This is a genomic window from Stenotrophomonas sp. (assembly GCF_032066555.1).
Lineage (GTDB): Bacteria > Pseudomonadota > Gammaproteobacteria > Xanthomonadales > Xanthomonadaceae > Stenotrophomonas.
Genome location: NZ_DAMBKV010000001.1, coordinates 23,356 through 81,026, shown reverse-complemented (window position 1 = coordinate 81,026; position 57,671 = coordinate 23,356). Strand labels below are relative to the sequence as shown.

The 57,671-nt window shown below is 65.2% G+C and carries 48 protein-coding genes (1 of these 48 running past the window's edge); 21 read left to right on the top strand and 27 right to left on the bottom strand.

The annotated features are described in order from the left end of the window. Both RT131_RS00340 and RT131_RS00335 read right to left on the bottom strand, forming a co-directional pair. On the bottom strand, nucleotides 1-501 hold the start of the coding sequence (locus RT131_RS00340; protein ID WP_313170184.1) for an ABC transporter ATP-binding protein. The gene continues 1,332 nt to the left of window position 1, outside the view; 501 of the gene's 1,833 nt are visible here — the first part of the coding sequence; it begins with the start codon at nucleotides 499-501; the stop codon falls past the left edge of the window. 192 nt (nucleotides 502-693) lie between these two features. After that, on the bottom strand, nucleotides 694-2,235 hold the full coding sequence (locus RT131_RS00335) for a serine hydrolase (RefSeq protein ID WP_313170182.1): 1,542 nt from the start codon (nucleotides 2,233-2,235) through the stop codon (nucleotides 694-696). 138 nt (nucleotides 2,236-2,373) lie between these two features. On the opposite strand from RT131_RS00335, the gene RT131_RS00330 reads away from it, so the two are divergent. The 3 genes from RT131_RS00330 (at nucleotide 2,374) to RT131_RS00320 (ending at nucleotide 4,891) form a co-directional block, all read left to right on the top strand. Continuing rightward, the gene (locus RT131_RS00330) at nucleotides 2,374-2,802 is read left to right on the top strand and encodes a VOC family protein (protein WP_313169270.1); all 429 of its coding nucleotides are present in this window, start codon (nucleotides 2,374-2,376) and stop codon (nucleotides 2,800-2,802) included. A 294-nt stretch (nucleotides 2,803-3,096) separates the two neighbouring features. Further along, nucleotides 3,097-3,924: a DUF72 domain-containing protein gene (locus tag RT131_RS00325; RefSeq protein WP_313170180.1), complete on the top strand. Its 828-nt coding sequence runs from the start codon at nucleotides 3,097-3,099 to the stop codon at nucleotides 3,922-3,924. 46 nt (nucleotides 3,925-3,970) lie between these two features. Beyond that, the gene (locus RT131_RS00320; RefSeq protein ID WP_313169268.1) at nucleotides 3,971-4,891 is read left to right on the top strand and encodes a DMT family transporter; all 921 of its coding nucleotides are present in this window, start codon (nucleotides 3,971-3,973) and stop codon (nucleotides 4,889-4,891) included. Here the strand turns inward: RT131_RS00320 and RT131_RS00315 are convergent, their stop codons facing one another. From RT131_RS00315 to RT131_RS00295, 5 genes are all read right to left on the bottom strand, one after another. Continuing rightward, nucleotides 4,892-6,052, bottom strand: coding sequence for an AAA family ATPase (locus tag RT131_RS00315; RefSeq protein WP_313169266.1), 1,161 nt, complete (start codon nucleotides 6,050-6,052; stop codon nucleotides 4,892-4,894). A gap of 68 nt (nucleotides 6,053-6,120) precedes the next feature. Then, a complete protein-coding gene (locus RT131_RS00310) occupies nucleotides 6,121-7,185 on the bottom strand; it encodes a sensor domain-containing diguanylate cyclase (protein ID WP_313169264.1) in 1,065 nt (354 codons plus the stop codon). Between the two features lie 81 nt (nucleotides 7,186-7,266). Then, nucleotides 7,267-7,989, bottom strand: coding sequence for a pseudouridine synthase (locus RT131_RS00305; RefSeq protein ID WP_313169262.1), 723 nt, complete (start codon nucleotides 7,987-7,989; stop codon nucleotides 7,267-7,269). A gap of 55 nt (nucleotides 7,990-8,044) precedes the next feature. After that, nucleotides 8,045-9,670, bottom strand: a complete 1,626-nt coding sequence (locus RT131_RS00300) for a diguanylate cyclase (protein WP_313169260.1) — start codon at nucleotides 9,668-9,670, stop codon at nucleotides 8,045-8,047. A gap of 238 nt (nucleotides 9,671-9,908) precedes the next feature. Then, nucleotides 9,909-11,861, bottom strand: a complete 1,953-nt coding sequence (locus tag RT131_RS00295) for a DEAD/DEAH box helicase (RefSeq protein ID WP_313169258.1) — start codon at nucleotides 11,859-11,861, stop codon at nucleotides 9,909-9,911. A gap of 196 nt (nucleotides 11,862-12,057) precedes the next feature. On the opposite strand from RT131_RS00295, the gene RT131_RS00290 reads away from it, so the two are divergent. Beyond that, nucleotides 12,058-12,315, top strand: coding sequence for an RNA-binding S4 domain-containing protein (locus tag RT131_RS00290; protein WP_313170178.1), 258 nt, complete (start codon nucleotides 12,058-12,060; stop codon nucleotides 12,313-12,315). 179 nt (nucleotides 12,316-12,494) lie between these two features. Here RT131_RS00290 and ubiM read toward each other — a convergent pair whose 3' ends face one another. The 3 genes from ubiM to RT131_RS00275 form a co-directional block, all read right to left on the bottom strand. Further along, nucleotides 12,495-13,673 (bottom strand): 5-demethoxyubiquinol-8 5-hydroxylase UbiM, encoded by a 1,179-nt coding sequence (gene ubiM, locus RT131_RS00285; RefSeq protein WP_313169256.1) that lies wholly within the window; start codon nucleotides 13,671-13,673, stop codon nucleotides 12,495-12,497. 145 nt (nucleotides 13,674-13,818) lie between these two features. Next, nucleotides 13,819-14,370 carry a DUF4019 domain-containing protein gene (locus RT131_RS00280; protein WP_313169255.1) on the bottom strand — a complete coding sequence of 184 codons (552 nt, stop codon included), beginning with the start codon at nucleotides 14,368-14,370 and terminating at the stop codon, nucleotides 13,819-13,821. A gap of 79 nt (nucleotides 14,371-14,449) precedes the next feature. Next, nucleotides 14,450-15,613 (bottom strand): hypothetical protein, encoded by a 1,164-nt coding sequence (locus RT131_RS00275; protein WP_313169253.1) that lies wholly within the window; start codon nucleotides 15,611-15,613, stop codon nucleotides 14,450-14,452. A gap of 165 nt (nucleotides 15,614-15,778) precedes the next feature. On the opposite strand from RT131_RS00275, the gene RT131_RS00270 reads away from it, so the two are divergent. The 3 genes from RT131_RS00270 (at nucleotide 15,779) to RT131_RS00260 (ending at nucleotide 19,150) form a co-directional block, all read left to right on the top strand. After that, nucleotides 15,779-17,269 (top strand): AlkA N-terminal domain-containing protein, encoded by a 1,491-nt coding sequence (locus RT131_RS00270; protein ID WP_313169252.1) that lies wholly within the window; start codon nucleotides 15,779-15,781, stop codon nucleotides 17,267-17,269. Then, nucleotides 17,266-17,778 carry a methylated-DNA--[protein]-cysteine S-methyltransferase gene (locus RT131_RS00265; RefSeq protein ID WP_313169250.1) on the top strand — a complete coding sequence of 171 codons (513 nt, stop codon included), beginning with the start codon at nucleotides 17,266-17,268 and terminating at the stop codon, nucleotides 17,776-17,778. The genes RT131_RS00270 and RT131_RS00265 overlap by 4 nt, the downstream gene beginning before the upstream one ends. A gap of 121 nt (nucleotides 17,779-17,899) precedes the next feature. After that, entirely contained in the window at nucleotides 17,900-19,150 is a 1,251-nt protein-coding gene (locus RT131_RS00260) for an ectonucleotide pyrophosphatase/phosphodiesterase (RefSeq protein ID WP_313169248.1), read from the top strand. Between the two features lie 106 nt (nucleotides 19,151-19,256). On the opposite strand, the gene RT131_RS00255 is transcribed toward RT131_RS00260, so the two are convergent. Further along, nucleotides 19,257-19,436, bottom strand: a complete 180-nt coding sequence (locus tag RT131_RS00255; RefSeq protein WP_293708723.1) for a 30S ribosomal protein THX — start codon at nucleotides 19,434-19,436, stop codon at nucleotides 19,257-19,259. A gap of 105 nt (nucleotides 19,437-19,541) precedes the next feature. Next, nucleotides 19,542-19,958, bottom strand: coding sequence for a MerC domain-containing protein (locus tag RT131_RS00250; RefSeq protein WP_313169246.1), 417 nt, complete (start codon nucleotides 19,956-19,958; stop codon nucleotides 19,542-19,544). A 139-nt stretch (nucleotides 19,959-20,097) separates the two neighbouring features. Between RT131_RS00250 and RT131_RS00245 the strand changes: the two genes are divergently transcribed. The 7 genes from RT131_RS00245 to RT131_RS00215 all read left to right on the top strand — a co-directional run bounded on the left by RT131_RS00245 (nucleotide 20,098) and on the right by RT131_RS00215 (nucleotide 29,920). Further along, nucleotides 20,098-22,296, top strand: coding sequence for a TonB-dependent receptor (locus tag RT131_RS00245; protein ID WP_313169244.1), 2,199 nt, complete (start codon nucleotides 20,098-20,100; stop codon nucleotides 22,294-22,296). Between the two features lie 626 nt (nucleotides 22,297-22,922). Next, the gene (locus tag RT131_RS00240; RefSeq protein ID WP_313169242.1) at nucleotides 22,923-23,351 is read left to right on the top strand and encodes a MarR family winged helix-turn-helix transcriptional regulator; all 429 of its coding nucleotides are present in this window, start codon (nucleotides 22,923-22,925) and stop codon (nucleotides 23,349-23,351) included. Beyond that, on the top strand, nucleotides 23,348-24,559 hold the full coding sequence (locus RT131_RS00235) for an MFS transporter (RefSeq protein ID WP_313169240.1): 1,212 nt from the start codon (nucleotides 23,348-23,350) through the stop codon (nucleotides 24,557-24,559). Before RT131_RS00240 ends, RT131_RS00235 begins: the two co-directional genes overlap by 4 nt. Nucleotides 24,560-24,635: 76 nt before the next feature. Beyond that, the gene (locus tag RT131_RS00230) at nucleotides 24,636-25,205 is read left to right on the top strand and encodes a helix-turn-helix domain-containing protein (protein WP_313169238.1); all 570 of its coding nucleotides are present in this window, start codon (nucleotides 24,636-24,638) and stop codon (nucleotides 25,203-25,205) included. After that, nucleotides 25,202-26,866 (top strand): MFS transporter, encoded by a 1,665-nt coding sequence (locus RT131_RS00225; protein ID WP_313169236.1) that lies wholly within the window; start codon nucleotides 25,202-25,204, stop codon nucleotides 26,864-26,866. The genes RT131_RS00230 and RT131_RS00225 overlap by 4 nt, the downstream gene beginning before the upstream one ends. After that, complete coding sequence (locus RT131_RS00220; RefSeq protein WP_313169234.1) at nucleotides 26,863-27,969, top strand: HlyD family secretion protein; 1,107 nt, start codon at nucleotides 26,863-26,865, stop codon at nucleotides 27,967-27,969. The genes RT131_RS00225 and RT131_RS00220 overlap by 4 nt, the downstream gene beginning before the upstream one ends. Before the next feature lie 256 nt (nucleotides 27,970-28,225). Beyond that, nucleotides 28,226-29,920, top strand: coding sequence for an amidohydrolase (locus RT131_RS00215; RefSeq protein WP_313169233.1), 1,695 nt, complete (start codon nucleotides 28,226-28,228; stop codon nucleotides 29,918-29,920). A 207-nt stretch (nucleotides 29,921-30,127) separates the two neighbouring features. Here RT131_RS00215 and RT131_RS00210 read toward each other — a convergent pair whose 3' ends face one another. From RT131_RS00210 to creB, 9 genes are all read right to left on the bottom strand, one after another. Beyond that, nucleotides 30,128-30,613 (bottom strand): Fur family transcriptional regulator, encoded by a 486-nt coding sequence (locus RT131_RS00210; RefSeq protein WP_062166516.1) that lies wholly within the window; start codon nucleotides 30,611-30,613, stop codon nucleotides 30,128-30,130. A gap of 16 nt (nucleotides 30,614-30,629) precedes the next feature. Beyond that, nucleotides 30,630-32,030, bottom strand: coding sequence for a glutamate--tRNA ligase (gene gltX / locus RT131_RS00205; protein ID WP_313169231.1), 1,401 nt, complete (start codon nucleotides 32,028-32,030; stop codon nucleotides 30,630-30,632). A gap of 762 nt (nucleotides 32,031-32,792) precedes the next feature. After that, nucleotides 32,793-34,385 (bottom strand): M20/M25/M40 family metallo-hydrolase, encoded by a 1,593-nt coding sequence (locus RT131_RS00200; protein ID WP_313169229.1) that lies wholly within the window; start codon nucleotides 34,383-34,385, stop codon nucleotides 32,793-32,795. 105 nt (nucleotides 34,386-34,490) lie between these two features. After that, nucleotides 34,491-35,375, bottom strand: a complete 885-nt coding sequence (locus tag RT131_RS00195; protein ID WP_313169227.1) for a carbon-nitrogen hydrolase family protein — start codon at nucleotides 35,373-35,375, stop codon at nucleotides 34,491-34,493. Continuing rightward, nucleotides 35,372-35,977, bottom strand: a complete 606-nt coding sequence (locus tag RT131_RS00190) for a GNAT family N-acetyltransferase (RefSeq protein WP_313169225.1) — start codon at nucleotides 35,975-35,977, stop codon at nucleotides 35,372-35,374. The genes RT131_RS00195 and RT131_RS00190 overlap by 4 nt, the downstream gene beginning before the upstream one ends. Before the next feature lie 744 nt (nucleotides 35,978-36,721). Continuing rightward, complete coding sequence (locus tag RT131_RS00185; protein ID WP_313169223.1) at nucleotides 36,722-37,105, bottom strand: hypothetical protein; 384 nt, start codon at nucleotides 37,103-37,105, stop codon at nucleotides 36,722-36,724. A gap of 67 nt (nucleotides 37,106-37,172) precedes the next feature. Beyond that, nucleotides 37,173-38,519, bottom strand: coding sequence for a cell envelope integrity protein CreD (gene creD / locus RT131_RS00180; RefSeq protein WP_313169222.1), 1,347 nt, complete (start codon nucleotides 38,517-38,519; stop codon nucleotides 37,173-37,175). 82 nt (nucleotides 38,520-38,601) lie between these two features. Further along, nucleotides 38,602-40,038: a two-component system sensor histidine kinase CreC gene (gene creC / locus RT131_RS00175; RefSeq protein ID WP_313169221.1), complete on the bottom strand. Its 1,437-nt coding sequence runs from the start codon at nucleotides 40,036-40,038 to the stop codon at nucleotides 38,602-38,604. Between the two features lie 3 nt (nucleotides 40,039-40,041). Continuing rightward, nucleotides 40,042-40,743: a two-component system response regulator CreB gene (gene creB, locus RT131_RS00170; RefSeq protein WP_313169220.1), complete on the bottom strand. Its 702-nt coding sequence runs from the start codon at nucleotides 40,741-40,743 to the stop codon at nucleotides 40,042-40,044. Nucleotides 40,744-40,907: 164 nt separating this feature from the next. On the opposite strand from creB, the gene rlmJ reads away from it, so the two are divergent. The 4 genes from rlmJ (at nucleotide 40,908) to RT131_RS00150 (ending at nucleotide 46,854) form a co-directional block, all read left to right on the top strand. Further along, the gene (gene rlmJ, locus RT131_RS00165) at nucleotides 40,908-41,765 is read left to right on the top strand and encodes a 23S rRNA (adenine(2030)-N(6))-methyltransferase RlmJ (protein ID WP_313169218.1); all 858 of its coding nucleotides are present in this window, start codon (nucleotides 40,908-40,910) and stop codon (nucleotides 41,763-41,765) included. A 96-nt stretch (nucleotides 41,766-41,861) separates the two neighbouring features. Further along, the gene (locus RT131_RS00160; protein WP_313169217.1) at nucleotides 41,862-42,407 is read left to right on the top strand and encodes a GNAT family N-acetyltransferase; all 546 of its coding nucleotides are present in this window, start codon (nucleotides 41,862-41,864) and stop codon (nucleotides 42,405-42,407) included. Nucleotides 42,408-42,544: 137 nt separating this feature from the next. Continuing rightward, nucleotides 42,545-46,135 carry a transcription-repair coupling factor gene (gene mfd, locus RT131_RS00155; RefSeq protein WP_313169215.1) on the top strand — a complete coding sequence of 1,197 codons (3,591 nt, stop codon included), beginning with the start codon at nucleotides 42,545-42,547 and terminating at the stop codon, nucleotides 46,133-46,135. Between the two features lie 98 nt (nucleotides 46,136-46,233). Continuing rightward, on the top strand, nucleotides 46,234-46,854 hold the full coding sequence (locus RT131_RS00150) for an HD domain-containing phosphohydrolase (protein WP_313169213.1): 621 nt from the start codon (nucleotides 46,234-46,236) through the stop codon (nucleotides 46,852-46,854). Nucleotides 46,855-46,864: 10 nt separating this feature from the next. Here RT131_RS00150 and cls read toward each other — a convergent pair whose 3' ends face one another. Next, a complete protein-coding gene (cls, locus tag RT131_RS00145; protein WP_313169211.1) occupies nucleotides 46,865-48,361 on the bottom strand; it encodes a cardiolipin synthase in 1,497 nt (498 codons plus the stop codon). Between the two features lie 213 nt (nucleotides 48,362-48,574). On the opposite strand from cls, the gene RT131_RS00140 reads away from it, so the two are divergent. Continuing rightward, entirely contained in the window at nucleotides 48,575-48,856 is a 282-nt protein-coding gene (locus RT131_RS00140; RefSeq protein ID WP_313169209.1) for a hypothetical protein, read from the top strand. Nucleotides 48,857-48,874: 18 nt separating this feature from the next. Here RT131_RS00140 and RT131_RS00135 read toward each other — a convergent pair whose 3' ends face one another. The 4 genes from RT131_RS00135 to ffh are packed head-to-tail and all read right to left on the bottom strand — an operon-like array spanning nucleotide 48,875 to nucleotide 52,624. After that, nucleotides 48,875-49,669, bottom strand: coding sequence for an aminotransferase class IV (locus RT131_RS00135; protein WP_313169207.1), 795 nt, complete (start codon nucleotides 49,667-49,669; stop codon nucleotides 48,875-48,877). Next, nucleotides 49,666-50,739 (bottom strand): nitronate monooxygenase, encoded by a 1,074-nt coding sequence (locus RT131_RS00130; RefSeq protein ID WP_313169205.1) that lies wholly within the window; start codon nucleotides 50,737-50,739, stop codon nucleotides 49,666-49,668. The genes RT131_RS00135 and RT131_RS00130 overlap by 4 nt, the downstream gene beginning before the upstream one ends. A 32-nt stretch (nucleotides 50,740-50,771) precedes the next feature. After that, nucleotides 50,772-51,206, bottom strand: a complete 435-nt coding sequence (locus RT131_RS00125; protein WP_313169204.1) for a hypothetical protein — start codon at nucleotides 51,204-51,206, stop codon at nucleotides 50,772-50,774. A 38-nt stretch (nucleotides 51,207-51,244) separates the two neighbouring features. Continuing rightward, on the bottom strand, nucleotides 51,245-52,624 hold the full coding sequence (gene ffh / locus RT131_RS00120; protein WP_313169202.1) for a signal recognition particle protein: 1,380 nt from the start codon (nucleotides 52,622-52,624) through the stop codon (nucleotides 51,245-51,247). A gap of 110 nt (nucleotides 52,625-52,734) precedes the next feature. Between ffh and ccsA the strand changes: the two genes are divergently transcribed. Next, complete coding sequence (ccsA, locus tag RT131_RS00115; RefSeq protein WP_313169200.1) at nucleotides 52,735-53,529, top strand: cytochrome c biogenesis protein CcsA; 795 nt, start codon at nucleotides 52,735-52,737, stop codon at nucleotides 53,527-53,529. 277 nt (nucleotides 53,530-53,806) lie between these two features. On the opposite strand, the gene radA is transcribed toward ccsA, so the two are convergent. Then, entirely contained in the window at nucleotides 53,807-55,189 is a 1,383-nt protein-coding gene (gene radA / locus RT131_RS00110; RefSeq protein ID WP_313169198.1) for a DNA repair protein RadA, read from the bottom strand. Nucleotides 55,190-55,320: 131 nt separating this feature from the next. Between radA and RT131_RS00105 the strand changes: the two genes are divergently transcribed. Further along, on the top strand, nucleotides 55,321-57,381 hold the full coding sequence (locus tag RT131_RS00105) for an EAL domain-containing protein (protein WP_313169196.1): 2,061 nt from the start codon (nucleotides 55,321-55,323) through the stop codon (nucleotides 57,379-57,381). The last annotated feature ends 290 nt before the right edge of the window (nucleotides 57,382-57,671 follow it).

Sequence of the window (57,671 nt, the reverse complement as noted above, 5' to 3'; positions counted from 1 at the left end):
CACGATGTACCACAGCGAATCGACCATCTGCACAGCCGATTCGCGCAGCGAGGTGCCGGTCTGCATCACCCGGTTGGCAACGCTGCCGGCAAAGTCGTTCTGGAAGAAGCTCAGGCTCTGCCGCACCACGTGGTTGTGCATCAGCCAGCGCGAACGGTTGCTCAGGCCGGGCACGATGGACTGGTTGACCAGCAGGTTGTGCAGGGCCACCAGCAGCGGCCGCGCCAGCAAAGTGATGCCGGCCATCCACAGCAACTCACTGGCGTGGCGCTGGAAGAAGCCGGGTCCTGCGCTGTCGGCCAACATGTCGATGATGCGGCCGAGGAAGTCGAACATCGCCACTTCCACCAATGCCAGCAGCAGGCCGGCGACCAGCGTGGCCAGCAGCACCGGCCACACCGGGCGCAGGTAATGCAGGTAGAAACGCACCACGCCACGCGGCGGCGTGCGCGTATCCAGTGGCGGAAAAACGGGAATCAGGGACTCGAACCAGCGCAGCATCGCCACGGCCTGTAAAACCGGAACAGGCCGCGATTGTCCCATCGCGGCCTGTGTTCTGTCTGTCTAGGCGATGCGGAACTGTCTGGTTGTGGGAGCCGCGTCAGCCGCGAAGCTGGCGCCCTTTCCGTACACGAAACAGCTGCAACCTGATGATTTACCGGCTTCGCGGCTTACGCCGCTCCTACAAACGCTTCATTCCGCCTTCGGCTTCAGCAGCAGGTCCTGGAAGTCGAAGCTGAAATCGGTCAAGGACGACACCGCCTGCATGCGCACCTCGCGCACCTTGCCGTCCGGGTCCAGGCTGAAGTTGACGAAGGCATCGGCGTTGAGCGAACGGTTGTCCCAGCGCACGATGAAGGTGTCGTGCTGCCAATGCTCCATCGTGCCCACCAGATCGGCGGTGGCACCAAAGCGCAGGCGCAGCTTGCCACCCTGCTGCTCGACGAATACATCGCCATACCAGGCATCGCCATAAGTGCCTGCATACTTGGTCAGCGGCAGCGACGGCTTGCTCTTGGCATCGCGCGCCGCCACATGCTTGTCCCAGCCTTCATCGGCATTGCCCTGCGCCTTGGCCACGCCAGCGGCGTAGGCGCCCACCCAGTCATGGCCCGGTGCACCCAGCATCGCATCCAGCACGCTCATGGTGATGGCATTGAAGGCGGCCCCGGATTCCTGGTTGGTCAGCACCACCACGCCCAGGTTCTGCTCCGGCACCAGGGTCAGCCGCGACACCTGGCCCGGCCAGCCGCCGGTATGCCAGACCAGCTTCTGCCCCCGGTAATCGCTCAGGCTCCAGCCTTCGCCGTAACCGGCGAAGTTGGGACGTGCGGCCGCCAGTTCCGGTACCGACGGCTTGGGCACCACCTGCGGGATCTGCATCTGCCACATCTGCTGCTGGGTCTTTTCGCTGAACAGCGGCGTGCCATCGGCAAGCTTGCCCTCGGCCAGCTGCACGTTCATCCACTTGGCCAGGTCATGCACGCTGGAATAGATGCCACCGGCACCGGCGTTGTTGGACCAGGTCAGCGGCGGCACCGGCCGCAGGTCCTTGAAGTCGTACTTGGCGTGGCCAACGGCAGCCTTGTCACCCGGCTTGAGGTGATCGGCGTTGTAACGGGTGTCGGCCATGCCGACCTTGTCGAAGATGCGCTGCTGCAGGAAGTCGGCAAACGACTGCCCGGACACCTTCTCGATCACCTGCTGGGCCACCGCGTACAGGATGTTGTCGTAGGCATAGCGGTCACGGAAGCCATTCTTCAACGGCACCTGCGCCAGCCGCGCCACCACTTCGGCATTGCTGTAGCGGGTGGTCGGCCAGAACAGCAGGTCGCCTGCGCCCAGGCTCAAACCGCTGCGGTGCGAGAGCAGGTCGCGGATGCGCATCTCGCCGGTGACGTAGGGGTCGGACATGCGGAACGACGGCAGGTGATCCACCACCCGGTCGTCCATCTTCAGCTTGCCTTCCTCGGCCAGCAGGTTCAGCGAGGTCGCGGTGAAGGCCTTGGTATTGGAGGCAATGGCGAACAGGGTATCGGCCTGCACCGGCTCCGGCTTGCCCAGCTCACGCAGGCCCCAGCCGCGCTCCAGCACCACCTTGCCGTCCTTGACCACCGCCACTGCCACGCCCGGCACGTCGAACTGCTGGCGCACACGCTCCACCGTGGCGTCCAACTGCTGCAGTTCCGTCGGCACCGCGTCTTGTGCTGCCGCCATCGGTGCCACCACGCCCATTGCGAGCACCAGCCCGCCACCCAACCAACTATTCAATACGCTCTCCCTTTGGATCGATGCCGGCGCCGGGCCGGTCTTCTCGCGATGGTAACGCGAGCGCGCCCACCCTCGCCTTTCCACAACTGCCCGCCTGCCCCCATGGACCTGGCCGCCCGTACCACCGCCACCATCATCCCCTGCCTGCGCTACCGCGACGCACCGGCTGCGATCGATTGGCTGTGCAAGGCCTTTGGGTTCCAGCGCCATGCCGTCTACCAGGACGGCGAGGTGGTTCACCATGCGCAGCTGGTATTCGGCAACGGCATGGTCATGCTGGGCTCGGTACAGCCCGGCGAATGGGGCAGCAACATGATCCAGCCCGACGAAGTCGGCGGCATGGAGACGCAGAGTGCCTGCGTGATCGTCAGCGACGCCGACGCGCATTACGCGCAGGCCAAGGCTGCTGGTGCGGAGATCGTGATGGACATCGCCAACCAGGATTACGGCGGCCGCGGCTATGCCTGCCGCGACCCCGAGGGCCACCTGTGGTGGTTCGGCAGCTATGACCCCTGGGCCCCGACAACGTAGTGCCGAGCCATGCTCGGCAGGGGCTTTCCAGGCAATCCCGTAGGAACAGCGTAGGCCGCGAAGCCAACCGCAAGCAAAAGGCCTAAGAGCCAACCCCTCCCCAACCCTCCCCTGCTACGCAAGGGAGGGAGCGTAGTGCCGAGCCATGCTCGGCAGGGGCGTTACATGCAGCGCATCACCACCGATGGCTTGGCTGGTAAAGCCCCCTTGCCGAGCATGGCTCGGCACTACCTTGTGCGGGTACATTGTCGGCTTCGCGGCTTGCGCCGTTCCTACACCCATCGGGGCTTTGCGTTGAACGACCTGTTTGCTAGCGCGCCGCACACACCCGGCGTCCACATCGGCATCGGTGGCTGGACCTATGTGCCGTGGCGCGGCGGCACCTTCTACCCGGTCGGGCTGGTGCAGCGCCGTGAGCTGGAATACGCCAGCCAGCAACTGACCAGCATCGAGATCAACGGCACCTATTACGGCGCGCAGAAGCCGCACATCTACACCGCTTGGCGCGATGCCACGCCGGAAGGCTTCGTGTTTTCGGCCAAGGCGCCCAAGCGGATTGTCACCGCGCGCAAACTGGCCAGCACCGGCGGGCAGATCGAGGACTTCATCGATGGCATCAGCCATCTGGGTGATCGCCTCGGCCCGCTGGTCTGGCAGTTCGAAGCCGGGCGAACCCTCGACCGCGATGATCTGGCAGCCTTCCTGCAACTGCTGCCAGCGCAGGTCAACGGTCGCCGCCAGCGGCATGCCGTGGAGGTGCGCGATCCCGCGTGTTTCGATGCGGAACTGGTCGCATTGATCCGCCAGCAAGGTATCGCCCTGGTCTATACCGATGCCAGTGACTACCCCAACGCCGCCGACCTGTCCGGCGACTTTGTCTATGCGCGGCTGATGGGCAGCCGCGACCAGCACGTCACCGGTTATCCAGCTGACGAACTGCAGCAGTGGGCCGCGCGCATCCAACGCTGGCGCAAGGGCGAAGACAACCCGGACCTGCCGCATCTGGCCGCGCCCCTGCCCGCCGCCGCGCCGCGTGAGGTCTTCCTCTACTTCATCAGCGCGGCCAAGCACCGCAACCCGGCGGCTGCACGCGCGTTGCAGCAGCTGGTCGATAAAAACTGAAGGCGGCGACGCGGCGCTTGTCACCTGCATCGGCGACAATACGCCGATGCCTACCAACGACACCCGCAAAGCCCTCCTGCAGATCCATTTCTGCGTCCTGCTGTGGGGCGTCACTGCCATCCTCGGCAAGCTGATCACGCTACCGGCACTGCCACTGGTGTGGTGGCGGATGTTGCTGGTGGTGGCGATGCTGGCACTGTTGCCGCGGGTATGGCGCGGCCTGTCCGGCTTGAACCCGCGGCTGGTGCTGGGCTATGCCGGCATCGGCGCGCTGGTCGCGCTGCATTGGCTCACCTTCTACGGCGCGGTGAAGCTGGCCAATGCGTCGGTGGCTGCCACCTGCATCGCACTGGCGCCGGTGTTCACCGCCATCATCGAACCGTGGATCGCGCGGCGTCCGTTCCAACTGCGCGAACTGGCGCTGGGCGTGATCGTGCTGCCCGGTGTGGCGCTGGTGGTTGGTGGCGTGCCCGATGGCATGCGACTGGGTGTGGCGGTGGGTGCGGTTTCCGCGCTGCTGGTGGCCATCTTCGGCTCGTTCAACAAGCGCATGGTCGGCCACGCTGATCCATTGACGGTCACCGCGCTGGAGCTCGGCGCCGGCACCCTGACCCTGACCCTGCTGGCACCGGCCATGCCGCTGCTGCTGCCGGCCCTGGCCAGCGACCTGTGGGTGCTGCCCAACCTGCACGACGGCCTGTTGCTGCTGGCACTGTCCGGGCTGTGCACGCTGCTGCCGTTTGCCCTGGCGCTGGTCGCGCTCAAGCACCTCAGCGCCTATACGGTGCAGCTGGTCACCAACCTGGAGCCGGTCTACGCGATCCTGCTGGCGATGCTGTTCCTGGGCGAGCAGCACGAACTGACGCCGCAGTTCTACCTCGGCGTGGCGATCATCCTGGGCGGCGTATTCCTGCACCCACTGCTCAACCGCCTGCGTCCACAAGCCGCCACTGGCCCGGTCGCCTGATCAACGCTGCGGCCAGTACCAGGCCGGCCCTTCCAGATTGCCAACGCCCCACAGCCGGGTCTGGCTGAATTCCTTGTGCAGGCGCAGCGCATTGCAGGCGGGGTCCTCCTGCAGCGCGGCGATCAGCCGCGAGGCATGCGACACCACCCACAGCTGACTGCGCGCCGCTGCGTTGATGATCAAGCGCGCCAGCGCCGGCAGCAGGTCCGGATGCAGGCTGGTTTCCGGCTCGTTGAGCACCAGCAACGGGGGCGGTCGTGGCGTGTGCAGCGCGGCAATCAGCAACAGGTAGCGCAGGGTGCCATCGGACAACTCACTGGCCGCCAGCGGACGCAACAGACCGGGCTGCGCGAACTTCAGCGACAAGCGCCCCTCCCAGCCCTCGATCCGCACCTGCGCCCCCGGGAACGCATCCTCCAGCGAGCGCTGCAGGCCCTGCCCATCGCCGATCTCGATGATGGTCTGCCAGGCCGCCGCCAGGTCATGGCCATCATCGGCCAGCACCGGCGTACGTATCGCCATGCACGGCTGGCGCGCCGGGGCAGCGGCATCGGAACGGAAATGGTCGTGGAAGCGCCAGCGGCGGATGTACTCGCGCAGGGCCATCACTTCCGGCATGCGCTGCGGATCGGCCAACTGGCTGAAAAGGCTGTCGAAGCCGGACAGGTGTTCTTCCACCACCTCCCAACTGCGGCCTGCCCGGCGCCGCACCACGCTGCCGCGCCGCTCGACCAGCAGGTTGCTGCTGCGCAGGAAGAGCCCGGCCCAGATGCTTTCGTTCTTGATCTGCGGGTCGCGGTCGAACATCGAGTTGCCCGGCACCGGCAGGCCCAGGTCGATTGCATAGCCGAAGTCCTCGGCGGCAAACCCCAGCCGCAACGACACCGGCGTACTGCGTGCCGTGCCCTGCACCGGCATCTCGCCCTCGCGCATGGCACGGCTTATCCGTTCCGGACCGGCCCACAGCGCCGATTCCAGCCCGCCCTCGCCGGCCAGCGCGGTGGCCACGCCACCACGCGCGGTCTGCGCCAATAGCCGCAGCGCGCGGTAGAGATTGGATTTGCCACTGCCGTTGTCGCCGGTGACCAGGTTCAGCCGCGCCAGCGGCACGGCCAGCTCATGCAGGGAACGGTAGTTGGCGACAGCCAGGGTCTGCAGCATGGGGTTCTCAAGGCATCAGGAGCTGGCCCAGCATGCCCGCGCCCGGTCGCAGGCGTCGAGACGCAGGCTCAGCCCGCCACCACCACCCGGTCGCGGCCTTCGGCCTTGGCCTGGTAGAGCGCGGCATCGGCGCGGCGCAGGGTATCGCCCGGTGTTTCACCGCTGCGGTGCACGGCCAGGCCGATGCTGATCGAGATCGGCAGGCCGATCGGTAGCAGACCCACCGACTCACGCAGATATTCGCACTGCAGCTCGGCCTGTTGCAGGGGAGTATCCGGCATCAGGATCACGAACTCCTCGCCGCCATAGCGGGCCGCCATGCCACGCCCGGCGAACTGCGATCTCAATACGCTCGACAGCTCGGTAAGCACCCGATCACCCTCGGCATGACCATGGATGTCATTGACCATCTTGAAGTGGTCGATATCGACGATGGCAACCGCGGGCGGCACCTCCGCTGCCCGTTCGATCGCCTCCGAAAGCGCGGCGGACAGGGCGCGTCGATTGGGCAGACCGGTCAGTGGATCGGTACGGGTCTGCTCGGACAGCTCCAGGTTGGCCTGCTCCAGCTGCTGGTAGTACTCGACCAGCCGCGCCTCGTACCACTCGTGCTCGACCTGGTGGTGATCGATCTCGATCCGCAGCAGACGCATCTCCAGCAAGCGACTGACCTGACGCGACAGCGCGCGCAGCGCCTCGGCCTGCGGGGTGCCGAGTTGCGACGGCACCGAATCGAACACGCATAGCGAGCCCAGTGCATACCCTTCGCTGGTCAGCAACGGCGCGCCAGCGTAGAAGCGGATATGCGGGTCACCCAGCACCGATGGATTGCCACTGAAGCGTTGGTCCTGGCGGGCATCGGTAACCACCGTCAGCTCTTGCGGAGTGAGGATGGTATGCGCGCAGAAGGCCTCGTCACGCGGAGTCTGTTCGCCATCGAGCCCCTGCAGCGCCTTGAACCATTGCCGGTGCTGATCGATCAGGGTAACCGCCCCCATCGGCGTCCCGCAGATGGTGCGGGCAATCGTCACCAGGTCATCGAATTCCTGCTCGCGTGCGGTGTCCAGCACGCGGTAACGCTGCAACGCGGCAAGACGTTCGGTTTCGTTGGCGGGCAATGCGGGCTTGATCATGCGCGGATCCGAAGCGGCTGGATGGAGAGCGCAGCCGAGTCTAGCGGCACCGCGCGCAAGGCGCGGTGAGCGCGTCACACTTCACCACTGCTGCTGTTGCGGCAGCAGGCCGCGCAGTTCCTGCTCGGTGAGGTTGCGCCATTGGCCCGGCTTGAGCGCGCCGATCTTGATGTTGTCGATGCGTACGCGGCGCAGCTGGGTGACGCGGAAACCGAACTCGGCCGCCATCAGGCGGATCTGTCGGTTCAAGCCCTGCTCCAGGATGATGCGGAAGCCATATTTGGCGATGCGGCTGGTACGGCAAGGCAAGGTCATCTCGTTGTGGATGCGCACGCCACGCGCCATGCCGCGCAGGAATTCATCGGTGACCGGTTTGTTGACCGCCACCAGATACTCCTTCTGGTGGCCGTTTTCGGCACGCAGGATCTGGTTGACGATATCGCCGTTGCTGGTCATCAGGATCAGGCCTTCGGAATCCTTGTCCAGGCGGCCGATGGGAAAAATGCGCTGCTCGTGGCCGACGAAATCGACGATATTGTCCTTGACCGCACTTTCGGTGGTGCAGGTGACACCCACCGGCTTGTTCAGCGCGATATAGACGTGGCGGCGACCGGTGCTCTTCTGCACCGCGCGCGCCCGCAACGGTTGGCCATCCACCTTGACCTCGTCGCCTTCACCGACCACCGCACCGGTGCCGGCGACGATGCCGTTGACGGTGACACGACGGGCGGCGAGCAGGCGGTCGGCCTCACGGCGCGAACAGAAGCCGGTTTCGGCGATGTGCTTGTTGATTCGAATTGTCATCGGCGAATTATCCGCCATCGCCCGCGGCCGGAACAGCGCGGCCAGCCCACGCTGTTCAGGGCACTTCCTGAATATCGCGCGCGTCCACCACCTGGTCGCGGCCGCTGCGCTTGGCCTGGTACATGGCGTTGTCGGCCCGCCGCAGCAATCCCGCCACATCATTGTCGCGGTACTGCAACTCGGCCAGGCCGATACTCGCGGTGACGACCAGGCCCTCGTGCTTGAGCCCGCGTGCCTGCACGGTGACTTTCTCGCGCAGTTGCTCCAGCCGCGGCCGCGCCGCATCGGCACCGATGCCCGGCAGCAGGATCAGGAACTCCTCGCCGCCCATGCGGATCACGTCGCTGCGGCTGCGCACGCCGGTCAGCAGGGTCCCGGCCACCGAAACCAATACTTCATCGCCGCCATCGTGGCCATAACGGTCGTTGATCTGCTTGAACAGATCGATATCCAGGAAACCGATCGACAACGGCTGCCCGGCGGCCTTGGCCTCCCGCAGGTAGTGATCGAGCTGGCGCAGGCCGGCGCGCCGGTTGGGCAGGCCGGTCAAGGTATCGGTATCGGCAAGTTCACGCATCTCATCGCGCTGCTGGCGCAGTTGGCTGAGGCTGCGATTGAGTGAGTACGCCGCCATCATCAGGAACCAGGTAACCGATACCTGGATCGCCTCGACCCGGAATTCCACCAGCAGGCGGTTGTCCATCAGGTCCGCCAATGCCATCACCAGCAAGGGAATCACCGCCACCAGGCCATCCAGCGCCTGGTAGTAACGACGCCGCAAGGCAACAATGGCGATGCCGACCGACGTCAGGCAGATCAGCGTGAACAGGTCGTCCAGCGCCACCGCCATCCACGCCAGCACCGGCCAAGACATCAACGGCGCCGCCAGCGCGACCACGCCCAGCGCGACGATCAGCACCTGCATCCAGCGACGCGAGCCACGCAGCACGCGCCGCCCACCGCACATGCGCCACAGTACCCAGCCCATCACTGCATAGCTGAGTGCGGACACCGAAACCATCCACACCGGTGCATGCCGACCCAATGGCAACCACGGTTCGGGATAGCCGCTCAGTCCGCTCAATACCGCCTGCCAGACCACCAACAACGCACAGACCAGGGTATAGACCAGGAAATCACGCCCGCGCGTGGTCGCGAAACCCATCAGGGCCGACAACGCCAGGGCCAGTGCAATCGCCACGCAGGCGGTGCGGACCACCAGGCGCAGGGTGTCCTCTTGCTGCAGCGGACTGGGTGCACCGAGGTGTACGGTGGGAATCCAACGCGCCTTCAACGGCGACTCCCAGGCCACCCGGATCGGCTCCACCGTGCCCTGTTTCGGCACCACCACCAGGCCTACACCGGCACGGAAACGCGAATCGCGTGTGCGCGCATCCTGCATGTCGCCACAGACCTGCCGATCACCGTGGAAAATCATCACTTCGCCGGCAAAGACGTTGAACACCCCCACGCCTTGTGGCGCGCCGGACCAGCCGCCGTCGGGAGCGGCTATTTCTATCGCCGGGCGCATGCGCGCCAGCGACTCGGCGCTGCAGGCACGCAAGGGGGCCTGTTCATCCGTCGCGGCACCGGCAATCAGGAAGTCATGATCGACCAGCAATGGCTGGGCGGCGCCCAGCAGCGGCCACAGGCTGAAGAGCGTCGACAGCAACAGGAGCACGGCCCATCCACGCCTCACCCCCCCAGCAACTGCCCCTCCCCCTTCTGCCATGACCTTCCCTTTCGCGTTCCCCGACGCGGACAGCGGGCATTATCGCAATATCCCGCTGCGAGCAGTACGTGAAGGCGGTCGCGGCTTGCGGTTGTTGCCCCGCCTTGTCCTGGCAAGCCGGCAAACAGTCAAAACAGACAACCCCGGCATTGCCGGGGTTGTCTGGTCATGCCTTGGATTGGCTGGATCAGTAGTTGCGCGGACCGCGCGGCTTGAAGCCACCCGGACGCGAACCACCCGGACCGCCGGGACGCGGGCCGCGCGGGCCGGACGGACGACCACCCGGCTTGCCTTCACCCTTGTCGAAGCGCGGCTTGAACGACGGTGCCGCGGCACCATGGTCCTCGCCTGCCTCGACCTTGCGCATCTGCAACTGCTGGCCCGACACCCACACCTTCTTAAGGTGCTGCAGCACGTCGCTGGGCATGTCAGCCGGCAGATCCAGCACCGAGTGACCGTCATGGATGTCGATGCGGCCGATGAAGCGGCTTTCCAGGCCGGCCTCGTTGGCGATGGCGCCGACGATGTTGGCCGGCTTCACGCCATGGGTGTGACCGACTTCAATGCGGTAGGTCTCCATGCCGAACTCCGGCGCGCTGCGCGGCGGCATTTCGCGACGCGGACGCGACTCGAAGTCACCTTCGCCGCGCGACGGACGCGGCGCGCGCTCACCGTCGTCATGGCGCGGCGCACGCTCAAAACGCGGTTCGAAGCGGGCCGGGCGCTCACCACGTTCGTCACGGCGGTGGAAACCACCATCGCGCGACGGACGCTCGCTGCGATCGAACGACTGCTCGCGGCGCTCGCGCACCGGCGGGGTCAGCAGGAACGGTGCATCACCCTGCAGCAGCTTGGCCAGTGCGGCAGCGATGTCGATCGCCGGCACGTTGTGCTCGCCTTCGTAGCGCTGCAGCAGATCGCGGTAGAAATCCATGTCGCCGGCAGCCAGGGCCTGGCTGATGCGGTCCATGAACTTGCTCACGCGGTGGTCATTGACCGCGTCAACGGTCGGCAGCTGCATTTCCTCGATCGGCTGGCGGGTAGCGCGCTCGATCTGGCGCAGCATGCCCTTTTCGCGCGGGGTGACGAACAGGATCGCCTCACCGCTGCGGCCGGCACGACCGGTACGGCCAATGCGGTGCACATAGCTTTCGGTGTCGTACGGGATGTCGTAGTTCAGCACGTGGCTGATGCGCTCCACGTCCAGGCCACGGGCCGCCACGTCGGTGGCCACCAGGATGTCCAGCTTGCCTTCCTTCAGCTGGCCGATGGTGCGCTCGCGCTGGGCCTGCTGCATGTCGCCGTTGATGGCGGCCGCGGCCAGGCCACGCGCCTGCAGCTTGCCGGCCAATTCCTCGGTGCCGGCCTTGGTACGCGCGAAGATGATCATCGCGTCGAACGGCTCGACCTCAAGGATGCGGGTCAGCGCATCGAGCTTGTGCATGCCAGCCACCCACCAGTAACGCTGGCGGATATTAGCCGAGGTGGTGGTCTTGGAAGCGATGGTCACTTCCACCGGATTGCGCAGATAGGTCTGCGCGATACGGCGGATCTGCTGCGGCATGGTGGCCGAGAACAGGGCAACCTGGCGGCTTTCCGGCAGCTTCTTGAGCACGGCCTCGACGTCGTCGATGAAGCCCATGCGCAGCATTTCATCGGCTTCGTCCAGCACCAGCGTCTTCAACTCGGACAGGTCCAGGGTGCCGCGATCGAGGTGATCGATCACGCGGCCCGGGGTGCCGACCACGACGTGGACGCCGCGGCGCAGCGCCGACAGCTGCTGGCCATAGGGCTGACCACCGTATACCGGCAGCACGCGGAAGCCCGGCATCGACGCCGAGTAGGTCTGGAATGCCTCGGCGACCTGGATGGCCAGTTCGCGGGTTGGCGCCAGCACCAGCACCTGCGGCTTGGTGGCGGAAAGATTGATGTTGGACAGCACCGGCAGCGCGAAGGCGCCGGTCTTGCCGGTGCCGGTCTGCGCCTGGCCGAGCACGTCACGGCCTTCCAGCATGGCCGGAATGGTGGCAGCCTGGATCGGTGACGGGGTCTCGTAACCGACATCGGCCACTGCCTTCATCACAGGCTCGGACAGGCCGAGATCTGCGAACAGCAGCGGCGCGGGGGTATCTTGGGACATGGGTAACTCCGGGGGCACCGCCGCGAACGGGCGGGCGAAAAGACGCATATTGTGCGCTCTAAACAGCTCTGCTGTCGCGCATGGCTAGATTTGCGTTCAGCTTACGAACACAACCGGCCGCCGCTTGGCCCCTGTTGGAGCACCCGCACGGGTCGCCGATAGCGCACAATACCACCCGTTTTTCTCCGTGAACACCATGCAGACCATCGATTTTGAACTTGACCGCGACTACGTGGAACTGAAGCAGCTGCTGAAACTGACCGATCTGGTCAGCAGTGGCGGCGAGGCCAAGGTGATCATTGGCCAGGGCCAGGTCAGCGTCGACGGCGTGGTCGAGCTGCGCAAGGCCTGCAAGATCCGCGGCGGCCAGCAGGTCGAACTGGGCGATGTCCGGATCAACGTGATCGCCGATCCGGACCCGAATCGCGCCGAAGAAGACGACGAAGACGAGTGATGTAGTGCCGAGCCATGCTCGGCCGGGGCTTTCCCCGCGCCCCCTCAGGGCTGCAGCGTTTGTAGGGGCGGCATAAGCCGCGAAGCCGGCAGCCTGTCAGCACCCTATACCCGCCACCACCATTGGCTTGGCGGCTTACGCCGCTCCCACAAGCCCGCCCCACCTGCCCCAAAGGCCCGCTACGCGCGCGCCTGGGTCAGGTGCCCGGCAATCAACTTCCTGAACGGAACCACGCCCTGCGCGGCCCGCAACGCCGCGCCGCGCAGCAGGCGTGCCGGCAGCCGGCTGTCGTTATAGAGCCCGGCAATGGCATTGGTGGCCTCGTACAGCGGCCGCGTCGCCAGTCGGTGGCCGCGCTGGTAATTGGCCAGCAGCCCGTCCGCGCCGATATCGCCACCGCCACGCACCGCCTCCAGCACCAACCGCGCCAGCCGTTGCTGGCTCTGCAGGCCAAAATTGAAGCCGTGCGCGGTGACCGGGTGCATGCCGACCGCCGCATCGCCAATCAGGGCGTAACGCCTGCCGACGAAGCGGTGCGCATACACGCCCACCAGCGGATAGGCATGGCGCGTTCCCACCTGGGTCATTTCGCCCAGGCGATGCTCGAAGAAACCGCTGACGGTTCGTCCAAAGGCGACCTCATCCATCGCCAGCAACTGCTGCAGCTGCTGCGGTGGCATGGTGATGACCGCCGAAGCCTGGTTGCCCGGCAACGGCAGCATCGCCAGGGTGCGTTCGTAGCCAAACCATTCCCAGGCGGCATGTTCATGCGGACGCTCGCACTGCATCCGGCAGACCAGCATGGACTTGCCGAAGTCGCGCATCTGCGCGCCGATGCCCATCATCCGCCGGGTCGCCGAGAAGCGGCTGTCGGCGGCAACGACCAAACGTGCGCCCAATTGGCTGCCGTCGCTCAGCGTCACCGTAGTGAAGGCGTCGCCGGCATCGACTGCAGTCACCGAGCGGCCATCCAGCAGTTCCAGCCCGGCCTGCCCCTGCACTGCCTCCCAGGCGGCACGCCGGATCAGGTGATTGGGGATCAGCCAGCCCAGTTCCTCGACCCCTTCGCCCTGCGCGGCAAAGCCCAGCGCGAACGGCGAGCTGCCGTTCATTACCTTGGCGCTGCGCAACGGCGAGATCTCGCCCGGGTCAATACGCTGCCACAGGCCCATGCTGCGCATGATCTGACGGGAAGCATGGGTCAGCGCGATCTCGCGACCATCGAAAGCCGGCTCGGCCAGCGCCGCCAACGGCTGTGGTTCGATAACAGCCAGTGACAGGCCACTGCCCGCCAGGCTGCGGGCCAGACTCAAGCCGGCCGGACCGGCTCCCACCACCACCACATCCACCTTGCGCATATGCCACTCCGTTAGGCCTACCGCAGGGAGCGTAAGCAGGCCGGCGTAAGGATTCATTGATCCAGATCAGCCCCAAGGCAATGAGCACGCAAACACAGCGGGCGCCCTGCGGCGCCCGTGTGCGATGTCGCGACCGTGATGGCGCTTAGTTGGCGGAGGCCGCGCGCACGCTATAGCCGGAGGCGCGCCATACCTTGTCCTCGTCCAGGCGGAAGGAGACCAGCTCGCGCACCGGCTGCGCGTTGTTGGCAAAGCGGGTCGGGAAACTGACGTTCAGATAGATGCCTTCCGGCACCGAGGCACCGGCCGGGTACTGCACACGGGTGATCGAGGGCTTGCCACGCGACACCAGCGCGCCCAGCTTGGCGCGATCGGCGTTGACGTTGTTGGCGAAGACGTCGCGGGTCACCGCCTTGCGCGCCACGGCCGAGGCCCCGTCCCACACCGAAGCCGCCTGCTGGCTGTCGACCAGTTGGGCCACGCGCTGCGCGGCGGCGGTCATCTCCGCATCCTGCTTGGCGACCTGCGCCTGCTGCGCTGCGCTCAACGCCGGTGCCGGCCGTGCGGCGGCAGGCGGCGTAGCGGCGGCCCGCGCAGGCGCAGGCGCCGCAGTGGGGGCAGCGGCAGGCGCCTGCGCAAAAACGCTTGCGACGGGCACGGCCAGGGACAACACCATCAACAAACAACTGGATCGCATAGCTCTCTCCATGACGCTTTCAGTTGGACGGAATGCCAATCCAATCACGGTTTGCGACCTTGCGCATCGCCCCGCTTGTTCATTTACGTGTGCCGGATGCACCGACTTGTGCGGTGACGGCGGGCGCGGGCGCGGCCACCACCGCCGGCGCAGCCCCGACTGCCGCAGCACCGGTAGGCAGGGTCGTCGGCATCGGCGCCAACATCGCGGTATCGATCTCCGACAACGGACTTTCCTCCGGGCAGGTTTCATCCGGGAAGCCGAACTGCTCCTTCAAGGTCTGCCCACAGGCGGTGACCGCCTCAAGGTCCGCCCCTTCCACCTTGCAGTCGCGGTCAAAGGCGATGAGGAAGGCATCCTTGCGGCGTACGAAATCATCGCCACACTTGCGCATCTGCTTGATCCGCTCCAGGTCATCCTGCACCGCGTTGGTGCCGTCCAGGCCATACTGCTTGAGCTCGTCGCTGGTCAGCACGCGCAGGCTGCGGTTGGGCACGGTCATCATCAGGTCGGCAACGCCCACGGCCACGCCGTTGCGCTGCAGGTAGTCCTTCACGTTGTCATAGACCTCGTGCAGCTCCTTGTTCAACTCCGCACGCGAGGTGGCGGTGGAGCTGATGCGCATCATCCGGTGGATACCGACCTTGCCGGAGATCAAGCGGTTGTCACCTGCGGCCAGCACGAACACGCAGGCGCTGTGGCAGACCGAGCCTTCGCGCACCCAGATGGTCCAACCCGACTCGCCGATGCTGTCACCGGCGACGATGGCCGCTTCCACCTGGCCACCGCTGGAATCCAGGTCGAGGATGCGCTTGCTGATCTTCATCGCATCGGCGACGACGGCAAGGCGCGTCACCATGGCTGCGAATGAGGGATTGATCTTGCCCGCATAGCGCACCCGCAGCAGCCCGCGTTCCTTGCAGGGCTCCAGTGCCGCATCCATGCTGGCACGGTCCAGTGCCGCCAGCTCGCTACCGTCGCCGTTCTCGCCTGCATAGTCGGTGCCACAGCTGATCCAGGCCTTGCCATTTTCCAGCACCAGCTCGGGCCACGGCTTGTCCTTGGCCGGCAGCACCGGTGCGGGTGGAACCGGCGCATCGGCGGCATTGATGGACACCATGTGGTCGCCATCGGCGGCCAGCGCGGCGGCGGGATCCGCCACAGGCTTCTTGTCGCCGGTCGGCGGATTGCAGGCCAACAGCCCGATGCACAACAACGGCGACCACCAGAACTTGGGCAACATGGAGAGCAATCAGATCCGTACTACGGCGCAGCCACGCCAGGAAGGTGAACAGTCTAGTGCGCAATACCCATCCTGCTGCAACGCCCGGTGAATCAACACAGCGTCGCGCGCATTGATGTCCGAAAATGGCCAGTGGGCATCCCCGTCCACGCCTAGACTGTGCCCATGCAGAACCTCCTGATGCCCGCACATATGCAATGCGAACAAGCCCGCCTGGCCCGCGATGCGCGCTTCGACGGCCTGTTCTTCACCGCCGTGCGCAGCACCGGCATCTATTGCCGGCCGGTGTGCCCTGCACCGCCGCCGAAGCCGGAGAACGTCAGCTACTACCCCAGCGCCGCTGCCGCCAGCGCCGCCGGTTACCGGCCCTGCCTGCGCTGCCGCCCGGAGTTGTCACCCGATGACGCCAATCTGCTGCACGATCAGACCCTGCACCAGGCATTGGCCCTACTCAACGAAGGCATGCTGCAGGAGCAGCCGGCCACTGCCCTGGCCGAGGCGATGGGCATCAGCGCGCGCCAGTTGCAGCGCCTGTTCGTGGCCAGGCTCGGTGCGACCCCGGCGCAACTGCACACCACCCGCCGCCTGCTGCTGGCCAAGCAATTGCTGACCGAAACCGCGCTACCGGTGACCCAGATCGCATTGGCCGCCGGCTTCAACAGCCTGCGCCGCTTCAACAGCGCCTTCCTCGACGGTTGCGGCATGCCGCCCAGCGCCCTGCGCAAGCAGCATGGCACGGTAGCCGGCGGCGAACCGGTGCTGCGCCTGGCCTACCGGCCGCCGTTGGACTTCCCACTGATGCTGGCCTTCCTGCGTCGCCGTTCCTTGCCCGGCATCGAATACATCGACGAAAGCAGCTACCAGCGCGTGGTCGTCGCCAATGGCGTGGCCAGCCTGATCCGGGTCAGTGCCGATCCGAGGCGCCCGGAACTGCGCCTGCAACTCGGCACCACCGATCCACGGTCCATCCCCGCCATCGTTGCCAAGGTGCGGCGCGTGTTCGATCTGGATGCCGACCTGCGCACCGTCCATGCGGCGCTGGGCCAGGAGCCCCTGCTCGCACGCGGCATCGCCGAACGCCCAGGGCTGCGCATCCCCGGCGGCTGGGACGGCTTCGAGGTCGCAGCGCGCGCCGTGCTGGGACAGCAGGTCAGCGTTGCTGCTGCCACCACCCTGGCGCGGCGCCTGGTGGACCGGTTTGGTGAACACCTGCCTGGCATGCCGGAAGGCCTGGATCGCCAGTTTCCCGCCCCGGCAACGCTGGTCGAAGCCCCTCTGGAAAGCATCGGCCTGCCGCGGACCCGCGCCGCCACCCTGCGCGCCATCGCCCGCGCCTGTGCCGAACAGCGCCTGGATTTCAGTCGCGCGCAGACGCTGGAAAGCTTCGTGCAGAAAGCCACGGCCCTGCCTGGCATTGGGCCGTGGACAGCGCACTACATGGCGCTGCGGGCGATGGGCCTGCCCGACGCCTTCCCCGCCGGCGACCTGGTGTTGCAGCAGGTATTGGGCGAAGGCCAGCGCCTGAGCGAACGCGAAACCGAACGCCGCTCGCAACCGTGGCGCCCTTGGCGCGCCTACGCGGTATTGCACCTGTGGCACCTGGCAGTGCCCACGGAACGAAAGAACCCCAAGCCCGCTACGGAGGCCACGGCATGAACACCCTCTACTACGACCGCTTCGACAGCCCGATCGGCGCACTGACTGTCGCCGTCGACCAGGTCGGCGTACGCCACATCCTGTTCGCCGAGAACCGCCACGACGCCAAGGGCCGCGAGCATTGGCAACGCGACCCCGACGCCGTCGCCGAACCCCGCCGGCAGTTGCTCGAATACCTGCGCGGCGAGCGCCAGCATTTCGCGCTGCCCCTTGCCCCGGTGGGCACCGCGTTCCAGTTGCAGGTCTGGCACACGCTGGCGCAGATTCCGTTCGGCGCGACCTGGAGTTACCGCCAGCTGGCCGAGTGCATTGGCCGCCCCACCGCCACGCGCGCGGTAGGTGCCGCCAATGGCCGCAACCCGCTGCCGATCGTGCTGCCCTGCCATCGGGTGATCGGCAACAACGGCGCGCTGACCGGCTTCGGTGGCGGGCTGCCGACCAAGGCGGCGCTGTTGAAGCTGGAAGGTGTCGCCAGTGAAGGCGAGCGGCTGGCGGATCTGTTTGCCTGAGTGTGGTTGCTCCCGGGTGCGCGGTGCTTACCCGGGCTACGGGACTACGCGTTGGATCAAACGCTGACAACCTGCCGAAGGTTGTATTTGTACGGTCACCGGCGCGGCCTAGAATAGCGCCATGACTTTTCTACGTATTTCGGCCACGGCAGTGGCCTGTGCACTGCTTGCCGCCTGCGCCACTACCCCCTCCTCGCCAAACGCGGTCCCGGACGTACCGCCCACGGTATTGATGATTTCCATCGACGGCCTGCGCGCCGACAAACTCAATGACGCAGACAGCCCAAACCTGATGCGCCTGGCGCGCGAAGGCGTGCGCAGCGTTGGCATGCGCCCGTCCTATCCCTCGCTCACCTTCCCCAATCACTACACCCTGGTCACCGGCCTGCGCCCGGACCACCATGGCCTGGTGCACAACGCGATGAGCGCCGATGCGCTTGGCGAATTCAAGGTCAGTGACCGCACCGCCGTACAGAACGCGGCCTGGTGGGACGGCGGCGAGCCGATCTGGGTCAGTGTGCGCAAGGCAGGCTTCAAGAGCGCCACCTGGTCCTGGCCCGGCAGTGAAGCGCCGGTGCGCGGCCTGCACGCCAATCAATGGCGCATGTACGACGAGAGCGTGCCGCTGCCCGAGCGCATGAACCAGGTCCTGGCCTGGCTGCAAGGCGCGCCGGACACGATCAAGCCACGTTTTGTTGCTACTTACATGGAGCAGGTGGACAAGGCCGGGCATGGGCACGGCCCGGATTCGCCCGAGTACAAAGCAGCATTGCAGCAAGTTGATGCCGCCATCGGCCAGTTGGTCGACGGCATGCGCCGCGACGGCTCGCTCGACCACACCAACGTAATTGTCGTATCCGACCACGGCATGGCAACGGTCAAGGCCGGCAATGCGGTGGCCATCGAAGACATGGTGTCGGCAGATATCGCCAAGGTGGTGTCGGTAGGTCAATCGGTAGGCTTCGCACCGCTGCCGGGCAAGCAGGCCGCCGCGGAAAAGGCGCTGCTCGGCGAGCACGCGCACTACCAGTGCTGGAACAAGGCGCAGCTGCCAAGGCGCTGGCACTACGGCAGCAACCCGCGCGTGCCGGCCATCATCTGCCAGATGCAGGAGGGCTGGGATGCATTGACTCGCAACGACATCGCAAAGCGCCCGCCAGGCGACCGCGGCTCGCATGGTTATGATCCGGCGCTGCCGTCGATGCAGGCGGTATTCGTCGCACGGGGCCCGGCCTTCGCGCAGGGCAAGCAGCTCACCGCCTTCGACAACGTCGACGTCTATCCGCTGCTTACCCGCCTGATCGGCATCCCGGCCCAGCCCAACGATGGCGACCCACGTGCACTCGAGCAGGCACTACGCCAATCGAAGTGAGGTAACCCGGGGGTAGCCCGGGTAAGCGCAGCGCACCCGGGATCCATCACGGACACAAAAAAAGCGGCGCAATGCGCCGCTTTTCTGTAACCACTGCCGGGCTGGATCAGCCGGCCTTGGCGACGGTCTTCTTGGCAACGGCCTTCTTGGCCGGGGCCTTGGCGACAGTCTTCTTGGCGACCGGCGCGGCAGCGCCCACGGCCACCTTGCTCACGTGCGAGCGCGAATTGCCATAACTGGCGTTGTAGCGCTTGCCCTTGGCGGTCTTACGGTCACCCTTACCCATGTCGTCAACTCCTTGGTTTGTAATCAGTTACCCCGTGCGAGCACGGGTTTGGCGGGGTCACAGCAAGCACCCTCGCGCATGGACAGAAAGCCTACCATGCGCCCCTCAATGTGCGCAGCTGGCGTCATGCACATGCACGTGGTTCAAGCGCAGGTTGACCACATGCGCCAACCCCACCAACACACCACCCAGGGTCATCACCACCGCATGCGGGACGCGCGAATGGTGCAGCTCGGGATGCAGCAGGCCAGCCCACAGCAACACCAGGCCCGGCACCAGCAACAGCAGCGCCATCAACGCGCGGTGGCGCAGATAGCCCCAGATCAGGCTGAACAGCCCCAGCACGGTGACGAAGATGACGATGCTGGCTTCCACCCCGTCACTGAGCCAGAACGACAGGCCCAGTGCCGGCGCGACCGCCAGCAGGGCCGGCAACACCGCGCAGTGCACCGCACAGATCAGCGAGCCGGTGGCTCCAAAGCGATCCAGGAATTTGCGTAATCCGGTAGATGGGGTGGGCATGACTTCCAGCAGGGGCGGCAGAACGTTATGGAATAATATAACATTATTGTCCTCCTCGCCCGAACCTCCTGTGTCAGTCCCGCTGCCACGACCGGTTCAGCCTGCCACCCAAGTGATACACAGTAACAAAGGAACGCTCATGCCCTTCCCCCGTCGCACCCAGCACCACCTGCTGTTCCTCGCCCTTGTCGCCGCCCTGCCTGCCGTTGCCAGTGCCGCGGATGACGATGCCGGGCAGAGCCATCACCTGACCGAACTGAGTGCGGTCAAGGTCACCGCCTCGCCCTTGCAGGGTTCAGCCGAATCACTGGCGCGCCCGGTCGACGTCCTGGCCGGCACCGACCTGGACGAACACAAGTCCGGCACCCTGGGTGACACCGTGGCCAAGCTGCCCGGCGTGCAGAGCACCTTCTTCGGCCCTGGCGTGGGTCGCCCGATCATCCGTGGTCAGGAAGGTCCGCGTGTGGCGGTTGTCGCCAATGGCGTCGGCAACATGGATGCCTCCACGGTCAGCGCCGACCACGCCTCCAGCATCGAACCGTTCCTGGCCGACCAGATCGAAGTGCTGAAGGGCCCGGCAACCCTGCTGTTCGGCAGCGGCGCCATTGGCGGCGCGGTCAACGTGGTGGATGGCCGCATTGCCAGCGAGGTACCGGACCGTCCGCTCAGCGGCCGCGCCGAACTGCGTGGCAACTCGGTCAATGAAGAACGCAGCGGCATGTTCCGCCTGGACGGGGTCAGCGGCGACAACCTGGTGCTGCATGTGGACGGCCTGATCCGCAATGGCGATGACTACCGCATCCCCGGCCATGCCATCGACCCGCACGCCCTGGACGCTGATGGCCATGACCACCATGACGGCGACAGCGACGAGCTCGGTCCCCGCGGCCGCCTGGAGAACAGCTCGGTACGCACCCGCGCCGGCGGCTTCGGCGCTACCTGGTTCGGTGAAAGCGGCTACCTCGGCGCATCGCTGGGCACCTACCGCAGCAACTACGGCATCCCCAACGGCGCCCATGTGCACGCCGACGATGACCATGGCCACGACCATGATGACCACGATCACGACCACGCCGAGGAAGGTGAAGAGCATGACGTGCGCATCGACATGGTGCAGAACCGCTTCGACCTGAAGGGCGGTCTGTACAACCCGACCTCCTTCCTGAAAAGCCTGACCCTGCGCGGTGGCTACACCGATTACGAGCACACCGAGCTGGAAGCCGGCACACCGTCCACCCGCTTCACCAACAAAGGCTATGAAGGCCGACTGGAAGCCGTGCAGCAGCCACTGGCCGGCTGGGAAGGCGCCTTCGGCCTGCAGTTCGGCAGCAGCGATTTTGGTGCGATCGGTGAGGAAGCCTTCGTACCGGGCACCACCACCGACACCCTTGGTGCCTTCGTGCTGCAGGAAAAGCAGTTCGGCCCATTCAAGCTGGAGCTGGGCGCACGCCATGACCGGGTCAAGCTGGATCCGAACGATGCCCAGCGCAACCGCAGCTTTGGCGCCACCAATCTTTCCGCGTCCGGCATCTGGGCGTTGAACGACACCTTCGATCTGCGCTTTGGCGTGGATGCCTCCGAACGTGCGCCGACCAACGAAGAGCTGTACGCCGCTGGCGCCCACATCGCCACCCGCTCGCTGGAAATCGGCAACGCCAACATGGACACCGAGCGTGGTCGTCGCGTCGAGCTGGGCCTGCACGCCCATAACGAGCGCATCGATGTACAGGCGGCGATCTACCAGACCAAATTCAAGGACTTCATCTACCTGGCCGACACCGGCGTGGTCGAAGGTGGTTTGCCGGTCCGCAGCTGGACCCAGAACGATGCCACCTTCAAGGGGGCCGAGGCCGAGGCCACCTGGCACATGATCGAAGGCCTGGCCGGTGATTGGGACCTGCGCGTGTTCGGCGATTACGTCAAGGCCGAGCTGGATGGCAGCGGCACCCGCAATGTCGACATCGCCGTACCGCATGGCGACCACGCGCATTACTACAATGTCGACCTGGCCAATGGTGGCTATCTGCCGCGCATCTCCCCGGCCCGTGTCGGTGCCGATCTGCACTGGTCGCTGGGCGGCTGGCGCGCCTCGCTGGGTGCCGTGCGCTATGGCAGCCAGAAGGACGTGGCGCAGAACGAAGAGCCGAGCACTGCCTACACGCTGGTCGATGCCCATCTTGCCTATCGCTGGGACCGCAGTGGCAGCAACAGCTACGAGGTCTTCCTGGACGGCAGCAACTTGACCAACCGTGAGGCAAGGCCGCATACCTCGTTGCTGCGGGATTATTCGCCGCTGCCGGGTCGTGGCGTGGCGTTTGGTATACGCGCCTGGTTCTAAGCGATTGCCAACGGCCGCAGTGGCTTTGAGCTGTGGCTTTGAGCTGTGGCTTTTGCTGTGGCTTTTGCTGTGGCTTTTGCTGTGGCTTTTGCTGTGGCTTTTGCTGTCGCTTTTGCTGTCGCTTTTGCTGTCGCTTTTGCTGTCCCCTCTCCCGCCTGCGGGAGAGGGGTAGGGGTGAGGGCAAGCTTCTGCTTCTGCTCTTTAGCTTCTGCTCTTTAGCTTTTGCTCTTCATCCTCTGCCCCACCCCCTGCAATCCGAGCACAGATGAAAACCACCGCAAGGTGGTTTTCTTCTCTGACCAACTTGCTGAGAAGCCCATTTAAAAACACAACAAAGCCGGATCAAAAGCGCCCCCCATCCGCCCTCCGGGCACCTTCCCCCGCAAGCGGGAGAAGGGAAAGCTGACGCCAAAGCCGAAGCCAAGGCCAAGGCCAAAGCCGAAGCCGAAGCCGAAGCCAAAGCCAAAAGCAAAGAAAGAACCACTGCAGCGGCAAGAGCAACGGCAAAAGCAGCAACAGCAACAGCAACAGCAACAGCGGCAAAGTCTGCCAGCCACCCTTCACCACCACTCGCAATTACGTGCATATACACATAAACTCTCACCATCGCCCCGCCGACAACGCCGATGGACGCCCCCAGCCCCTGCACCTGCTTCCAGCTGCGCCGCGCCACGCGCCGCGTTTCCCAGCTCTATGACCGCCACCTCGCCGCGGCCGAGCTGAGCCTCAACGCCTACTCCATCCTGCGCCGCGCCAGCCAGGCACGCCCGCTGGGCGAGCTCGCCGATGCGCTGGGCATGGACCGCACCACCCTCACCCGCAACCTCAAGCCGCTGCTCGAGGCCGGCCTGCTCAGCGCGGCACCCGGCCAGGACTCCCGCCAGCGCCAGTTGCAGATCACCGCCGCCGGAAAACGTCGCCTGCACAAGGCCTTCCCGCTCTGGCAGCAAGCGCAGCAGGAGGTCGAAGCCCTGTTCGGCAGCACCCGCATCAACAACCTCAACCAGCAACTGGAAGCCCTCAACCACGCGCTGGAACAGGAGCGGCCAGCATGAGCACGCAAGCCCCGACGCGCACGCCCTGGCTGCTGTTGCTCGCCGCCTCCAGCATCCTGATGGTCACCATGGGCGTGCGCCAGACCAGTGGCCTGCTGATCGACCCCATCCACGCCGCCACCGGCCTGGGCATCGCCCAGATCAGTTTCTCGTTGGCGATCGGCCAGTTTGTCTGGGGCGCTGTGCAGCCCCTGTTCGGCGCCATGGCCGACCAACGCGGGCCGCTCCCGGTCCTGGTTGGCGGCGGCCTGCTGCTGGCCATTGGCTTGTTCGCTGCAACCCTGCTGCCCGGTGCCTGGGGGCTGAATTTCAGCTTCGGCCTGCTGCTGGCCGCCGGTGCGGGCGCAGGCAGTTTCTCGGTGCTGATCGGTGCCACCGCCTGGCGCATCCCCGCGCAGAAGCGTTCGATGGCGGCCGGTATCATCAACGCCGGTGGATCGCTGGGCCAATTCCTGTTCGCGCCGCTGGTGCAACTGCTGCTCAGCGCTTTCGGCTGGGTCAAGGCGCTGTATGCACTGGCGGTGATCGTGCTGCTGTCATTGCCGCTGGCCTGGCCGCTGCGCAAGCGCGCACCGCGCAGTGTCGGCACGGATGATGGCGAAGCGCTGCGCCCGCAATTGCAGCGCGCCCTGCGTGACCGCAGCTACTGGTGCCTGCACCTGGGCTTCTTCACCTGCGGCGTGCATATCGCCTTCCTGGTCACCCACCTGCCCGGCGAAATCGCCCTGTGCGGCTTGTCGCCAAGCGTGGCCTCGGTATCGATTGCGCTGATCGGTCTGTTCAATGTGGCCGGCAGCCTGATCATCGGCGCGCTTGGCGAGCGTTTCCGCATGAAATGGCTGCTGTTCTGGATGTACCTCAGCCGTGCGGTGCTGATCGCCGTCTATCTGGTGTCGCCGCCCACGCCGATGACCTTCTATGTGTTCGCTGCAGTGCTCGGCTTCACCTGGCTGGCCACGGTGCCACCCACCGCCGGCCTGGTCGGCAAGCTGTTCGGCCCACGCCATATGGGCACCTTGTTCGGCCTGACCCTGCTCTCGCACCAGATCGGCGCGTTCTTCGGCGCCTGGCTCGGCGGCGTGGCATTGGAGTACGGCGGCGACTACAGCTGGATGTGGTACGCCGACATGGCGCTGGCCGCCGCCGCAGCGCTGGTCAACCTGCCGATCCGCGAGGCACCACTGCGCCGCCAGCTCGCTACCGGCTGAACAGAAACGAGCGCTGCAACAAGTCGTTTCATCGCTGCCATTGAAACCGGACATTTTTGTCCGGATCATATGCAGCATGACTTCCCTACGTTCCGATGCCGCCGCGCGTCGCGCTTTGCTGTTGGACGCGGCCGACGCCGTGTTCGGTGAACACGGCATCACCGCTCCGCTTGACCTGGTGGTGGAGCGCGCCGGCGTTGGCCGCGCCACCCTGTACCGCAACTTCCCCGACCGCACCGCGCTGGTTGAAGCACTGCTTCAGCGGACAGTGGAGAAGATCGAGATCCACCTGCAGGAACTGGGTGACCGCGACGACGCCTTGTTCGAGCTGATCAAGGGCATGGCCCGGCGCATCGTGCACTCCCCTGCGCTGGCCGACTACTGGCGCGCGGTGGACCGCGACGACCCGGCCATCAAGGCCGCCCGCGAGCATATCCTGGCGCTGTCGGCACCGGCTCTGCAGCGCGCCAAGGATGCCGGGCTGTGTCGTCAGGACCTGCAGCTGGCCGATATCTCGCTGATTTCCAGCATGCTGGGCGCCGCACTGCGCGGGCGCACCGCCGAAGATCGCGCCACCCTCGCACGCCGTGCGATTGAATTGCTGCGTCCCGGCCTGGCCGCGCCGGCTGCAGCGGAACGCACATGAAGCCACTCAAGCCCATCCCGGACTGGGAGGAACACGAAAAGCCCTCCCTGCCCGGCTCAGCCTCGATGCCCTGGCACCCGCCGCATCGGCGTGCCGCCTATGCCGCGGTGGCGGTGCTGGTCGCCATCACCGGCGGCCTGGGCAATGCGCTGATCAGCGCCAACCTGCCATGGATCACCGGGCAGATGGGCCTGCAGGCCAGCGAGGCGAACTGGCTGGTGGCGGCCTACCTGATGGTCAACGTCAGCGCCAACCTGCTGGTGTTCAAGTTCCGCCAGGAATACGGCATCCGCCTGTTCGCCGAGATCGGCCTGGGCACCTATGCGGCGTTGGCCGTGCTGCACCTGTTTGTCGGCACCACCACCACCACGCTGCTGGTGCGCGCCGGCAGTGGCTTTGCCGGTGCCGCCTGCACCACCCTGGGCACGCTGTACATGCTGCAGGCGCTGCCGCGCAAATACGTGGGCAACCTGCTGGTGATCGGCGTTGGCCTGTCGCAGCTGGCGGTGCCACTGGCCTGGCTGCTGTCGCCCGGCCTGCTCGACCATGGTGAGTGGCAGAACCTCTACCTGTTCGAGGCTGGCCTTGCGCTGTGTTCGTTTGCGGCGGTGGTAGTGCTGAAGCTGCCACCCGGCATCCAGATCAAGGTGTTCGAGCGCAAGGATTTCCTCACCTTCGCCCTGCTGGCACCGGGCCTGGCGCTGCTGGTGGTGGTGCTGAGCCAAGGCTATCTGCATTGGTGGTTCGATTCACCATGGCTGGGCTGGGTGCTGGCTGCGGCCGTGGTTTTGATCACGGTCGGCCTGTGCATCGAGCACCAGCGCCGCAACCCGCTGCTGCAGGTGCGCTGGTTGATGGGCCCGGTGATGCTGCGTTTCATCATCGGCGCCTTCCTGATCCGCTTCCTGACCAATGAGCAGTCCTACGGGATGATCACCATGATGCGCACGCTGGGCATGGGGCCGGAGCAGATGGCGCCCCTGTTCGGCGTGATCCTGGTCGGCGTGCTGGTCGGCATCGCCGCCGGTGCGCTGACCTTCGGGCCGAAGGCGCTGATCCCGCAGCTGCTGACCTCGATCATCCTGCTCGGCACCGCCGCCTTCCTCGACCAGCACCGCACCAGCATGGACCGGCCGATGGATTTCGCCTTGAGCCAGTTCTTCGCGGCAGTGGGCAGCGGCATGTTCATGGGCCCGCTGATGCTGATGGGCATACGCCAGGCGATGGCACGCGGGCTGGACCATATCGTGTCCTTCATCGTGATCCTGTCGCTGACCCAGAGCTTTGGCAGCCTGGCCGGCTCGGCCTTCCTCAGCAGCTACCAGCTGCACCGCGAGCACATCTATTCCACCGCACTGGTCAGCCAGCTCAACCCCGCCGAACCGCAGGTGGCCCGCCGGCTGCAGCTGCAGCAACAGGCCTACGCCCGCGTCATCACCGACCCGGTACAACTGAAGGCCCAGGCCAGCGCCGCGCTGGCCGCCAGTGCCAAGCGCGAGGCCAATGTGCGGGCCTTCAACGACGTATTCGCCCTCAGTGGCTGGGTGGCGATCTGCTTCCTGACCTGGCTGCTGCTGGAAGTGATGCTGCGCAACCCGCGCGTGAAACAGGTGATCCGGCGCCAGCCTGCCGGCGCCCCGAACCAACGAGCTGAAACATGAGCAACAAGACCGAAACCCCAGCAACATCCGCCTCGGCGCCAGTATCCAAGTACAACCGGCCCAGCCGCGCCAGCGTGGTGGTGATGATTGCCGTCGCCCTGGTCGGGCTGACCCTGATCCTGCGCGCCTGGCAGCTGTGGCCATTCAACAGCAGCCACATGCACACAGACGATGCCTATGTGCGTGGCCAGGTGACGGTGCTGGCGCCGCAGGTCAACGGCTATGTCACCGAGGTGCTGGTCAGCGATTTCGACCACGTCAAGAAAGACCAGCCCCTGCTGCGCATCGACGACCGCATCTACCGGCAGAAGGTGGACCAGGCCCAGGCCGCGCTGGAGGATGCGCGCGCGCAGCTGGCCAACTCCGACCAGAGCCAGGCGCAGAACCGTGCGCAGATCAGCTCCGCGCGTGCCAACTACGCCGCCGAACAGGCCGAGCAGCAGCGCAGCCGCACCGAGCTGCAGCGCTACGAAACACTGGCGTCCCAGCAACTGGTTTCCAACAGCGACCGCGACAAGCTGCGTTCGTCCGCGCAGGCGGCAACCGCCGGTGTCGCGCAGTCGCAGGCTGCCATCCATATCGCCGAGGAAACGCTGACCTCCACCCAGGTGGCGCGCAAGGGACTGGAAGCCAAGGTAGCGATGGCCGAAGCGGCCTTGGAACTGGCCCGGATCGACCTGGACAACACAGTCATCAAGGCCCCTCGTGACGGCCAGGTGTCGGAGGCGACGGTGCGGCTTGGGCAATACGTCACCGCCGGCAGCCAGTTGCTGTTCCTGGTGCCGGACAGCCTGTGGGTGGTGGCCAACTACAAGGAAGGCCAGACCTGGAACATGGCCATCGGGCAGCCGGCGACCTTTAGTGTCGATGCCTTCCAGGGCAAGCAGCTGACTGGCCACATCGAGCAGATCGCCCCGGCCACCGGTTCGGAGTTCTCTGTGCTCAAGCCGGACAACGCCAGCGGCAACTTCACCAAGGTGGTGCAGCGCCTGCCGATCCGCATCGCCATCGACCCCGACCAGCCACTGGCCGCGCGCCTTCGCCCGGGCATGTCGGTAGTGGTGGAGGTAGACACGGCAGCAAGCCCGCAGGCACGCCGGTAGGCAGTAGGCGGTAGTGCCGAGCCATGCTCGGCAGCAGCTTTCCAAACAATCCCGCAGGAGCGGCATAAGCCGCAGAACCGGCAGCAAGCAAAAGCCCAAAAGCCAACCCCTCCCCAACCCTCCCCTGCTGCGCAAGGGAGGGGGCTGGAGCGCGGGCTTCGGCCGGGGAATCCGCGGACTGCGTCACTTCGCCTCACCACACCCAAACCACCAAAGCGCTACGCTGTACCCTTGCCCACAGCCGGGAGAACCCTCGGTGAAACTGCATCTGGCGCTCTCCGTACTGGCCGCGCTCACCGCCAGCTCCGCCAACGCCGCCGATACGCTGTACGCCGGCGGGCCCATCGTCACCGTCAACGAGCGCCAGCCCGATGCCGAGGCCATCGTCGTGCGGGACGGCCGTATCGCCTTCGTCGGCAGCCGCCAGGCCGCACTGCGCTTCAGCCCGAAGGCACAGCAGATCGACCTGCATGGCCACACCCTGGCGCCAGGCTTCATCGACGCCCATGGCCATGTCTCCGGCGTTGGCCTGCAGGCGCTGTCCGCCAACCTGCTGCCCGCGCCCGATGGCGAAGGCAACTCCATCCCCGCGCTGCAGAAGATCATGCGCGAGTTCCGCGCACACCCGACCACCCCCGAGGGCTACAAGGTGCTGATCGGCTTCGGCTACGACGACTCGCAGTTGGCCGAACAGCGGCATCCCACCCGCCAGGATCTGGATGCCATCGCCACCGATATCCCCATCATCCTGATGCACCAGTCCGGCCACCTCGGCGCCTACAACAGCAAGGCGCTGGAAATGGCCGGCATCACCGCCGACACCCCCAATCCACCCGGCGGCGTGATCCGCCGCGAGCCCGGCAGCACGGTGCCCGACGGCGTACTGGAAGAAAGCGCGCACAACCTCGCCCTGGCCAAGCTGATGCCGGCAATGACTGCCGAGCAATCCCTGGCCATGCTTGAGGCCGGCCAGGCGCTGTACATGAAATACGGCTACACCACCGCGCAGGACGGCAAGAGCGATGCCGGCACGCTACAACTGCTGCCGATGGCGGCCAAGGCCGGCAAGCTCAAGATCGACGTGGTGGCCTACCCCGACATCGAAGTGGCCCTGCAGAACCCGGCCATGCAGGGTCCGTTCTACGGCCTGAACTACACCGACCACTACCGCATCGGCGGGGTAAAGATCAGCCTGGACGGCTCGCCGCAAGGCAAGACCGCGTGGCTGACCAAACCCTATTACAAGGTGCCCGAGGGCGAGAAGCCGGACTATTCCGGCTACCCGGCCTTCCCGGATGCCAAGGTCGACGACCTGATCACCCAGGCCTGGGGCCATGGCTGGCAAGTGCTGGCCCATGCCAATGGCGATGCCGCCATTGATCAGCTGATCCATGCAGTGGCCAGCGCCGAAGCCAAATACCCCGACAAGCATCTTGTACCGGTGCTGATCCACGGCCAGACCCTGCGCAAGGACCAGGTGGGCGAGCTGCGCCGGCTGGGTATCTTCCCCTCGCTGTTCCCGATGCACACCTACTACTGGGGTGATTGGCACCGCGACTCGGTGCTGGGCCCGGAGCGCGCCGAGAACATCTCGCCGACGCAATGGGTGCTGGATGCCGGCATGGTGTTCACCTCGCACCACGATGCGCCGGTGGTGTTCCCGGATTCGATGCGGGTGCTCGATGCCACGGTCAACCGCGTGACCCGCAGCGGCCGCGTACTGGGCCCAGAGCAACGGGTATCGCCCTTGATCGCGCTGAAGGCAATCACCTTGTGGGCCGCGCGCCAGTACGGCGAGGAAAGCAGCAAGGGCTCGATCGAGGTCGGCAAGCGTGCCGACCTGGTACTGCTGTCGGACAACCCGCTGAGCATCGAACGCAGCCAGCTGCACACCATCAAGGTGCTGCAGACCATCAAGGATGGCGAAGTGGTTTACGAGGCAAAGCCGTAGGAGCGATATGTGGTTGTTGTGGGAGCGGCGTAAGCCGCGAAACCACTGCAACATCCGAAGCCGATAGCGCATTGCCCGCACCGACGTGATCGGGGCGGTCAAGGCCTATCGGCTTCGCCGCTTACGTCGCTCCTACACGGGTCAGTTCTGCTTGAAGTCTTACCCTCACCCCAACCCCTCTCCCGCAGGGAGATGGGCTGAAAAACTTCAGCCTGCGCAGTTCGCGCACAGGCCATGCACTTCCAGCGTCTGCGCCTGCGGCTTGAAGCCCAGCTCCTTGGCGCGGGCCTCGAGCTGGCGAACGATGTCGCGGTCTTCCAGCTCCACCGCGCTATGGCAGCGGTCGCAGATCAGGAACGGCACCGAGTGCTGATTGCTGCTGGGGTGGTGGCAGGCGACGAACGAGTTGACCGACGCCAGCTTGTGCACGAAGCCATTGGCCATCAGGAAATCCAGCGCGCGGTACACCGTGGGCGGGGCGTCGGCGCCCACACCCTTGCCTTCGCGCACCCATTCCAGCAGTTCGTAGGCCTTGACCGGCTTGCCCGCCTCCGCAATCAGGCGCAGCACGTTGGCGCGGATCGGCGTCAGCCGCAACCCGCGCTCGCGACACACCCGCTCGACCACCGCGACAAAGTCCGCCGCGTCTTCGACGTGGTGGTGCGGGGCGGTACAGGAGTGGGCGTCGGTCATGGCTACCTCGTCGGAATCAGGCCGTTGGGATCTTGATGAGTGCGGCGTCGATGCGTTTCAAGGCCTCGTCGCGGCCGGCCAGGTATACGGTATGGGAAATATCCGGACTCACCTGGGTGCCGGTGATGGCCACGCGCAGCGGCTGGGCCACCTTGCCCATGCCGATTTCCAGCTGCGCGGCCACCTCGTGCAGCGCCGCCGACACGCCTTCAGCGGTCCATTCGGCAGCGGCCAGCAGCTCGCGCGCCTTGGCCAGCGGAACCTCGGCACCGGCCTTGAAGTGCTTGGCCACTGCGGCCTCGTCGTATTCGCTCAGCGGGGTGTACCAGACCACAGCCTTCTCGGCCATTTCCTTCAGGGTCTGCACGCGCTCGCGCAGGGCGATGACCACGTCCACCGGCGCCGGCCCCTTGGCCAGGTCCAGGCCCAGCTTTTCCAGCTGGTAGACCAGGTGCGGAACGATGGATTCGGGCGTCTCGGTCTTCAGGAAGTGCTGGTTGACCCAGCCCAGCTTGGCCATGTCCAGGCGCGCGGCCTTGGAGTTGCAGTTGGTGACGTCGAACAGGTCGATCAGTTCCTGACGGGTGAAAATCTCCTGGTCGCCGTGCGACCAGCCCAGGCGGGCCAGATAGCTCAATAGTGCCTCGGGCAGGTAGCCGGCATCCTTGTACTGCATCACGTCGGCAGCACCGGTGCGCTTGGACAGCTTGGCGCCCTGCTCGTCCAGGATCATCGGCATGTGGCCGAACTTCGGCACCGGCGCGCCGATGGCCTCGTACAGGTTGATCTGGCGCGGGGTGTTGTTGATGTGGTCATCGCCGCGGATGACCTCATTGATGTTCATGTCCCAATCGTCGACCACCACCGCGAAGTTGTAGGTGGGGTAACCGTCCGGGCGGAAGATGACCATGTCATCGAGCTCGCTGTTGGCGATCTCGATCTTGCCCTTGATCAGGTCGTCGAACACCACGGTGCCGTCGAGCGGGTTCTTGAAGCGGATGACGCGGTTCGGGTCGTCCTTGTACGCTAGGTTGAGTTCGCGGGCAGCGCCGTTGTAGCGCGGTTTTTCCTGCTTGGCCATGGCGGCCTCGCGCATGGCGTCCAGCTCTTCCTTGGTCTCGTAGGCGTAATAGGCCTTGCCCGAGGCGATCAGCTGTTCGGCCACTTCCTGGTAACGGGCGACGCGCGCGGTCTGGTAGATCGGACCCTCGTCATAGCCCAGGCCCAACCAGTCCATGGCCTCCAGGATGGCGTCGATGGCCGCCTGGGTAGAGCGCTCGCGGTCGGTATCTTCAATGCGCAGCACGAACTCACCGCCACGATGACGCGCCTCCAGCCAGCAATACAGCGCGGTGCGGGCGCCACCAATATGCAGGTAGCCGGTGGGACTGGGGGCAAAGCGAGTACGGACGGTCATGACAGGCGCAGATGTGGGAATCGGGGCATTTTACCTTTTCCCCTGCTCCGGTGCCTTGAACCGGCTTCAGCCCTTGGCGCGCGGACCACAAGACGCAGCAAGCGCCAGCGACCTGCAGCTCTAAGCCCCTCTCCCGTTCACGGGAGAGGGGTTGGGGAGAGGGCAGCTTTGGCTTTGGCTTTGGCTTTGGCTCTGGCTCTGGCTTTGGCTTTGGCTCTGGCTCTGGCTTTGGCTTTGGCTCTGGCTTCGGCCCTTGCCCTTGCTCCAGCCGTTGACTTACCGGGCCCCTTCCGCAGCGACGGAGCTGGCAGACAGGACCCCGCATGGGGCGACGCACAGGGATGTGCGTCGTTTTTCGACGAGACAGGGATGTCTCGTCGAAAAATCCTGCCAGCGGAGTGGACCCGCGTCGCGTAGCGGCGTGGGCGCGGAGGCAGGGTGTGTTTCTTTGCGCCAGGTTTCTTTGCACAAGCAAAGAAAGGTGGCTCGCTCCCCGCAGGGGAGTGAAAGCTGTTGATTTTAATCTTGCTGTTGCAATTGCTGCTCATCAAAGACCAAAGCGCCAGCAACAACCGGTGCCAAAGCTCCCCCCATCCGCCCCCCGCCTTCGCGGGGGCAGGCTCTTCGGGCACCCCCGCCTTCGCGGGGGCAGGCCCTTTATTCCCCCGCAGGCGGGAGAAGGGAGGCATCGAGCATTGCTTGCTCTTTCCAAAAAGCAGAAGGGCCGCAATGCGGCCCTTCCTTCAAACAACCTCAGCTAACTCACTTCTCAAGCAACGGCTTGCGTGGGAAGCGCTCCTCGCGCATCGCAGCGTTATAGACAAACGACGCCACAATCGCCGCCGCCTGCTTCAGATCCTCCGCCTCGGCGTGATCCCAGGTATCCAGATGGCTGTGGTGCACATTGCTGAAGTAGTCCAGACGGTCCTGCACGAACTGGAAGCCCGGCAGACCTACCCGGTCATAACTGATGTGATCCGTGCTGCCGGTATTGCGCGACACCACCGTGGTTGCACCCACATCGTTGAACGGCTTCAACCACGCCTCGAAGATCGGCATCGCCGCCATGTTTTCCTGCGCATAGATACCGCGGAACCGGCCCGAACCATTGTCCATGTTGAAGTAGACCTGGAACTTGTCGTAATCACGCAGCTTCTGCAGCGCACCGGTCGGCTCACGCAGCGACGCCGGCAGCGCCTTCTGCGCGGCATCGGTCGGCTCCGGATAACGCGCAAAATGCTGCGCCACATACGCCTGCGAACCAATCAGGCCCTGCTCCTCACCGCTCCACAAGGCCACCCGGATGGTCCGCTTCGGCTTGGCACCCACCGCCTTGAGGATGCGCATCGCCTCCATCATCACCGCCACGCCGGCGGCATTGTCGGCCGCGCCAGTGCCGGTGTGCCAGGAATCCATGTGCGCGCCCAGCATCACGATCTCATCGGCCTTGCTGCTGCCACGGATCTCGGCCAGGGTGTTGTGGCCTGGCTGGTTGCTGTCATCGGTGAAGCGCGCCTGCACATCCACCCGCAGCTTGACGCTCTGCTTGTCCTTCAGCGCACGCACCAGCGGATTGAAATGCTCGGCGATCATCGCCAGCTCGGGGATGCCCACCGACTCGCCGGCCTTGCGCGAACCACCACCGGCCACGCGGATGATGCCGTTGTCCCAGCCACTGATGCTGATCGCCGCCAGCGCACCTTCCTCGACGAAGAACGCATTGACCGCCTTGCCCAGCTCCTGGCGCTCGTTGTACTCCTTCACCCGCTTGGCACGGTCTTCCTCGGCCGTCTTGGGAATGGTGAAGGCCTGCAGGCCTTCCAGCGAGGTGGCATCGTGGCGATGCGAATCAGACTCCGTGCCACGCTTGTACTCACGCGCATCGCCCAGCAGCAGGATCTTGCCGCGCAGCTTGCCCTTGTACTTTTCCAGATCCGCCAGCTTCTTGATGTCGACCTGGATCAGCTCACCTTCCACCGGACCGTTGGTGCCCGGGGTCCACGCCTTGGGCAGGGCATGCAGCGGCTGCACGCGCTGGCCAAGCATCTCGACGCTGGCCGAGGTGAACTCCCAACCACGGCCAAAGTCCTCGAAGGCCTCGTCATGCACATTGACCAGGCCCCATTCGTTGAACTTGCCACGGCTCCAGCTATTGGCCTGGATCATGGCTGGCGAATTGGTCAGGCGCGGGCCGATGGTTTCGGTCAGGTGGCTGAAGGTATCCATCACCTGCGAACGATGGAAGGCCTCCTGACGGATCTTGCTGACCATGTCCAGATCCACCTGTTCGGCCGCGTGCGCCGTAGCGCCCACCGCCAAGCCCATGCACAACGCCAACAAACCCCGCTTGATCATGCTTCCCCCGGCCTTAGGCCCAATGACAACAAACCACCGAGTCTAGCCAGCCGTTGGCCCCGTCGAGTCGGCCAATGGTCATGGTTTGCCGACAGCCGTCGCGATTCAGTCCACGCAGGTGACCACCGCATGCGCCAGCGCAGGCTGCAGCTGGCTTTGCCAATCACGGTCATTGGCCACCTGGGCACGCTTGCGGCTGGCCTCAAAGGCGGCGAAGTCGAGATCGGCATAAGCCCAAAGCTGTTGCCCATCAGTCTGTGCCAGCACGCCATCTGACGGGAACCCCACATCCATAGGTGCATAGATCGCGGCCTCGCCAGTATTCGTATCCAACGCTGGACTCCATTCGGCCAGCCCGGCAGTAACCGACTGCGCCACGAACATGCGGTTTTCAAGCGCACGGGCCAGGCAACCGATGCGCACGCGCATCGCACCGGCGGCGGTATCGGTACAGCTGGGTACGATCAACAAACGCGCCCCCGCCTCGTACTGGCGCCGTACCGGCAACGGAAATTCGCTGTCGTAACAGATGGCCACGCCGATGCGAATGCCGTCAATCTCGAAGACTTTCAGTACATCGCCGGGATCGATGATGCCCGTGTTCTTCTCGAAACCGGTCAGCTGCAGCTTGTCCTGCCACAGGTGCAGTCCTTGCGGTGTCAGCCAGTCGCAGCGGTTGCGGAACCGACCATTGCCGCCATCAAGCAGGAAACTGCCGGCCACCACGTGCATGTCCAGTTCCCGCGCCAGGCCGGAAAACAGTTCCAGCCAGCGCTGGCGGTACTGCTGGATGGCAACCAGCGAAGCGCACAGGTCGCTGAAGATCGGGCGACCAAAACTCGCCGCCAGTTCCAGCGACAGGTATTCCGGCAATACCGCGATACGCGCACCGGCGGCGGCCGCCTCACCCAGCACCAGCGCCTGGCGCGCCGCGAATTCTTCAAAGCTGGCGGGCGAGCCCACCGGATAACGAGAAACGGCGATCCTCATGCGACGGGCTCCAGGTTGCGGGTCCAGAATGTCAGAGGATGCATGACGCTGCCCTGCCCTGCCTCCTCCCACTGCAACTGCATGGTCATGCCCGGCTGACGCTGGTAACCGCGCTTATGCCAGAACATTGCATTGTCGCGATGCCCGGGCGGCCGACGCGGGTCGTCGTCGGCCCGATCCACTGCACAGAACGCGGTCAGCGTGAAGCGGTCCAGCGCACGCGCATGCGCCTCGCGTGCATCGAAGAACGCATGACCGATGCCTTGCCCGCGATACGCAGGCAGCAGCACGGATTCGCCGAAATAGAAGATCCCAGCAGGATCGATACCCGCCTGCTCGAACGGCGCGCGGAAAGCCGGACCATCATCGAGCAGTGGCAATCCGGTCGACGCCCCCACAACCGCGTCGCCGGAGCGTGCAATTACGCACACCGCATCCGGTGTCGCCGCGTAGGCCGCGAGGTAGTCACGCTCGTAGTCGAGGCTGCCCTGGTAGAGATAGGGCCAATCATTGAACACCTGGATACGCAGCCGCGCGATGTCGTCAAGATAAGGCAGCAGTTGCTGGCCAAGCAGGCTGGTGATGGTGGGAGTTGAGTGCATGCGGGGATTCTAGAGCTAACGGTGGGAAGACGAGCCTCTTCAGCTTGTTCCTCGTGGCGCCCCCTCTCCCCAACCCCTCTCCCGCGAGGGGAGAGGGGCTTCAAGCTGCAATTGCATTTATCGCGTCTTTGGCCGCCGCAGTAGGCAACTGAGGAGCCTTATCCGCCAAAGGGGCCGCGGCGGTGACTGCAGGCTCAAGTCTCTGCTCCGGCTTTGGTTGCGGTTGCGGTTGCTCGTGCTTTTGTTCTTGCCCTCAGCTTTTGACGTACCGGGCCCCTTCCGCAGCGACGGAGCTGGCAGCCAAGACCCCGCACGGGGCGACGTGCAGGACGCACGTCGTTCTTCGACGGTACAAGGATGTATCGTCGAAAAATCCTGCCAGCGGAGTGGACCCGCGTCGCGCAGCGGCGTGGGCGCGGAGGCAGGGTGTGTTTCTCTTGGTTATCTTCTCTTTGCACAAGCAAAGAGAAGTAACTCGCTCCCCGCAGGGGAGTGAATGCTGTTGCTGTCGCCTAGGCCTTTCATAAAAAGAGAGCAACAGCAAAATCCAAAGCCCCCCATCCGCCCTCCGGGCACCTTCCCCGCAAGCGGGAGAAGGGAGTGTCATGCAGCTCGGTGCATGTCTTCGGCCCGCCTTCGCGGGGATGCGCTTCGAATACCGCGCTTTTCGACTGCACGCCCATGGATTTCTGCTGAAAATCGGAGAACCGCAATATCACGCAACCCACCAAGCAACCACTCCACTCACTCCCACCACCCATATACCACCAAACGCTCCACAGGCAGCACCACAAACCATGCCCGTCCATCCAATGCCACCGCCGAATAGCCAGCCCCATGACCGGATGGCAACACCTCGGCAGCAAACGAAGCCCCCTCCGCCGCAAACGCCGAATACACCCAATCCCCTGACTCGAAGTACCGCAGCCCCTTGCGCCGGATCGCCAACGCCGTCGACAACGACAAGCGCAGCGCTACCATCCCCTGCGCCTGCCCACCAGCAAACATACTGCCAAGCAACGCCCGCTCCACCTGCCCCGGCGCCAAGCCGAAGTGCAACAAGCCGCAGGTCTCGATACCTGCCGGTAACAAGCGCTTCGCACGGCGATGGATCAATGCACGATTCATGTCATTCCTCCCTGCGAAAGAGGCGGGATGGCCAACGCCACCCCGCCCCGTCATCGCAACTGCCAGATCAGGCCTGCTTGCTCACCGCACGATTGCTCAGCTCGTACCAATCGACCTTGCGGGTGATCCACATGATCGCGGCGAGGATGCCGAACAACAGCAGCGACCCCATCAGCAACGCGTTGTTCTCCGAAACCAGCAGCACGTACAGCACGCCGTACAACATCGTCAGCATCGTCGCGAAACCGACACCACGCTTCCAGCTGTGCAGCACTCCGCTCAGATAGAAGCCTTGCAGGCCGATACACGCCGCCGCCGCGATCAGATAGGCCTGCCAGAACGCAATCTGCTCGGACAGGCTCAGCAGCAACAGGAAGAAGATCGCCAATGCCAGGCCAACCAGCAGGTACTGCAGCGGATGGATCTTCAACTGCTTGATCAGCTCGAACAGCGCGAAACCAACGAAGGTCAGCAGCACGAACAGGATGCCGTACTTGCTGGCCCGGTCCACCTGCGTATAGGTATCCACCGGGTCCACCAAAGCCACGTTCAATGACTCCACGCTGCCGCCGTCGCTACGTATCGCCCTGACCAGCTGCGACTGCGCCGCCGAGGCCAGCGAAGACACCGCCCACTCTGCCTTGAAGCCACTGGTATCGATGCTGCGCTCGTTGGGCAGGAAGCTGCCACCGAACAGCGGGTGCTGCCAGGTTGACGACAGCGAGACGCGGGTGTCATCGCCGACCGGCGCAACCGCCAGCGAACGCGTGCCGCCCAGCACGAACTCCAGCTCGACCTTGCCACCCTCGCGCAGCACGCCCTGCATCGAATCCGGCAATACCGACAGCGGCGCATGCAGGCCCTTGGAGGTTCCTTCCAATACGCCAGCGCCGGGCTGCAACTGGATCGCACGGCCGTCGACGCGCAGGTTCGGCGTGCCTACCAGACCGCGCACATCGGACACGCCCAAGGCCAGATAGGGACGGCCGTAGCTGCGCCCCGGCACCGCCACATAGCTGCTTTCGGCGAACTCGGCCTGCAGTTTGGCCTGCCAGTTGTAGACCGGCACCTTGAACAGGCCGACGGTGCGCTCGTCGGTGCGCATAGTGCCCTGCACATTCAAGCGCGTCGGCATCTGCAGGTCGTAGCCGCTCTCGACGCGCATTTCAGTCCTGCGCGGATTGTTGCCCTCGGCCGGAATCTCGACTTCGCGCTGCTGGGTCCACGGCAGCACCCGCACCGGGCCGATCAGCGACTGCTCGCCAGCCCAGCTCTGCGATACTCGTTCGACCGCCTCGTCGCGGTAACGCTCACGCTCATTGATGGTGCTGCGGATCAGCAGCAGGGGAATCAGCAGCAACAACACCAGCCCGCCGACAATGGCGAAGCGCAACAGCAGTTTCAGGGAAGTCATGTCCCGTCCTCGTGTGGAAACAGGGACAGGTTGAATGCGGCCGGTGAGCAGGGTTTGTGCCGAGTTTGAAGCGAATGTGAAGTCAGCCGGCCGGCAGCAGCAGGCGCGCTTCGGCGCCACCTTCGGGATGGTTGCCCAGCTGCGCGACGCCGCCATGCAGGCGCGCCACCTCGGCCACGAATGGAAGGCCCAGGCCGGAACTGCGTTGTCCCGTACCCGGCCGCGCCAGCGAATAGAAGCGCTCGAACACCCGCTCCTGCGCGTATCCCGGCACACCGGGGCCGTTGTCGCGCACGGCGATGCGCCAGTTCTGTTGCTGGTGTTGCACACTCAGCACGATGCGGCCACCCGGCGCGGAGAACGCGATCGCGTTGTCCAGCAGGTTCGAAAGCGCCTGCCGCAGCAGGAAGGTATCGCCCAGCACCGCTGCGCGCTCCGGCAGTTCCACATCCAGTTCGATCTGCCCCGCCTGCAGACGTGGCGCCGCATCCTCGGCCAACGCGCGACAGACCGCGACCAGATCCACCTCGGTACGCCGCTGCAGCCAGCCGTGCTGTTCAACTTCGGCCAGCCGCAGCAACTGGTCGATGGTTTCGGTCAGGCGCCGTTCCTGCTGCACGATGTTGGCAGCAAAACGCTGCCGGTCTGCTTCCGGCAAGGGCTCCTGCAGGAGTTCGGCAGCGCCACGTATCGCCGCCAGCGGACTCTTCATTTCGTGGGTCAGCGACTGCACGTACTGCTCGACATAGGCCTTGCCTTCGAGCTTGCGGCGCATCGTTTCCAGCGCCTGGCCGAGGTCGCCGATCTCGTCGCGTCGCCGCTTCGGCGGTGGCACCGGCTCACCGGCGCTCACCGCCTTGGCATAACGATTCAGTCCGCTGATACCGCGCGACAACCACCAGGTCATCAACAGACCGATCAGTGCCGACAACCCGATCAACCAGGCACCGCGCGCAATGATGGCGCGCTGGCTGGCAACGATGAAAGGATCGATGGTGTCGTTGGGCTGCGACAGGGTCAGTACGCCGATCAGCGTGCGGCCATCGGCCGGGTCGTACATCGGCGCGGCCACGTGCATGACGGTGTTGGTTTCGTCGCCCGGAATCTCCGGACTGGAGCGTGCGCCGTACTCGCCGCGCAGGGTCCTGTAGACATCATTCCAGCGCGAGTTGTCGCGGCCCACGTCCTGCCCGCGCGAGTCATAGACCACGATGCCCTGCGCATTGGTCACCGTCACCCGGTAATCGATGCTGCGCTTGGGGAACCGCCACACCATCGCCTTGGGATCGCGGCGCTGGGCGGTGGCCAGGCGCGCGGCGAAGTCACCATCGCCGATATGGCCGGCCCTCAGATCCGGCGCAGCCATGACCGCCAGCACATTGGCCGCGTCCACCAGGGTGGACTCCATCGCCTGGCGCACGCCGGGCTTCACTTCGTTGACGAACACACGCATCACGAAGAACGCGGCGATGCCGACAATCAGGAAGAACCCCAGGAACAGCTTCAGCCCGATCCGCATCGGTCAGACATCCAGGGCGTAGCCGACGCCGCGATGGGTGCGGATCGGTTCGCCCTGCGCGCCGGCCGCACGCAGCTTCGCGCGCAGGGTTTTGACGTGGGTATCGACGGTACGGTCGGTGCTGTCGCTGGCGTGGTCCCAGCCACGCTCCATCAACTGCGACCGGCTCAGGATCGCCCCGGGCCGCTGCAGCAGTGCCGCCAGCAAGGCGTATTCGTAGCGGGTCAGGTCCAGCAGCGCCTCGTCGTAGCGGATACGGCGGCCGTCGTGGTCAATCGCGAACCGCCCCAGCTGCTTCCAGCCACCCTCCTCCGCTGCAACTGGCGCAGCAGGCGCGGTCCGGCGCAGTCGCGCGCGCACCCGGGCCACCATCTCGCGCGGCGAGAACGGCTTGGTCACATAGTCGTCGGCCCCCAGCTCCAGCCCCAACACACGGTCGAACTCGTCGTTACGGGCGGTCAGGAAAATTACCGGCACCTGGCTGAAAGTGCGCAGTTCACGGCAGACCTCGAAACCGCCCAGGTCGGGCAGGCCGACGTCCAGCACCACCACATCGGCGCCATGCTGGCGCAGCAAGGCCAGTGCTTCGCGGCCCAGCGTGCAGTGACTGGCGGCATAGCCTTCGCTGCGCAGCGCATAAAGAAGGGTGTCGGCGATGGCGGCCTCGTCTTCGACGACGAGTACCCGGGCAGGTTGGCTGGACATTGCATCAGCATAGCTGGCCCTGCTGCAGACGCCAGCGGCCGGCAGCAATCGGCACGCCGTGGAAACAGCCGGATCGGCCCTCGGCACCGCTGCGCACACAGGCGCCCAGCCGGTTCCCTCCAATGAAAACGCCCACACCACGCCGCAAGCCGTAAACTTCGCCGATGAATTATCGCCACGCCTTCCACGCCGGCAACCACGCCGACGTCCTCAAGCACATCGTCATGCTGGCGATGATCGACGCGCTCAAGCGCAAAGACTCGCCCTTCTTCGTCCTGGACACGCATGCCGGCCGCGGCCGTTACCTGCTGTCCGCCGAGGAAAGCCGCAAAACCGCCGAAATCGATGAAGGCGTGCTGCGGCTGATGGCCGCCCCGGCCTTGCCGGAAGTGGTCGAGCAGTACCTGCGTGCCGTCCAGGCCGACAACCCGGTCGGCGCCCTGATCTCCTACCCTGGTTCGCCGCTGCTGGCCGCGCGCGCCCTGCGCGAACAGGACCGCATGGCCGCCTGCGAGCTGCAGAAGGACGAGGTCACCGCGCTCAAGGAACTGTTCGCGCACGACCGGCGGGTACAGGTGCATGCAGGCAATGGCTACGAAGCCATCCGCGCCTTCCTGCCACCGAAGAGCGGCGCCATCAAGATCGGCCGGGCGTTGGTGCTGATCGACCCACCCTATGAGGTGCAGGATGCCGAGTACCCGCTGATCATCTCAACCTTGCGTGAGATCCTGACCCGAATGCCGCAGGCGCAATGCGCGGTCTGGTACCCGATCAAGCAGCGTCGTACCCTGCAACCGTTTTTCCGCAAGGCGGCCGCGCTGCCGGCCAAGTCCATCCTGGTCACCGAGCTGATGGTGAGGTCCGATGACTCCCCCCTGCGTCTGAATGGTAGCGGGATGCTGTTGCTGAACCCGCCCTGGCAGTTCGAGCAGGTGCTGGCCCCGGCCCTGCCCGTGCTGAAGCAGCATCTGGGAGAAACCGGCGCCTCAACCCGGCTGGAGTGGCTGAAGACGCCCGAGTGACGGGCATCGCCGCCAAACTGCAGCCGCTTTGGACCGCGTTCACAGAACGTAGCAGCCACGGTGACAGAATCAGGCGACTTTGGAGGAAACGTAGTCATGGCCACTCGCAACCGCATGCCCCCGTGGCATGAAAATTTCAAGGCACCCAGCGGCCGAGAGCTGCTGATACGACCTATCCGCCCTGAAGACGGTGCACCACTGCAAGGCGCGTTTGCCCTGTTCGGGCCGGAAGAAGTGCGCGACAAGTTCCTGCAGTCGGTCGAATCATTGTCTGATGAGACTGCGCAACGCTTGACCCATCCCAATCCAAAAACCGAGATCGCATTGGTGGCAGCCGAACCACTGCCACCGGGCGAGGCACTGGTGGGAGCAGTGGCCCGGGCGTCCATCATTCCCGGCACCCGTGACGCTGAATACGCAATCCTGGTGAGCCGCTTCCTGGCCGGCCAAGGTCTCGGCCGGCAATTGATGCGCAAACTGGTCAAATGGGCGCGTGGCAAATATCTTGATCGCCTGTACGGCGACATCGCCCAGGACAATGAGCCGATGCTGCAACTGGCCGCTTCGCTGGGCTTCAAGCAGGTGCCTCACCCAGCGGCTGCCCCGGGACTGGTACGCATGGTGCTGGAACTGGCGACCTGAGCAGCGGTTCCAGACCTCATCTCCCGACAGGCGCCGGCAAGGCGCCTGTCGCTTTTCGGGCCAGTGCGCCGCCCGGCGTCGCAAATCGGACCTGCCCGGCAGGGCGACAGGGGCGCATCTGGTAAAATTTGCGGTCCATGTCGCCTATCACCTACCCCATTCCGCCGCTGCCCCGTTCGGGCCAGCTCCGCGCCTGGTGGCGCGCCCCGGCTTCCAGCAGCGCCCTGGCCTGGCATGTCGCCTGCGCGGCGCAGGCCCACGCCAAGCCGCTGCTGCTGATCACCCGCGATAACCAGAGCGCGCATCAGCTGGTGGCCGACCTGCAGACCCTGCTGGGCGCGGACAGCCAGCTGCCGGTAGTGCCGTTCCCCGACTGGGAAACCTTGCCCTACGACCAGTTCAGCCCGCACCCGGACATCATTTCGCAGCGTCTGGCCGCATTGCACCGCCTGCCGACGCTGAAGCAAGGCATCGTCGTGGTGCCGGTGCAGACGCTGCTGCAGCGTTTGGCGCCGCTGAGCTATATCGTCGGTGGCAGCTTCGACCTGAAGGTTGGCCAGCGCCTGGACATGGATGCGGAGAAGCGTCGCCTGGAAAGCGCCGGTTACCGCAATGTCGCCCAGGTCATGGATCCCGGTGATTTCGCCGTGCGCGGCGGCCTGCTTGATGTCTATCCAATGGGCGCCGATGCGCCATTGCGCATCGAGCTGCTGGACGAGGATATCGACTCCATCCGCGAGTTCGACCCGGAATCGCAGCGTTCGCTGGACAAGGTGACGGCAGTGAAGATGCTGCCCGGCCGCGAAGTGCCTATGGATGAGGCCAGCCTCAACAAGGTACTCGCATCGCTGCGCGAACGCTTCGACGTGGATACCCGGCGCAGTCCGCTGTACCAGGACCTGAAGGCCGGCCTGCTGCCCTCGGGCATCGAATACATGCTGCCGCTGTTCTTCAACCAGACCGCGACCTTGTTCGACTACCTGCCGGACGGTTTCATGACCGTTCTCGGCAGCGGCGTCAGCGAAGCCTCCGATGCGTTCTGGCTGCAGACCAACAGCCGCTACGAACAACGTCGCCACGATATCGAGCGACCGCTGTTGCCGCCTGACGAAATCTACCAGTCGCCGGACAAGCTGCGCGAGCAGTTCAACAAACTGCCGCGCGTGGAAGTGTGCGCGGCCGATCATCCGCGCGCCGCCGAAGCGCAGCCGCTGGGTGACCAGCCACTGCCGCCGTTGCCGGTCGCTGCCAAGGATGCACCGGCGGGGCAGGCATTGAAGTCCTTCATAGAGCACTACCCGGGTCGGGTGCTGATCGCGGCGGATTCGCCGGGACGGCGCGAGGCCTTGTTGGAAGTGCTGCAGGCGGCGGAGCTGCGGCCTGAGGTTGTGCCCAGCTTCAACGACTTCCTCCCTTTCCCCATCGGGGGAAGGTGGCCTGAAGGGTCGGATAGGGGTAAGGCTGCTAGCCAAAGCCAGACAGCTGGTGGGCTTACGCCCCCTACCCTCTCCCCAACCCCTCTCCCGAAGGGAGAGGGGCTTAGTCGCTTCGCCATTACCGTTGCGCCGCTGGATGACGGCTTTGCGCTCAGCGAGCCGGCCCTGGCCGTGCTCACCGAACGCCAGCTGTTCCCGGAGCGCGCCGGTCAGCCGCGGCGTACGCGTCGTGCCGGACGTGAGCCCGAGTCCATCATCCGCGACCTGGGCGAACTGACCGAAGGCGCGCCCATCGTTCATGAAGACCACGGCGTCGGCCGCTACCGCGGTTTGATAGCGATGGATGTCGGCGGCATGCCCGGCGAATTCCTCGAGATCGAATACGCCAAGGGCGACCGCCTGTATGTGCCGGTCGCGCAGCTGCACCTGATCAGCCGTTATTCCGGCGCGTCGCCGGAAACCGCGCCGCTGCACTCGCTGGGCGGCGAGCAATGGGCCAAGGCCAAGCGCAAGGCCGCCGAGAAGGTCCGCGACGTGGCGGCCGAACTGCTGGAGATCCAGGCGCGTCGCCGCGCCCGCGCCGGGCTGGCGCTGGATATCGACCGCGCCATGTACGAACCCTTCGCGGCCGGCTTCCCGTTCGAGGAAACCCCCGACCAGCAGGCCGCGATCGAAGCCACCCTGCGTGACCTGCAGTCCAGCCAGCCGATGGACCGCGTGGTCTGCGGCGACGTCGGCTTCGGCAAGACCGAAGTCGCCGTGCGTGCGGCCTTTGCCGCGGCCAGCGGTGGCAAGCAGGTGGCCGTGCTGGTGCCGACCACGCTGTTGGCCGAGCAGCACTACCGCAACTTCCGCGACCGTTTCGCCGATTACCCGCTGCGCGTGGAAGTGCTGTCGCGCTTCAAGACCAGCAAGGAAATCAAGGCCGAGCTCGACAAGGTGGCCGAAGGCACCATCGATGTGATCATCGGCACGCACCGCCTGTTGCAGCCGGATGTGAAGTTCAAGGACCTGGGCCTGGTCATCGTCGACGAAGAGCAGCGCTTTGGCGTGCGCCAGAAAGAAGCGTTGAAGGCCATGCGCGCCAACGTGCACCTGCTGACCCTGACCGCCACGCCGATCCCGCGTACCTTGAACATGGCGATGGCCGGGCTGCGTGATCTGTCGATCATCGCCACGCCGCCGCCGAACCGACTGGCGGTGAAGACCTTTGTCACCGCCTGGGACAATGCGCAGCTGCGCGAGGCGTTCCAGCGTGAACTGTCACGTGGCGGCCAGCTGTATTTCCTGCACAACGATGTGGAAAGCATGGGGCGGATGCAGCGCGAGCTGTCCGAACTGGTGCCCGAGGCACGCATCGGCATGGCCCATGGGCAGATGCCGGAGCGCGAGCTGGAACGGGTGATGCTGGATTTCCAGAAACAGCGCTTCAACGTGCTGCTGGCCAGCACCATCATCGAATCGGGCATCGACATCCCCAACGCCAACACCATCATCATCAACCGCGCCGACCGCTTCGGTCTTGCGCAGTTGCATCAGCTGCGTGGTCGCGTTGGTCGTTCGCATCACCGTGCGTACGCCTACCTGCTGGTGCCGGACAAGCGCTCCATCACCCCGGACGCGCAGAAGCGCCTGGATGCCATCGCCTCGATGGACGAGCTGGGCGCGGGCTTCACCCTGGCCACCCACGATCTGGAGATCCGCGGTGCAGGCGAGCTGCTCGGCGAAGACCAGAGCGGGCAGATGGCCGAGATCGGCTTCAGCCTCTACACCGAGCTGCTGGAGCGCGCGGTGCGTTCGATCAAGTCGGGCAAGCTGCCGGACCTGGATGCGGGCGAAGAAGCACGCGGTGCCGATGTCGAACTGCATGTGCCGGCGCTGATCCCGGAAGACTATCTGCCCGACGTGCACACCCGTCTTACCTTGTACAAGCGCATCAGCTCGGCGCGTGACAACGAGCGCCTGCGCGAGCTGCAAGTGGAGATGATCGATCGCTTTGGCCTGTTGCCGGATCCGGTCAAGCATCTGTTCGCCATCGCCGAGCTCAAGTTGCAGGCCAACGAACTGGGCATCCGCAAGCTGGAGCTTGGCGAAAACGGTGGCCGCATCGTGTTCGACAGCAAGCCCAATATCGATCCGATGGTGGTGATCCAGCTGATCCAGAAACAGCCCAAGCTCTACCAGATGGATGGCCCGGACAAATTGCGTATCAAACATCCGTTGCCGGAAAGTGCCGACCGTTTCAACGCCGCACGCGCCTTGCTGACCACACTACGCCCCGCAAACAGCTGAATAAATCAATTGGTAAAGATTGCGTGACGATGAAAGGGCGTTGAAAATAACGCCCCCTCTCTTACGCTCGCAGCCGCCCCCCACGCGGCTCCGTCATCATGTTGACCATCACCACGCCCGTGGGTCTGTCGCATCCACCGGATGACAGCTCCTGCGCCATCGATGTATTGGCAGCCGCGCTGGACCAGCGCGACAGCTATACCGACCATCACTGCGATCGCGTGTCGCAACTTGCCCAGGCCATGGGCCGCCGCTGCGACCTGTCCGAGGAGCGCATCGGCCATCTGGTGCTTGCCGCACGATTCCACGATGTCGGCAAGATCGGCATCCGTGACGACGTACTGTTGCATCCGGGCAAACTGGACGAAGACAAGATATCGGTCATGCGCACCCATCCCGAGCGCGGTGCACGCCTGTTCGCCGCCACCGGCCGCAGTGACGCCAAGGCTGTTGCCAAACTGATTCGACACCACCACGAAGCCTGGGATGGCAGCGGCTATCCGCACGGTCTGCAGGGCGAAGACATTCCGCTTGAGTCACGCATCCTGACCATCGTCGATGGCTTCGATGCGATGACTTCACAGCGCCCGTATCGCGGCCCGATGCCGATGCAGCGCGCCATCGAGATCCTGGCCAACGACCGCGGACGACTGATCGACCGGCGCCTGTTCGGCGAGTTCATGGGCCTGCTGCGCGGCGATAGCGCACCGGCCGCTTGATCCAGGCCAATCACAACACCGGCGACATCATCGCCACGGCGTTGTGCACCAAGCGCGTGGCCAGCGGCCACGCCATCACCTGCGACAACAGCACCGGTTCGGATACCGACAGATAGCCTTGCTGCCGCTGCACGATGCTGGAGGTAACTGCACTGTCGGCAATCAGCAGATTGTTCTCGAAGTTCAGCTCCAGACTGCGCCGGTCCATGTTGGCCGAGCCGATCAAGGCGATCTCCCCGTCGATGGTCAGTGACTTGGCGTGCAGCAGGCCCAGCGGATACTCGTGGACCTCCACGCCACACTGCAGAAGATCGGCATAGGTGCTGCGACTGCTCTGCCCCACCAGCCAGGAATCATTGTGCCTGGGGAAGATCACCCTTGTGCGCACGCCCCGTCGTGGTGCCGCGCAGATCGCGCGCAGCAGTGCTTCGTCCGGCACGAAGTACGGCGTACTGATGATCAGCTCATGGCGCGCGGCATAGATGCAGGCCACGAACATATCGGTCATCGCGTTGTGGCGGGTAACCGGGCCGGTTTCAAACGCCATGGCCAGACAGCCATCGTCGAACTGCGGTTGCATCGTCGCTGCTGCGAAAGCATCCAGCCCCTGCTCTCCGGTTTCCGGGATCCAGCCACTGAGAAACAAACGCTGTATCTGCGCCACCACCGGGCCTTGGCAACGCAGCAGCAGGTCTATCCACGGTGCATAGCGCGGTTTGACCCGGAACTCCGGGTCGGCGCAGTTCTGGCTGCCGCAATAGGCGATGCAGTTGTCGATGATCACGATCTTGCGGTGATCGCGCAGGTCCATGCGGCTGAAGGCCACATGCTGCACCCGGGTCAGATCATCCAGGGTGCGCACCAGCTTGACCCCGGCCTGCTGCAGCTGCGACCAGCGGGGGCTGCCACTGAAGGCCCGCGAGCCCAACGCATCCACCATCACCCTGCAGGCCACACCGCGCCTGGCAGCCGCCGCTACCGCCTCGGCAACGCGGCCACCGGCACCATCATCCAGCCAGATGTAGAAGGCGATATGCACGCTCTGCTGCGCTTGACTGATGTCCTGCACCAGTTGATCCATGGCTGCACGGCAATCCTCCGTGGGCGCGTTCGCTAGCGACTGGGCAGCACCCAGCAGCACGATCCGGTTGCCCGGCTGTGGCACAAAGCCATTGATCGATTGCGCCAGCACAAACAAGGATGCAGCCTTGCCATCGATTGCCGCAGCGGCGGTGTCGTGCAGATCGTCCGCCGCTTGCAGCATAAGAACGGTCTGCCGCAGGCGGCGCGCGCGCGCTCGTCCAATGCTGGTTTCGCCCAATAGCAGATAGGCGAACATGCCCAGCAATGGCGCCAGCATGATCACCGCCACCCACGCCGCACGCGACGCCGGTGCACGGTTGGGCCGGGTCAGCGCGCGCGCGGCCACCAGCAAATGCGCGGTGAAAACCAGCACGCTCACTACCCATTGAATGGGAGCCTGCGGCCAGCCCAGTTCAAATACCATGCTGCTCCTCCCAACGCTGATGACGGAACAAGGCAGATCAATAGCACGCTGTTCGTGTGGCTGGAATCAGCACGCTTCCCTTTCCAGCCAACGGCAGATGAACCGAGCATCGCGACAAACACCGTCGCCCGCTATTTTTCACCTATCGCAAAGGCCTGGCGGCGCCTGCTATGCCGGCAGACAGCCGGATGGTCCGGCTTGGAGGAGAGCGTGATGCGCGTGTCCCGATCAGCACAAACGATACTGGCAGCAGTTTTACTCATTGGCGGCTATTCATTGGCACTGGCCGCACCACCCGCTGACACCACCTTGCCAAGCTATACAGAGCTGGACAAAGACAAGGATGGAATCGTCACCCTGTCCGAAATCGATGTCTATCCGCCGGGTGTTGCTGCGCGACTGCAGCACTGCGACAGCAACAAGGATCACAAGCTGAGCCAACGGGAATACGCGCAATGCACGGCCAGCACCCACCCACATACCCCAGCCAAATAGTCCAGCCCACCCAATCCGTCAGAGCGGCAGCCAGGGCGTCTGCGCCAATGCGGATTGCAGGCGAACCAACAGCACTTCGGACTGTTCCAGCCGCTGTTCACCGATTGCGGCCAATGGCCAGATACCGGTGGCATTGAATGCCACCGCGCCATTGCACCGGGCCAGCGTCGGCACGTGCACGTCGGCGTGATGCTGCAACTGACCAAGCGCGGCCAAGCCATCCATCAGCAGGCGCTCGGTGCTGCCACGCAGCGCCGACGCCTGTGGCCAGCACACCTGGGTGCCGTCCCAGAACGCCAGGTTCCAGGTCGTGCCTTCGCTGATGCGGCCTTGCGCATCGACAAACAAGGCGTCATCGAATCCGCGTTGCAACGCCTGCCTGCGCAACTGGAACAGCGGGAAGGTTCCCACGTGCTTGATATGCGCCAACTCGCGTTGATACGGCAGCGGCAGCACTGAACGCGCAATCGCTGGAATCGATGCCGGCGCGGCGATGGCCACCAACACATCCACCGGCACTGCACGCAGCGGCTGGCGGAAATCGAACTGCCGCGAGAACACCGTGATCCGCACCGACGCATCCGCCGCATCGAGCTGCTGCAAGGCCTGCCGCAACCATGCCACGACCTGCACGCAATCCAGTTCAACCCCAAACAGCTCGCGCGTACCCTGTTGCAGCCGCTGCAGGTGCAGCGCCCAACCCTGCACCGCGCCAGAGCGCACCTGCAGCGAGGTGAAGTGACCGTAATTGACCAACGCCGCACTCAAGGCGCCGGCATCGGCCAGTTGCCCGTTGCAGAACAGCACCGTCACGGCAACGCCTGCGCCTGCGCCCACATCGCGCGGAGGATCCCTGCCGCCGGTGCGCGCTTGGCCAGCCATGCCGACTGCCCTGCCCAGGCCTGCATCGCGTCGAGCCGGTTGGCGGCACTGGCCTGCTTGCGCATGCCGGCGGTCAGTCCGCGCTGCACCGGATAGGGACGTGGCACTGGCGCGTCGGCCGCCTCGGCAGCGCGCACATAAGCGGTATCGAGGGCGCGTCCAAGTCGGCCACTGAAGGCCCGCGTCGCGCGCGTGGCTTCGGGCTCGGCAACAGCCAGCGCCTGTTTCCACGCCGCAGGAATATCGGATTCATCGGCGGCCAGGAATGCCGTACCCACCTGCACCGCGCTGGCCCCCAGCATCAGGGCGGCCGCGACACCGCGACCATCGGCAATGCCGCCAGCAGCGATCACCGGCACGCTCAGGTGATCGACCAGGCGCGGCAGCAAGGCAAACAGACCGACCATCTGCCGCTCGGCGAGCGCTGGGTCAAACGCACCACGATGACCGCCCGCCTCCAGGCCCTGCGCAACCACTGCATCGGCACCGGCGGCCTGCGCCTGCAGTGCTTCACTCAAGGTGGTCGCGCAGGCGAACCAGGCAATGCCGGCAGCCTGCAGTCGTGCCACCTGTGCGGCAGAAAACACGCCCATGATGGTTGATGCCACCGCGGGTCGGGCGGCAATCAGCGCATCGAACTGGGCATCAAAATCGGCAGGACCGGCATCGCCGGCGTCCGCCGCGACCTGCGGTCCCCATTGCGCAAGAAATTCGCGCGTCGCCGTTTCGGCGGCAGGGTCACGCAGCGGAGCAGGATCCGGCACCCATAGATTGACCTGCGCCGGCCCCTGCGACTGCTGGCCAAACGCCTGCATCCATTGGCTGATCTGTTCCGGCGTGGACAGCACCGCGCCCATCGCGCCCATGCTGCCGGCATTGGCAAGCGCTGCAGACAGTGGCACCGGGCAGGCGCCGGCCATCGGCGCCAGCAGGATGGGAAGTTCAAGACCGAAGCGCTGGCAGAACGCTTCGGTCCGGGTGGAGATGAGGGCGTTGTGCATGGCGGTGATCATACCGCCGATGCCCGCACTGCTCAGCGCAGCGAAAGCGCGTAGGAACGCACCAACTGGCTGTCCATCTCATCGTTGAACGTGAAGTTCACGTACTGCGCATCATCGGCAGCGAAATCCACGTCCACCCGTGAGCGGCCGATCTCGGCACCGGATTCGTCCAGTGCACGCGCCAGGAACGCGCCCTTGTACGGCTTGGTCGCCACCACATACACCGACGCATCCTTGGAGCCCATGCCGCGGCTCTTGCCCAAGGTCACGGTCATGCCGTTGCTGACCACTTCCGGGGCGACGTCGAGCTTGAGCGACATGCGCTTGTCGACGCCTTCGCCCAGACCGGCAACGAAGTCGGTGGCAGTGCCGCTGATCGCACTGCCCGCCTTCTGTGACAGCGAGCGATCCTCACCGCAGGCGCTCAGCGCCAGCACCGCCAAAACCAGATACATCCTGTTCTTCATGCACCACTCCCTGTTCAACCGGTTGGAATCAAACGTTATCAACGGAACGGCAGGCCGCCCTTGCCACCCATGGCACCGAGCATGCCCTTCATGTTGCGCATCATGCCCTTCATGCCGCCACCGGCAAGCTTGCCCATCATCTTTTCCATCTGCATGTACTGCTTCATCAGCTTGTTGACGTCGGCCGGCTGGGTGCCGGAGCCACGCGCGATGCGGGCACGACGCGAACCATTGAGCAGGCCCGGGTTGCGGCGCTCCTTCTTGGTCATCGAGCCGATGATGGCGATCATGCGCGGCACTTCCTTGCTCTGGCTGACCTGCGCCTTGAGGTGCTCGGGAATCTGCCCCAGGCCCGGCAGCTTGTCCATCAGGCCGCCGATGCCGCCCATGTTCTGCATCTGCTCCAGCTGGTCGCGCATGTCGTTCAGGTCGAACTTCTTGCCCTTGGCGACCTTCTCGGCCAGCTTCTGAGCCTTGTCCTTGTCGACCTGCTGCTCGACCTGCTCCACCAGCGACAGTACGTCGCCCATGTCGAGGATGCGGCTGGCCACACGTTCCGGATGGAACACGTCCAGGCCGTCGACCTTTTCACCGGTACCGGTGAACTTGATCGGCTTGCCGGTGATGTAGCGCACGCTCAGCGCGGCACCGCCACGGGCGTCACCGTCGGTCTTGGTCAGCACCACGCCGGTCAGCGGCAGCGCCTCGCCAAAGGCCTTGGCGGTGTTGGCGGCGTCCTGGCCGGTCATGGCATCGACCACGAACAGGGTTTCGGCCGGGTTGACCGCCGCGTGCAGGGCCTTGATCTCGGCCATCATCGCTTCGTCGATGGCCAGGCGGCCGGCGGTATCGACCAACAGCACGTCGGCGAACGACTTGCGCGCGTCTTCGATGGCGGCACGGACGATGTCCACCGGCTTCTGGTCCGGGGCGGACGGGAAGAACAGTACGCCGACCTGTTCGGCCAGGGTCTTCAACTGCTCGATGGCGGCCGGACGGTAAACGTCGGCGGACACCACCATCACCTTCTTCTTGCGCTTTTCCTTCAGGTGCTTGGCCAGCTTGCCGACCGTGGTGGTCTTGCCCGCACCCTGCAGGCCCGCCATCAGGATGATGGCCGGCGCCGGCACATTGAGGTTCAGGTCGGTGGCCTGGGCGCCCATGACAGCGGTCAGCTCATCGCGCACCACCTTGATCAGGGCCTGGCCCGGGGTCAGCGACTTGAGCACCTCCTGGCCAACCGCGCGGACCTTGATCTTCTCGATCAGGGCCTGCACCACCGGCAGGGCCACATCGGCCTCCAGCAGGGCGATGCGCACCTCGCGGGTGGCCTCGCGGATGTTTTCTTCAGTCAGGCGGCCGCGCCCACGCAGGCGCTCGATGGTGCCGGAAAGGCGCTGGGTCAGTGACTCGAACATGCGACGGAACCTGCGGAAATCGTGGAAACAGAGGCGGTAAGTATAGCGGCCAGCCGCCGCCACCGCCGGTTCACGTCGCCAGCGACGGGCCTGTATGCGAAACTGCAGCGATGACAATCGTTCTCATCGCCACCGCCCTCTATCTGGTGTCCACCGCCCTGCTGGTCCGCGGGCTGGCCGGCGAACGCAGCCCACCGCCCCGCAACTGGCTGCTGCCCACCATCGGTGCGGTGCTGCTGCATGCCGGTTACCACCTGATGGTGGCGATGAACACCGCGGGGGGGCCGGACATGCACTTCTTCGCAGCCCTGTCGCTGGTGGGCCTGGGCATGGCGGCATTGACCTCCGTGGTGGGTGCACGCGGGCGGATGTCGGCCTTGGGCGTGGTTGTGTTTCCGATGGCGGCGATCCTGCTGCTGGCCTACCACGGCTACGGCCATGAACCGAGCAAGCTGCTGGGCTGGCGTCTGGCCACCCACGCCTGGCTGGCACTGCTGGCCTACGCCACCCTGAGCGTGGCGGCCTTGCTGGCGATCATGTTGTGGTTGCAGGAGCGGGCGCTGCGCCGCCGCGACTTCCGCCCCTGGCTGCGTGCCCTGCCACCGCTGGCCGACCTTGAAACCCTGCTGTTCCGCACGATCACGGTGGGCTTCTGCCTGCTGACCCTGACCCTGCTGACCGGCGTGTTGTTCGTCGACAACCTGCTGGCGCAGAAGCTGGTGCACAAGACCGTGCTCAGCGTGCTGTCGTGGATCGTCTTCGGCACCTTGCTGATCGGCCGCCGCCGTTATGGCTGGCGCGGCAGCAAGGCCGTGCACTGGACGCTGACCGCGATGGCGCTGCTGTTGCTGGCCTTCTTCGGCAGCCAGTTCGTGATCGAACTGATCCTCGGCCGCGGCCGATAAGCGGTAGGCGGTAGGCGGTAGTGCCGAGCCATGCTCGGCAGGGGCCTTCCCGGCAATGCATCAGCCCACCGCCATCTTGTAGGAGCGGTGCAAGCCGCGAAGCTGGCTGCAATGAAACGCCGGCTATGCCTGCAATCTGATCGACTATCAGCTTCGCGGCTTACGCCGCTCCTACGGGCTGGGTCTTTGATAAGGCCCCTGCCGAGCATGGCTCGGCACTACGCTGGGCATTCCCGGGAAAGCCTCTGCCGAGCATGGCTCGGCACTACAGCCGCCCTCACTCCATCGCCGCTTCCAGCGCCTGCGACAGACGCTCCACTGCGATCACTTCCATACCCTTCACCGTGCCGGCCTTGGGCGCATTGGCCTTGGGCACGATGGCGCGCTTGAAGCCATGCGTCGCCGCTTCGCGCAGGCGATCCTCGCCATTGGGCACCGGGCGGATCTCGCCGGACAAACCCACTTCGCCAAAGGCAATGGTCTTCTCAGCCAGCGGCCGGTCCTGCAGCGAGGACAACACCGCCAGCAGCACCGGTAGATCGACGGCGGTTTCCTGCACGCGGATACCACCAACCACATTGACGAACACGTCCTGGTCGCCGACCAGCACGCCGCCATGACGGTGCAGCACCGCCAGCAGCATTGCCAAGCGGTTCTGTTCCAGACCCACCGCCACCCGCCGCGGGTTGGACAACGGCGAGGAATCCACCAGCGCCTGCACCTCCACCAGCAACGGGCGCGTGCCTTCACGGGTGACCATCACGCAGCTGCCGGGCTGGCGGGTACTGCCGCCGGACAGGAAGATCGCCGAGGGATTGGGTACTTCCTTCAGGCCCTTTTCGCCCATCGCGAACACGCCGAGTTCGTTGACCGCGCCGAAGCGGTTCTTGAAGGCGCGCAGGATGCGGAAGCGGCTACCGCTTTCACCTTCGAAATACAGAACCGCATCCACCATGTGCTCGAGCACGCGCGGGCCGGCAATGCCGCCCTCCTTGGTGACATGACCCACCAGGAATACGGCGGTGCCGGTCTCCTTGGCGAAGCGCACCAGCCGCGCCGCGCTCTCACGCACCTGGCTGACCGAACCCGGCGCGGCCGTCAGCGCCTCGGTCCACAAGGTCTGCACCGAGTCGGCGACGATCAGCTTGGGCCGCGCCTTCACCGCGTGCTGCAGGATGTTCTCGACACCGGTCTCGGACAGTGCGTTGATGCCCTCCAGTGGCAGGTCCAGGCGCACCGCCCGGCCGGCCACCTGCGACAGCGACTCTTCACCGGTGACGTACAGCACCGGCAAGGCGCTGGCCATCTTCGCCACCGCCTGCAATAGCAGGGTGGACTTGCCGATGCCCGGATCACCGCCGACCAGCACCACCGCACCTTCCACCAAACCACCGCCCAGCACCCGGTCGAACTCGCTGATGCCGGTGGAAACCCGCAGATGCTCGGTCTGCTGCACATCCTTCAAGGCGGTGATCTTGGGCGCCTCGACCTTGCCGGCCCAGCCACTGCGGCGTGCCGCCGGCGCCTTTGCCGCGGCGGCGGTCTCCAGCACGATCTCGCTCAGCACGTTCCATACACCACATTCGGTGCACTGGCCCTGCCACTTGCTGTACTCGGCGCCACATTCGCTGCAGACGTATGCGCTGCGGGTCTTGGCCATGAACATTCCTATCTGCGTCAGCGCCGCAGGATAGCCCACCGATGTCGCAAACGCTGCGACGGCTAAAGTCCCCGCCACTGCTGCCGCTAGGTAAGCGGGGCTTTGCTCCGTCACGATGTTCAGGAATCCGCATGATCGGCAGTTACAACCAGGGCCTCGTCGTCGTCTCGTTGTTGGTGGCAATACTTGCTTCCTACACCGCATTGGACATGTCCGCGCGCGTGGCCAGCAGCCAAAGTCGACGGGCGGCACGCATCTGGCTGATAGGCGGCGCAGCGGCGATGGGGCTGGGCATCTGGTCGATGCATTTCATCGGCATGCTCGCCTTCAAGCTGCCGATCCCCGTCGGCTACGACCTTTTCCTCACCACCTGCTCGCTGGCGGCCTCCGTTGGCGCATCGATGTACGCGCTCTGGCTGGTCTCCCGCCAGCGCCTGCCGCTCAGCCGCCTGCTGGCCGGCGCGGTGCTGATGGGCCTGGGCATCGCGGCCATGCACTACATCGGCATGGCCGCGATGCAGATGCAACCCGGCATCGACTATGACCCGGCGTGGTTCACCCTTTCGATCCTGATCGCCATTGGCGCCTCGGCGGCGGCACTGTGGATCGCACAACGCCTGCGCCATGAACAGCCGCGCCTGATGCCGATGCGCCTGCTCGCATCGTTGGTGATGGGTGTGGCCATCGTCGGCATGCACTACACCGGCATGGCCGCCGCGCGCTTCCCTGCCGACGCGATCTGCGGGGCCATCAGCGACGGCGGGCTGGATACACATCTGCTCGCCGGCCTGGTCATCGTCACCACCATCGCCACTCTGGCGGTCGCGCTGCTGGCCTCGGTCTTCGACGGACAGATGCGGCTGCGTACCGGCATACTGGCCCACTCGCTGGCCAACGCCAATGAAAAGCTGGTGCAGGCCGCGCTGCACGACCCGCTGACCCAACTGCCCAACCGGGTACTGCTGCAGGACCGCATCGAACGGGCGATCGAGAAGGCCAATCGCCGCGAGTTCGGCCTTGCCCTGATGTTCTGCGACCTGGACGGTTTCAAGAACGTCAACGATGCCTACGGCCACCAGCTCGGCGACCGCCTGCTGGTGCAGTTCAGCAAAAAAATCAGCGCTTTGTTGCGCAGCCAGGACACCTTCGCCCGCCTCGGCGGCGATGAATTCGTCATCGTGATGGCCATTGATTCACCCGACGACGCAGCCCTGATGGCCGAGCAGATCAGTGCCGCCATCAGCGCGCCGTTCCTGATCGACAATGCCGAGCTGCTGGTCAGCACCAGCATCGGCATCGCGCTGTACCCGGAGGACGCCAGCAACGAGCGCGAGTTGATGATGCATGCCGATGCGGCGATGTATCACGTCAAGCACAGTGGGCGAAACGGCCACGCGTTCTTCACTTCGACCATGCAGGCCGGCACCCGCCAGCGCCTGCGCCTGCTGCAGGACCTGCGTCACGCAACCGCGCGCAATGAGCTGGTGCTGCATTACCAGCCCAAGTTCCCGGCCGGCGGCAGCCGCGCCAACGGTGCTGAAGCGCTGCTGCGCTGGAACCATCCAGAGCTCGGCATGCTGTCGCCCGATGTATTCATTCCCGTTGCCGAGCGCAGCGGCTTGATCATCCAGATCGGCGAGTGGGTGCTGGACGCGGCCTGCGCGCAGCTGCGTGCCTGGCATGACGCCGGCAACACCGATTGGTCGATGGCGGTGAACCTGTCTCCCCTGCAGTTCGCCTCGCCGACGCTGGTGGAAACCGTGCGCTGCGCGCTGGAACGCCATGCGCTGGACCCGCGCCAGCTGACCCTGGAAGTGACTGAAAGCACGGCGATGAAGGACGTGGACGCCAGCCTGCAGATGCTGGAAGCGCTGACCGCGATGGGCGTACGCATCGCCATCGACGACTTCGGCACCGGTTACTCCAGCCTGCTCTATCTCAAGCGCATGCCGGCCACCGAGCTGAAGATCGACCGCGCCTTCGTCCGCGACCTGGAGCACAACAGCGAGGATGCGGCCATCGTCTCCTCGATCATCGCACTGGGCCGCACGCTGCAGCTGCAGGTGGTCGCCGAAGGCGTGGAAACCGAAGCGCAGCGCAATTTCCTGGGCGAACTTGGCTGCGATGTATTGCAGGGCTATCACCTCGGCCGGCCAATGGCGGCCGCCGATTTCGCAAGCCGCAACAGCTGAAGCCAGACCGCAGGCGTAAGCCGCGAAGCTGGCAACGCCTGAAAAGCCCAAAAGCCAACCCCTCCCCAGCCCTCCCCTTGGCTTCGCCAAAGGGAGGGAGCAACGGCGTAGTGCCGAGCCATGCTCGGCAGGGGCTTCGCCAACAATGCCGGCCAGCTTTGTGGGAGCGGCGTAAGCCGCGAAGCTGGCAACGCCTGAAAAGCCCAAAAGCCACCCCCCTCCCCAGCCCTCCCCCTGGCTTCGCCAAAGGGAGGGAGCAACGGCGTAGTGCCGAGCCATGCTCGGCAGGG

Excerpts from the sequence above, each read along its gene's own strand:
- ffh (WP_313169202.1), bottom strand. The coding sequence starts at position 52,624 with ATGTTCGAGTCACTGACCCAGCGCCTTTCCGGCACCATCGAGCGCCTG.
- RT131_RS00280 (WP_313169255.1), bottom strand. The coding sequence starts at position 14,370 with ATGCGATCCAGTTGTTTGTTGATGGTGTTGTCCCTGGCCGTGCCCGTC.
- RT131_RS00275 (WP_313169253.1), bottom strand. The coding sequence starts at position 15,613 with ATGTTGCCCAAGTTCTGGTGGTCGCCGTTGTTGTGCATCGGGCTGTTG.
- RT131_RS00335 (WP_313170182.1), bottom strand. The coding sequence starts at position 2,235 with ATGGGCGTGGTGGCACCGATGGCGGCAGCACAAGACGCGGTGCCGACG.
- RT131_RS00295 (WP_313169258.1), bottom strand. The coding sequence starts at position 11,861 with ATGTCCCAAGATACCCCCGCGCCGCTGCTGTTCGCAGATCTCGGCCTG.
- RT131_RS00265 (WP_313169250.1), top strand. The coding sequence starts at position 17,266 with ATGAACACCCTCTACTACGACCGCTTCGACAGCCCGATCGGCGCACTG.
- RT131_RS00190 (WP_313169225.1), bottom strand. The coding sequence starts at position 35,977 with ATGCACTCAACTCCCACCATCACCAGCCTGCTTGGCCAGCAACTGCTG.
- RT131_RS00125 (WP_313169204.1), bottom strand. The coding sequence starts at position 51,206 with ATGAAGAACAGGATGTATCTGGTTTTGGCGGTGCTGGCGCTGAGCGCC.
- RT131_RS00305 (WP_313169262.1), bottom strand. The coding sequence starts at position 7,989 with ATGACAATTCGAATCAACAAGCACATCGCCGAAACCGGCTTCTGTTCG.
- RT131_RS00225 (WP_313169236.1), top strand. The coding sequence starts at position 25,202 with ATGAAGCCACTCAAGCCCATCCCGGACTGGGAGGAACACGAAAAGCCC.
- RT131_RS00130 (WP_313169205.1), bottom strand. The coding sequence starts at position 50,739 with ATGCACAACGCCCTCATCTCCACCCGGACCGAAGCGTTCTGCCAGCGC.
- RT131_RS00195 (WP_313169227.1), bottom strand. The coding sequence starts at position 35,375 with ATGAGGATCGCCGTTTCTCGTTATCCGGTGGGCTCGCCCGCCAGCTTT.
- RT131_RS00260 (WP_313169248.1), top strand. The coding sequence starts at position 17,900 with ATGACTTTTCTACGTATTTCGGCCACGGCAGTGGCCTGTGCACTGCTT.
- RT131_RS00235 (WP_313169240.1), top strand. The coding sequence starts at position 23,348 with ATGAGCACGCAAGCCCCGACGCGCACGCCCTGGCTGCTGTTGCTCGCC.
- RT131_RS00210 (WP_062166516.1), bottom strand. The coding sequence starts at position 30,613 with ATGACCGACGCCCACTCCTGTACCGCCCCGCACCACCACGTCGAAGAC.
- RT131_RS00230 (WP_313169238.1), top strand. The coding sequence starts at position 24,636 with ATGACTTCCCTACGTTCCGATGCCGCCGCGCGTCGCGCTTTGCTGTTG.
- ubiM (WP_313169256.1), bottom strand. The coding sequence starts at position 13,673 with ATGCGCAAGGTGGATGTGGTGGTGGTGGGAGCCGGTCCGGCCGGCTTG.
- RT131_RS00290 (WP_313170178.1), top strand. The coding sequence starts at position 12,058 with ATGCAGACCATCGATTTTGAACTTGACCGCGACTACGTGGAACTGAAG.
- RT131_RS00310 (WP_313169264.1), bottom strand. The coding sequence starts at position 7,185 with ATGATCAAGCCCGCATTGCCCGCCAACGAAACCGAACGTCTTGCCGCG.
- ccsA (WP_313169200.1), top strand. The coding sequence starts at position 52,735 with ATGACAATCGTTCTCATCGCCACCGCCCTCTATCTGGTGTCCACCGCC.
- RT131_RS00160 (WP_313169217.1), top strand. The coding sequence starts at position 41,862 with ATGGCCACTCGCAACCGCATGCCCCCGTGGCATGAAAATTTCAAGGCA.
- RT131_RS00240 (WP_313169242.1), top strand. The coding sequence starts at position 22,923 with ATGGACGCCCCCAGCCCCTGCACCTGCTTCCAGCTGCGCCGCGCCACG.
- RT131_RS00200 (WP_313169229.1), bottom strand. The coding sequence starts at position 34,385 with ATGATCAAGCGGGGTTTGTTGGCGTTGTGCATGGGCTTGGCGGTGGGC.
- creD (WP_313169222.1), bottom strand. The coding sequence starts at position 38,519 with ATGACTTCCCTGAAACTGCTGTTGCGCTTCGCCATTGTCGGCGGGCTG.
- RT131_RS00315 (WP_313169266.1), bottom strand. The coding sequence starts at position 6,052 with ATGCTGCAGACCCTGGCTGTCGCCAACTACCGTTCCCTGCATGAGCTG.
- RT131_RS00250 (WP_313169246.1), bottom strand. The coding sequence starts at position 19,958 with ATGCCCACCCCATCTACCGGATTACGCAAATTCCTGGATCGCTTTGGA.
- RT131_RS00330 (WP_313169270.1), top strand. The coding sequence starts at position 2,374 with ATGGACCTGGCCGCCCGTACCACCGCCACCATCATCCCCTGCCTGCGC.
- RT131_RS00105 (WP_313169196.1), top strand. The coding sequence starts at position 55,321 with ATGATCGGCAGTTACAACCAGGGCCTCGTCGTCGTCTCGTTGTTGGTG.
- creC (WP_313169221.1), bottom strand. The coding sequence starts at position 40,038 with ATGCGGATCGGGCTGAAGCTGTTCCTGGGGTTCTTCCTGATTGTCGGC.
- cls (WP_313169211.1), bottom strand. The coding sequence starts at position 48,361 with ATGGTATTTGAACTGGGCTGGCCGCAGGCTCCCATTCAATGGGTAGTG.
- radA (WP_313169198.1), bottom strand. The coding sequence starts at position 55,189 with ATGGCCAAGACCCGCAGCGCATACGTCTGCAGCGAATGTGGCGCCGAG.
- creB (WP_313169220.1), bottom strand. The coding sequence starts at position 40,743 with ATGTCCAGCCAACCTGCCCGGGTACTCGTCGTCGAAGACGAGGCCGCC.
- RT131_RS00320 (WP_313169268.1), top strand. The coding sequence starts at position 3,971 with ATGCCTACCAACGACACCCGCAAAGCCCTCCTGCAGATCCATTTCTGC.
- RT131_RS00140 (WP_313169209.1), top strand. The coding sequence starts at position 48,575 with ATGCGCGTGTCCCGATCAGCACAAACGATACTGGCAGCAGTTTTACTC.
- RT131_RS00185 (WP_313169223.1), bottom strand. The coding sequence starts at position 37,105 with ATGAATCGTGCATTGATCCATCGCCGTGCGAAGCGCTTGTTACCGGCA.
- mfd (WP_313169215.1), top strand. The coding sequence starts at position 42,545 with ATGTCGCCTATCACCTACCCCATTCCGCCGCTGCCCCGTTCGGGCCAG.
- RT131_RS00150 (WP_313169213.1), top strand. The coding sequence starts at position 46,234 with ATGTTGACCATCACCACGCCCGTGGGTCTGTCGCATCCACCGGATGAC.
- RT131_RS00270 (WP_313169252.1), top strand. The coding sequence starts at position 15,779 with ATGCAGAACCTCCTGATGCCCGCACATATGCAATGCGAACAAGCCCGC.
- RT131_RS00245 (WP_313169244.1), top strand. The coding sequence starts at position 20,098 with ATGCCCTTCCCCCGTCGCACCCAGCACCACCTGCTGTTCCTCGCCCTT.
- rlmJ (WP_313169218.1), top strand. The coding sequence starts at position 40,908 with ATGAATTATCGCCACGCCTTCCACGCCGGCAACCACGCCGACGTCCTC.
- RT131_RS00255 (WP_293708723.1), bottom strand. The coding sequence starts at position 19,436 with ATGGGTAAGGGTGACCGTAAGACCGCCAAGGGCAAGCGCTACAACGCC.
- RT131_RS00220 (WP_313169234.1), top strand. The coding sequence starts at position 26,863 with ATGAGCAACAAGACCGAAACCCCAGCAACATCCGCCTCGGCGCCAGTA.
- gltX (WP_313169231.1), bottom strand. The coding sequence starts at position 32,030 with ATGACCGTCCGTACTCGCTTTGCCCCCAGTCCCACCGGCTACCTGCAT.